The 57671-nt window shown below is 69.9% G+C and carries 43 protein-coding genes (2 of these 43 running past the window's edge); 16 read left to right on the top strand and 27 right to left on the bottom strand.

Translation table 11 applies throughout. The features are described from left to right. From ABD204_RS06060 to ABD204_RS05980, 17 genes are all read right to left on the bottom strand, one after another. A protein-coding gene (locus ABD204_RS06060; protein WP_194423753.1) for a DUF5979 domain-containing protein crosses the window boundary here: on the bottom strand, nucleotides 1-3382 show its 5' portion. It extends 1805 nt beyond the left edge of the window; the window shows 3382 of its 5187 coding nt (coding positions 1-3382); the start codon lies at nucleotides 3380-3382; its stop codon lies off the left edge, out of view. 346 nt (nucleotides 3383-3728) lie between these two features. Next, the gene (locus tag ABD204_RS06055; RefSeq protein ID WP_194423752.1) at nucleotides 3729-3944 is read right to left on the bottom strand and encodes an Rv0909 family putative TA system antitoxin; all 216 of its coding nucleotides are present in this window, start codon (nucleotides 3942-3944) and stop codon (nucleotides 3729-3731) included. Nucleotides 3945-4170: 226 nt separating this feature from the next. Continuing rightward, on the bottom strand, nucleotides 4171-5364 hold the full coding sequence (tuf, locus tag ABD204_RS06050) for an elongation factor Tu (RefSeq protein WP_194423751.1): 1194 nt from the start codon (nucleotides 5362-5364) through the stop codon (nucleotides 4171-4173). A 143-nt stretch (nucleotides 5365-5507) separates the two neighbouring features. Further along, nucleotides 5508-7622: an elongation factor G gene (gene fusA, locus ABD204_RS06045; RefSeq protein WP_194423750.1), complete on the bottom strand. Its 2115-nt coding sequence runs from the start codon at nucleotides 7620-7622 to the stop codon at nucleotides 5508-5510. A 128-nt stretch (nucleotides 7623-7750) separates the two neighbouring features. Then, complete coding sequence (rpsG, locus tag ABD204_RS06040; RefSeq protein ID WP_045275957.1) at nucleotides 7751-8221, bottom strand: 30S ribosomal protein S7; 471 nt, start codon at nucleotides 8219-8221, stop codon at nucleotides 7751-7753. Nucleotides 8222-8226: 5 nt separating this feature from the next. Further along, nucleotides 8227-8595, bottom strand: coding sequence for a 30S ribosomal protein S12 (rpsL, locus tag ABD204_RS06035; RefSeq protein ID WP_018171438.1), 369 nt, complete (start codon nucleotides 8593-8595; stop codon nucleotides 8227-8229). Between the two features lie 298 nt (nucleotides 8596-8893). Then, nucleotides 8894-9406 (bottom strand): hypothetical protein, encoded by a 513-nt coding sequence (locus ABD204_RS06030; RefSeq protein WP_194423749.1) that lies wholly within the window; start codon nucleotides 9404-9406, stop codon nucleotides 8894-8896. Further along, nucleotides 9403-9627, bottom strand: coding sequence for an FHA domain-containing protein (locus ABD204_RS06025; RefSeq protein WP_344098373.1), 225 nt, complete (start codon nucleotides 9625-9627; stop codon nucleotides 9403-9405). The genes ABD204_RS06030 and ABD204_RS06025 overlap by 4 nt, the downstream gene beginning before the upstream one ends. Further along, complete coding sequence (locus ABD204_RS06020; RefSeq protein WP_344098372.1) at nucleotides 9624-11177, bottom strand: DUF5684 domain-containing protein; 1554 nt, start codon at nucleotides 11175-11177, stop codon at nucleotides 9624-9626. The genes ABD204_RS06025 and ABD204_RS06020 overlap by 4 nt, the downstream gene beginning before the upstream one ends. Continuing rightward, the gene (locus tag ABD204_RS06015) at nucleotides 11174-13663 is read right to left on the bottom strand and encodes a transglutaminase-like domain-containing protein (protein WP_322597524.1); all 2490 of its coding nucleotides are present in this window, start codon (nucleotides 13661-13663) and stop codon (nucleotides 11174-11176) included. Before ABD204_RS06015 ends, ABD204_RS06020 begins: the two co-directional genes overlap by 4 nt. Next, nucleotides 13660-15042 (bottom strand): DUF58 domain-containing protein, encoded by a 1383-nt coding sequence (locus tag ABD204_RS06010; RefSeq protein ID WP_194423747.1) that lies wholly within the window; start codon nucleotides 15040-15042, stop codon nucleotides 13660-13662. The genes ABD204_RS06015 and ABD204_RS06010 overlap by 4 nt, the downstream gene beginning before the upstream one ends. Further along, nucleotides 15039-16004, bottom strand: a complete 966-nt coding sequence (locus ABD204_RS06005; RefSeq protein WP_194423746.1) for an AAA family ATPase — start codon at nucleotides 16002-16004, stop codon at nucleotides 15039-15041. The genes ABD204_RS06010 and ABD204_RS06005 overlap by 4 nt, the downstream gene beginning before the upstream one ends. Before the next feature lie 21 nt (nucleotides 16005-16025). Next, complete coding sequence (locus ABD204_RS06000) at nucleotides 16026-21974, bottom strand: Ig-like domain-containing protein (RefSeq protein WP_194423745.1); 5949 nt, start codon at nucleotides 21972-21974, stop codon at nucleotides 16026-16028. Between the two features lies 1 nt (nucleotide 21975). After that, nucleotides 21976-23106, bottom strand: a complete 1131-nt coding sequence (locus tag ABD204_RS05995; protein ID WP_194423744.1) for a serine/threonine-protein kinase — start codon at nucleotides 23104-23106, stop codon at nucleotides 21976-21978. A 188-nt stretch (nucleotides 23107-23294) separates the two neighbouring features. Then, nucleotides 23295-23948: a spermidine/putrescine ABC transporter substrate-binding protein gene (locus tag ABD204_RS05990; RefSeq protein ID WP_194423743.1), complete on the bottom strand. Its 654-nt coding sequence runs from the start codon at nucleotides 23946-23948 to the stop codon at nucleotides 23295-23297. Nucleotides 23949-23994: 46 nt separating this feature from the next. Further along, nucleotides 23995-24498, bottom strand: coding sequence for a hypothetical protein (locus ABD204_RS05985; protein WP_194423742.1), 504 nt, complete (start codon nucleotides 24496-24498; stop codon nucleotides 23995-23997). A gap of 10 nt (nucleotides 24499-24508) precedes the next feature. Next, complete coding sequence (locus ABD204_RS05980; protein ID WP_194423741.1) at nucleotides 24509-25477, bottom strand: ABC transporter; 969 nt, start codon at nucleotides 25475-25477, stop codon at nucleotides 24509-24511. Between the two features lie 152 nt (nucleotides 25478-25629). Between ABD204_RS05980 and ABD204_RS05975 the strand changes: the two genes are divergently transcribed. Continuing rightward, entirely contained in the window at nucleotides 25630-26241 is a 612-nt protein-coding gene (locus ABD204_RS05975; RefSeq protein ID WP_241747783.1) for a hypothetical protein, read from the top strand. A 1-nt stretch (nucleotide 26242) separates the two neighbouring features. Here ABD204_RS05975 and ABD204_RS05970 read toward each other — a convergent pair whose 3' ends face one another. The 5 genes from ABD204_RS05970 to pxpA all read right to left on the bottom strand — a co-directional run bounded on the left by ABD204_RS05970 (nucleotide 26243) and on the right by pxpA (nucleotide 37053). Beyond that, entirely contained in the window at nucleotides 26243-26863 is a 621-nt protein-coding gene (locus tag ABD204_RS05970) for a hypothetical protein (RefSeq protein ID WP_194423740.1), read from the bottom strand. A 92-nt stretch (nucleotides 26864-26955) separates the two neighbouring features. Then, a complete protein-coding gene (gene rpoC, locus ABD204_RS05965) occupies nucleotides 26956-30828 on the bottom strand; it encodes a DNA-directed RNA polymerase subunit beta' (protein WP_194423739.1) in 3873 nt (1290 codons plus the stop codon). A 38-nt stretch (nucleotides 30829-30866) separates the two neighbouring features. Further along, complete coding sequence (rpoB, locus tag ABD204_RS05960) at nucleotides 30867-34358, bottom strand: DNA-directed RNA polymerase subunit beta (RefSeq protein ID WP_194423738.1); 3492 nt, start codon at nucleotides 34356-34358, stop codon at nucleotides 30867-30869. Between the two features lie 332 nt (nucleotides 34359-34690). Further along, nucleotides 34691-36304: a 5-oxoprolinase subunit B/C family protein gene (locus ABD204_RS05955; RefSeq protein WP_322597523.1), complete on the bottom strand. Its 1614-nt coding sequence runs from the start codon at nucleotides 36302-36304 to the stop codon at nucleotides 34691-34693. Then, nucleotides 36298-37053, bottom strand: coding sequence for a 5-oxoprolinase subunit PxpA (gene pxpA / locus ABD204_RS05950; RefSeq protein ID WP_194423737.1), 756 nt, complete (start codon nucleotides 37051-37053; stop codon nucleotides 36298-36300). The genes ABD204_RS05955 and pxpA overlap by 7 nt, the downstream gene beginning before the upstream one ends. A 52-nt stretch (nucleotides 37054-37105) precedes the next feature. On the opposite strand from pxpA, the gene ABD204_RS05945 reads away from it, so the two are divergent. The 3 genes from ABD204_RS05945 to ABD204_RS05935 all read left to right on the top strand — a co-directional run bounded on the left by ABD204_RS05945 (nucleotide 37106) and on the right by ABD204_RS05935 (nucleotide 39242). Beyond that, nucleotides 37106-37969: a spermidine synthase gene (locus ABD204_RS05945; protein ID WP_194423736.1), complete on the top strand. Its 864-nt coding sequence runs from the start codon at nucleotides 37106-37108 to the stop codon at nucleotides 37967-37969. A gap of 219 nt (nucleotides 37970-38188) precedes the next feature. Continuing rightward, on the top strand, nucleotides 38189-38716 hold the full coding sequence (locus tag ABD204_RS05940; protein WP_194423735.1) for a hypothetical protein: 528 nt from the start codon (nucleotides 38189-38191) through the stop codon (nucleotides 38714-38716). 37 nt (nucleotides 38717-38753) lie between these two features. Further along, a complete protein-coding gene (locus ABD204_RS05935) occupies nucleotides 38754-39242 on the top strand; it encodes a SprT-like domain-containing protein (RefSeq protein WP_194423734.1) in 489 nt (162 codons plus the stop codon). Here ABD204_RS05935 and ABD204_RS05930 read toward each other — a convergent pair. Continuing rightward, nucleotides 39202-39780: a 2-phosphosulfolactate phosphatase gene (locus tag ABD204_RS05930; protein WP_322597522.1), complete on the bottom strand. Its 579-nt coding sequence runs from the start codon at nucleotides 39778-39780 to the stop codon at nucleotides 39202-39204. The two genes, ABD204_RS05935 and ABD204_RS05930, sit on opposite strands and share 41 nt — an antisense overlap. A gap of 216 nt (nucleotides 39781-39996) precedes the next feature. Between ABD204_RS05930 and ABD204_RS05925 the strand changes: the two genes are divergently transcribed. Together ABD204_RS05925 and ABD204_RS05920 are read left to right on the top strand one after the other, a co-directional pair. Further along, nucleotides 39997-40518: a hypothetical protein gene (locus ABD204_RS05925; protein WP_194423732.1), complete on the top strand. Its 522-nt coding sequence runs from the start codon at nucleotides 39997-39999 to the stop codon at nucleotides 40516-40518. After that, nucleotides 40511-41032 (top strand): GNAT family N-acetyltransferase, encoded by a 522-nt coding sequence (locus ABD204_RS05920; RefSeq protein WP_194423731.1) that lies wholly within the window; start codon nucleotides 40511-40513, stop codon nucleotides 41030-41032. The genes ABD204_RS05925 and ABD204_RS05920 overlap by 8 nt, the downstream gene beginning before the upstream one ends. Nucleotides 41033-41036: 4 nt before the next feature. Here the strand turns inward: ABD204_RS05920 and pheA are convergent, their stop codons facing one another. Beyond that, a complete protein-coding gene (gene pheA, locus ABD204_RS05915; RefSeq protein WP_194424253.1) occupies nucleotides 41037-41996 on the bottom strand; it encodes a prephenate dehydratase in 960 nt (319 codons plus the stop codon). Between the two features lie 125 nt (nucleotides 41997-42121). On the opposite strand from pheA, the gene pgm reads away from it, so the two are divergent. Continuing rightward, nucleotides 42122-43768 (top strand): phosphoglucomutase (alpha-D-glucose-1,6-bisphosphate-dependent), encoded by a 1647-nt coding sequence (pgm, locus tag ABD204_RS05910; protein WP_194423730.1) that lies wholly within the window; start codon nucleotides 42122-42124, stop codon nucleotides 43766-43768. Nucleotides 43769-43835: 67 nt separating this feature from the next. After that, entirely contained in the window at nucleotides 43836-45614 is a 1779-nt protein-coding gene (locus tag ABD204_RS05905; protein ID WP_194423729.1) for an ABC transporter ATP-binding protein, read from the top strand. Between the two features lie 23 nt (nucleotides 45615-45637). Here ABD204_RS05905 and ABD204_RS05900 read toward each other — a convergent pair whose 3' ends face one another. Next, nucleotides 45638-46651: a LacI family DNA-binding transcriptional regulator gene (locus ABD204_RS05900; protein ID WP_194423728.1), complete on the bottom strand. Its 1014-nt coding sequence runs from the start codon at nucleotides 46649-46651 to the stop codon at nucleotides 45638-45640. A 152-nt stretch (nucleotides 46652-46803) separates the two neighbouring features. On the opposite strand from ABD204_RS05900, the gene ABD204_RS05895 reads away from it, so the two are divergent. The 8 genes from ABD204_RS05895 (at nucleotide 46804) to ABD204_RS05860 (ending at nucleotide 56039) form a co-directional block, all read left to right on the top strand. Continuing rightward, nucleotides 46804-48327, top strand: a complete 1524-nt coding sequence (locus ABD204_RS05895) for a sugar ABC transporter ATP-binding protein (protein ID WP_194423727.1) — start codon at nucleotides 46804-46806, stop codon at nucleotides 48325-48327. Further along, complete coding sequence (locus ABD204_RS05890) at nucleotides 48324-49358, top strand: ABC transporter permease (RefSeq protein ID WP_194423726.1); 1035 nt, start codon at nucleotides 48324-48326, stop codon at nucleotides 49356-49358. Before ABD204_RS05895 ends, ABD204_RS05890 begins: the two co-directional genes overlap by 4 nt. Beyond that, nucleotides 49355-50413: an ABC transporter permease gene (locus ABD204_RS05885; protein WP_194423725.1), complete on the top strand. Its 1059-nt coding sequence runs from the start codon at nucleotides 49355-49357 to the stop codon at nucleotides 50411-50413. The genes ABD204_RS05890 and ABD204_RS05885 overlap by 4 nt, the downstream gene beginning before the upstream one ends. 48 nt (nucleotides 50414-50461) lie before the next feature. After that, on the top strand, nucleotides 50462-51499 hold the full coding sequence (rhaS, locus tag ABD204_RS05880) for a rhamnose ABC transporter substrate-binding protein (RefSeq protein WP_194423724.1): 1038 nt from the start codon (nucleotides 50462-50464) through the stop codon (nucleotides 51497-51499). Between the two features lie 190 nt (nucleotides 51500-51689). Further along, nucleotides 51690-52886 (top strand): Gfo/Idh/MocA family protein, encoded by a 1197-nt coding sequence (locus ABD204_RS05875; RefSeq protein WP_194423723.1) that lies wholly within the window; start codon nucleotides 51690-51692, stop codon nucleotides 52884-52886. Between the two features lie 5 nt (nucleotides 52887-52891). Continuing rightward, nucleotides 52892-54109 carry a dihydrodipicolinate synthase family protein gene (locus ABD204_RS05870; RefSeq protein WP_194423722.1) on the top strand — a complete coding sequence of 406 codons (1218 nt, stop codon included), beginning with the start codon at nucleotides 52892-52894 and terminating at the stop codon, nucleotides 54107-54109. Further along, complete coding sequence (locus ABD204_RS05865; RefSeq protein WP_194423721.1) at nucleotides 54106-54972, top strand: sugar phosphate isomerase/epimerase family protein; 867 nt, start codon at nucleotides 54106-54108, stop codon at nucleotides 54970-54972. The genes ABD204_RS05870 and ABD204_RS05865 overlap by 4 nt, the downstream gene beginning before the upstream one ends. 32 nt (nucleotides 54973-55004) lie before the next feature. Beyond that, nucleotides 55005-56039: a LacI family DNA-binding transcriptional regulator gene (locus ABD204_RS05860; RefSeq protein ID WP_194423720.1), complete on the top strand. Its 1035-nt coding sequence runs from the start codon at nucleotides 55005-55007 to the stop codon at nucleotides 56037-56039. Between the two features lie 128 nt (nucleotides 56040-56167). On the opposite strand, the gene ABD204_RS05855 is transcribed toward ABD204_RS05860, so the two are convergent. Beyond that, on the bottom strand, nucleotides 56168-57310 hold the full coding sequence (locus ABD204_RS05855) for a glycerate kinase (RefSeq protein ID WP_206697143.1): 1143 nt from the start codon (nucleotides 57308-57310) through the stop codon (nucleotides 56168-56170). A 250-nt stretch (nucleotides 57311-57560) separates the two neighbouring features. Beyond that, nucleotides 57561-57671, bottom strand: partial view of a LacI family DNA-binding transcriptional regulator gene (locus ABD204_RS05850; protein WP_194424251.1) — the end only. The gene runs 963 nt beyond the window's last position; only the last 111 of its 1074 coding nucleotides appear in the window; the start codon falls outside the window, past its right edge; it ends in the stop codon at nucleotides 57561-57563.

Below are 57671 nucleotides of genomic sequence, written 5' to 3'. Positions count from 1 at the left end.
CCGGCTCACCGCACGCGAACACGGTGGTGTCATCGCCACCGGTGACCATCGTGGCGCTGTTGAGGAACCCTCCGGCGCCCGGCTCCTGGCCGTCCTGGCACTGCCAGGTGTCGCCGTCCTGCGTTCCGTCCGCGATCGTGGCCACCACGGTCACCGTGTAGGTGTGCGTGCGGTCCGCCGGCTCTGCCGCCGGGGCGATCGAGGCGTCCGTCGCGAGGGTGGCCGTGCCGGCGGGCAGGACGAACTCGCCGCTGCTGCCGCCCGGACCGGTCCAACCGGCCGCGGTCGGGGTGATGCCCTCGCCGAACCGGAGTTCGTCGGTGAGGTCGTAGAAGAACGTCGAGGTCGTGGACTCGTTGGTCACCGACACCTCGTAGACGATCGTCCACGTGCCGTCGGCGTTCTGCACCGGGGATCCGGCCACCAGCGCCTTTCCGACGGTTCCCTCGGCGGGGACGGCGGTGTTGGTGATCTCGCACGTCACGTCGTCACCGACGGCCAGCGTGATTTCGCCGTCCACGACCTCCACCCCGCTGTCGCACGACCATGTACCGGCGGTGTAGCCGGAGGGGCCGTTCTCCTCGAGCAGGTAGGTCGCGCCGCCGCGAAGCGGCTGTGTCGCCGTCGTGGCCACCAGCGGGTCGGACGCCGACTGCGTCTGCGGGTTCCAGTCCTCCGACCCGTCGCCGGACGCGGTGAGGCTCCACTCGTCCGCGACGCGTGACCCGGTTCCATCCCGGTTGTCGACCTTCTTCACCAGGGTCAGCGTCGGCGCGACGTCGGTGTTGGTGAGCACGCACGCCACATCGGATCCCTTGGCGACCTCGACGGTGTCCTCGGCGATCGCGACGGGTTCACCATCGGCGGTGCACGTGATGTCGGTCAGTCGGTAGCCGGGGATCTGGTCGATCTCGTCGATCGTGTAGTCGCCGTGCGGGACGGCGATGGTCTGGTCGTGGTCGAACAGGATCGGGGCGTCCTCGCCGCGCTGCGCCTGCAGCTTCTGGTCCCACGCGGCCGGATCGGTGACCGTTCCGCCGTGGTCGTTCCGGATCAGCTTGGACAGGGTCAGCGTCGAGCGCTGCGCCGTGTTCGTGACGGTGAACTCCACCGCCTCACCGGCGTTGTCGACGTCCGCCTTCTCCGGACTGACGCGCACCGGCGCCCAGCTGTACGAGGCATCCGCGAACATCGCGTCACTCGGGGCGGTCTCGGTCACCGCGCACTCGGAGGTGAGCGGGATGGTGTCGAAGGGACCGGTGAGGGTCGCGGCTCCGCTGGTGTCCACCGACCAGGTTCCGGTCAGCGGCGCATCCTGCCCGTAGACACACGACCAGGTTCCGGAGAAGTCACCCGTGAAACCGTCCGGGGTGCCGACCAGCTCCTTCGTGACGGCGATCTCGCCGTACACCCGCTGTGTGGTGTTCACCACGGTCGCCTTCACCGACTCGCCCGAGACGATCGCGCCCGGTTGGGTCACCTCGCCGACGGTGTCCCACGCGTAGGACTCGTCGACGAGATAGGCCGAGGGGTCGTCGGTGAGGTCGGTGGTGTCTTCCGCGACGACGCAGGTGGCACCGACGGGCAGGTCGCCGATGACCGTCGAACCTTCACCCTCGATGCTCCATTGGCCGGAGGGCCCGGTCGGACTGCAGTCGTAGGTGCCGGTGAAGGTCACGTCGGGCCGGATCCCGGCCGAGCCGTCGTAGTCCTTGACGATCGTGAGCGAACCGGGCGCGATGAGCTTGTTCGTGAACGCGCAGTCGACGCTCGAGCCCGGTCCGACGTCCTGGAGGGTCACTCCGGCCGCGCCCTCGATCGTCGTCTCGGTCGGGTTTCCCCCGAGCGGGGTGACCGTGCACGAGCCGCTGACGAACTCCCAGCCGTCCTGCTGGGTCTCGCTCACCGTGATGTCGGTGGTCGTCCCCGTGGTGCTGTAGATGATGTCCCACGTGGCCGAGCCGTCGGACGCGGTCTGCTGTGTCTCCTGCTCGGGCGTCGATTCGACGGTGCCACCGGCCGTGCCACTCAGGGCCGCGCCGACGCTCCACCCCTCGCCCGGCTGCGGGTTCTCCCCCGCGGCGTCGAGCTCGGTCTTGTCGACGGTGACCGAGGTCACCAGCGGGGCGTTCGTGAAGGTGCACAGCACGCTGGCGCCCGAGACGTTCGGAATGGCCACCGTTCCCGAGGTCCCCGCCGTCACGGTGGTGCCGTCGTCACAGGTCCACGAGCTGGCGTAATCCGCACCGTCACCGGCGGCCATGCTCTCGCTGATCTGGTACTCGTCGCCGGCGATCACCGGGATCGGCCCGATCTGCTCGGCCTGAACCCCCGTCGCGGTCCCCGTCGTGGTCGCCGTGGCGATCTCCTCGCCGTCGCGGGAGACGCGCAGCGTGAACTGGTCACCGGCATCGACACGGCCTGCGACGTCCTTGACGACCGTGAGGTTGGCGGGCGAATTGCAGCCGGCCAGATCGGTCGAGCTGGTGTTGGTCGTCGCCGTCGACAGCTCGGACCAGTCCGACGGGTCGTAGCGCTTCACGGTCGATCCGTTGCCGAGGTAGACCGAGCCGTCGCCGTCGAAGGCGATCCCGTTGACGTTGCTCAGCCCGTCGAGATCCATGGCGTTGGTCGCCGAGAAAGCCAGCGCGCTCCCGTTCGCGGCGGCGAGCGTCTCGGCGGTGATGGTGAAGACGTTGATGGTGTCGCCGCTGCGGACGATGTAGAGGTTCCCGGAGCTGTCGAAGGCCATGTCGCCGTTCGCAGTCGCGTCTCCGGGCAACCCGGTGTCGAAGAAGCCGAGTGTGGAAATCTGGTCCGTCGCCGGATCGAACTCGTACAGACGGAACAACAGATCGCCGTCACCTCCGCCTCCGCCACCGCCGACCCGGTCGTACCCTCCGAACAGGTACCGGCCGTTGTCGAGGTTGACGGCACCGGTCACCAGCGAACGGTTGTTGCCGGTGTTCAGCGCGGTGTTGGGGATCTGCTCGACCACGCCGCTGCTCGGGGTGTAGCGGATGATCGACGCGACGTTCTGATTGATGTCCCCCGAACGCTCGTAGGCGTAGACCACCGTTCCGCCGGCCCCGATGGCGAGCCCGTTCGCTTCGGTGTAGTCCCCCAGGTCGACGACCTCCGACGGTGCGGGGTCGTTCGGGTTGACGATGTGGCGGATGACGCCGCGCGAGGAGATCGAATAGACGTTGTCCGGCTCGCAGACCAGGGGCGATCCGGCGGTCTGCGTCTGCGGTGTCTGCACCCGCGACGAACTCGACACGGTCGAGGTCTCTGCCGCAGTCGCAGGCGTGATCCCCGCCACCATCAACGCGGCCGAGACGAGCGCGGTCACGCCGCCCGCGCCCCAACGGCGGCGTGTCATCCGCGTCTGCGCGCGAGTGTCTTCCTTTCGATGTGCACGCCGCGTCCCCACGCGGTGTGCTCCGGCGAATTCCCAGTTCGATGCCATTGCAAGCCTTCGTCATCCGTGACGGAGCAGCAGCGAGCGGCGCGCCCCCAGAGCGCGCCGCTTGGCGTGCCCCCACGGCACGCCGATACTGCTGTTTCCCAGTTAAGACCCCCCAGCGAGGTCCTCCCCGGACGCTAACAACCCGCTTCCGCCCTCCCCGGCAACTTGCGCCAAATCGCGGGAAAAACGAAGGCGCGGGGCGGAATTCTCAGCGAATCCCGCCCCGCTCTTGCGTCATGAAATGCGCAACACGACGCCCCTATCGGTCACCTATGTGCTTGTCGATAGCCTCGCGCACGTTGTCGACATGCTCATCGACGCCGTCCGGCGCGACCTTCTTCACGAACTCCGATGCCGCGTCCAGGGCGCCGTCGCTGACGCCCTCCGCCTGTTCCGATTTCAGGACGTCGTCGATCTTGTCTTTGTTCTGGTCCAGGAAGTCCTTGCCCTGATTCACCAGATCATCGATACCCATCCGATCCTCCTCCCGCCCGGGTTCCGGGCCTCGCGGCCCATTGTGGCCGCTCCTGCGGGCACACGAAAGGCCCCCGGGAATCCCGGGGGCCTTTCGTGTCGACCGGAGCATCTGCGGCGTACCGCAGGGCGATCTGAGTCGAGATCTCGATACGCCGCCGTCGGCGGCTACCCGATCTGAGTCGCAGGCGTGTCAACGCTGCTCCGCAGCATTGACACGCCTCGACTCACTTGATGATCTTGGTGACGGTGCCGGCACCGACGGTGCGGCCACCCTCGCGGATGGCGAAGCCGAGGCCCTCCTCCATGGCGATCGGCTGGATGAGCTCGACCGTCATGTCGGTGGTGTCGCCGGGCATGACCATCTCGGTGCCCTCGGGCAGCGAGATGACGCCGGTGACGTCGGTGGTGCGGAAGTAGAACTGCGGGCGGTAGTTCGTGAAGAACGGGTTGTGACGCCCACCCTCGTCCTTGGACAGGATGTAGGCGGTGCCCTCGAAGTCCGTGTGCGGGGTGACCGAACCGGGCTTCACGACGACCTGGCCGCGCTCGACGTCGTCACGCTTGGTGCCGCGCAGGAGCAGACCACAGTTCTCGCCGGCCCACGCCTCGTCGAGCTGCTTGTGGAACATCTCGATACCGGTGACGATCGTCTTCTGCGTCGGGCGCAGACCCACGATCTCGACCTCGGAGTTGATGGCCAGGGTTCCACGCTCGGCGCGGCCGGTGACGACCGTTCCACGACCGGTGATCGTGAAGACGTCCTCGACCGGCATCAGGAACGGCTTGTCCTTGTCGCGCACCGGGTCCGGGACGTTCTCGTCGACGGCGTCCATGAGGTCGAGGATGGACTGGGTCCACTTCTCGTCGCCCTCGAGGGCCTTCAGGCCCGAGACCTGGACGACCGGCGCGTTGTCGCCGTCGAAGTCCTGGCTCGAGAGGAGCTCGCGAACCTCGAGCTCGACGAGCTCCAGGATCTCCTCGTCGTCGACCATGTCGGCCTTGTTCAGCGCGACGACCAGGTAGGGGACGCCGACCTGCTTGGCGAGCAGCACGTGCTCACGCGTCTGCGCCATCGGACCGTCGGTGGCGGCGACCACGAGGATCGCGCCGTCCATCTGGGCGGCACCGGTGATCATGTTCTTGATGTAGTCGGCGTGACCCGGGGCATCGACGTGGGCGTAGTGACGCTTCGGGGTCTCGTACTCGACGTGCGAGATGTTGATCGTGATGCCGCGCTGGCGCTCTTCCGGCGCCGAGTCGATCGACGAGAAGTCGCGGAGCACGTTGGTGTCCGACGGGTACTTCTCGGCGAGCACCTTGGAGATCGCCGCGGTGAGCGTGGTCTTGCCGTGGTCGACGTGACCGATCGTTCCGATGTTGACGTGCGGCTTGGTCCGCTCGAACTTGGCCTTAGCCACTGGGTCCTCCTCAGGACGTCGTGTAGATCTCCCGGGCACTGGATTGCGACCGGTCGTCTACGGGGATGGTTGTCAGTCTAATAGACGGGTCTGTATTCAGTTTGAGGGTCGCCGGGGCCGCCGTGACGGCCCCGGCGCCAGGGCTATTCGCCCTTGTTCTTCTGGATGATCTCGTCGGCCACGGCCTTGGGGACCTCGGCGTAGCTCTCGAAAGTCATCGAATAGACAGCACGGCCCGAGGTCTTCGAGCGCAGGTCGCCGATGTAGCCGAACATCTCCGACAGCGGAACGCTCGCGCGCACCACCTTGACGCCGGCGGCGTCCTCCATCGACTGGATCTGTCCACGACGCGAGTTCAGGTCGCCGATGACATCACCCATGTACTCCTCGGGGGTGCGCACCTCGACGGCCATGACCGGCTCGAGAATCACGGGGCTGGCCTTGCGGGCGGCCTCCTTGAAGCCCATCGAGCCGGCGATCTTGAACGCCATCTCCGACGAGTCGACATCGTGCGACGCGCCGTCCAGGAGCGTCGCCTTGACGCCGACCATCGGGTATCCGGCGAGGATACCGACGTTCATCGCGTCCTGGAAGCCCGCGTCGACCGAGGGGATGTACTCGCGCGGCACGCGGCCACCGGTGACCTTGTTCTCGAATTCGTAGACCTTGTCGCCCTCGACCTCCATGGGAGCGAGCGCGAACTGGATCTTCGCGAACTGGCCCGATCCACCCGTCTGCTTCTTGTGGGTGAAGTCGTGCTTGTCCACCGTCTTGCGGAGCGTCTCGCGGTAGGCCACCTGGGGCTTTCCGACGTTCGCCTCGACCTTGAACTCGCGCTTCATGCGGTCCACGAGGATGTCGAGGTGCAGCTCGCCCATACCCTTGATGACCGTCTGTCCGGTCTCGGCGTTGAGCTCGACGCGGAACGTCGGGTCCTCTTCGGCGAGCTTCTGGATGGCCAGCGAGAGCTTCTCCTGGTCAGCCTTGGTCTTGGGCTCGATGGCGACCTCGATGACCGGCTCGGGGAAGGTCATCGACTCGAGCACGACCTGGCTGTCCGAGTCGGACAGGGTGTCACCGGTGGTGGTGTCCTTCAGGCCGATGACCGCGTAGATGTGGCCGGCGGTGACCGAATCGACCGGGTTCTCCTTGTTGGCGTGCATCTGGAAGATCTTCCCGACACGCTCCTTCTTGCTCTTGGTCGAGTTCACGACCGCCGAGCCGGAGTCGAGCTGACCCGAGTACACGCGGATGTAGGTGAGGCGACCGAAGAAGGGGTGCGAGACGACCTTGAACGCGAGCGCCGAGAAGGGCTCTTCGCGGTCGGCGTGGCGCTCGATGATCTTCTCTTCGTCCTTGGGGTCGTGCGCCTCGATGGCGGGCACGTCCAGGGGCGAGGGGAGGTAGTCCACGACCGCGTCGAGCATCGGCTGCACACCGCGGTTCTTGAACGCCGAACCGCAGAGCACCGGGTACGCCTCGCCGGCGATGGTGAGCTTGCGGATGGCGCCCTTGATCTCCTCGGGGGTGAGCTCCTCGCCACCGAAGTACTTCTCCAGCAACGCGTCGTCGGACTCGGCGACGGCCTCGAGCAGCTGCTCGCGGTACTCGTCGACCTTGTCGACCATGTCGGCCGGGATCTCCTGGATTTCGTACTTGGCACCCATGGTGACATCACCCTTGGCGTCGCCGGGCCACACCAGGGCGCGCTTGTAGATGAGGTCGATGACGCCGACGAAGTCGTTCTCGGCACCGATCGGAAGCTGCAGCACCAGCGGCTTGGCCTTCAGACGCGAGATGATCGTGTCGACCGTGAAGTAGAAGTCCGCGCCGAGCTTGTCCATCTTGTTGACGAAGCAGATGCGGGGGACGTTGTACTTGTCGGCCTGACGCCACACGGTCTCCGACTGGGGCTCGACGCCCTCCTTGCCGTCGAAGACGGCCACGGCACCGTCGAGCACGCGGAGCGAGCGCTCCACCTCGACGGTGAAGTCGACGTGCCCGGGGGTGTCGATGATGTTGATCTGGTTGTTCTCCCAGAAGCAGGTCACCGCGGCCGAGGTGATCGTGATGCCGCGCTCCTGCTCCTGCTCCATCCAGTCGGTGGTGGCGGCACCGTCGTGCGTCTCACCGATCTTGTGGTTGACGCCCGTGTAGAACAGGATGCGCTCGGTCGTCGTCGTCTTGCCGGCATCGATGTGCGCCATGATGCCGATGTTGCGGACCTTCTTGAGGTCGGTGAGCACGTCTTGTGCCACGGGTTTTCCTTACGTCGTTGGAGTCGAGCTTCTGTGTGGTTGCGTTCCGGCGCCGTGCCGCGACACGCGGCTCGGGGCGTTCACCCGGGGGCCGTCGCCGGCCCCCGGCTACCGCGGGTGAGCTTCACTCACCAACGGTAGTGCGCGAACGCCCGGTTCGACTCGGCCATCTTGTGGGTGTCCTCGCGGCGCTTGACCGCGGCACCCAGGCCGTTCGAGGCATCCAGGATCTCGTTCTGGAGGCGCTCGGTCATCGTCTTCTCACGACGGCCCTTGGCGTAGCTGACCAGCCAGCGCAGCGCGAGGGTGTTCGCGCGGTGCGGCTTGACCTCGACCGGCACCTGGTAGGTCGAACCACCGACGCGGCGGCTCTTGACCTCGAGGGTCGGACGCACGTTGTCGAGGGCCTTCTTGAGGGTGGCGACGGCATCCTGACCGTTCTTGGCCTCGACGCCGCGGAGGGCGGTGTACACGATCGACTCGGCGATGGACTTCTTGCCGTCCACGAGGATCTTGTTGACCAGCTGGGTCACGATCGGTGCGCCGTAGACCGGGTCGTTGACGACGGGGCGCTTCGGGGCGGGTCCCTTACGAGGCATCTAACTCAACCCTTCTTCGCGCCGTAGCGACTACGGGCCTGCTTGCGGTTCTTGACGGCCTGGGTGTCCAGGGCGCCGCGAACGATCTTGTACCGCACACCGGGGAGGTCCTTCACACGACCGCCGCGCACGAGCACCAGCGAGTGCTCCTGGAGGTTGTGGCCCTCACCGGGGATGTACGCGGTGACCTCGGTGCCGTTGCGGAGCTTGACACGGGCGACCTTGCGCATCGCCGAGTTCGGCTTCTTCGGGGTGGTGGTGTACACACGGGTGCACACCCCCGCCTGCTGCGGGTTCGCCTTCAGCGCCGGAGCCTTGGTCTTGGAGACCTTGGGGCTGCGGCCCTTGCGAACCAACTGCTGAATGGTTGGCACGTTCTCTCTACTTTCGTTGTGCTGCACGGTGACAGCGTCGTGGTCTCCCCCGAGACGATCTCCTCGTCTCGGGCACACGTGGGATCCACCGGCGCGGGAGAAGGTCTTCCGCGCTGTCGTCTGATGGATATGCCGTGGGGGTGGCCTGTTCGCAGACCGTTCCCTGAGATGTGACGTCCTCGCGGATCCGACCGGCGCGTCGAGACACGGCAGACGGCGCGCGCGGACGCACACCCGATCCATGATAGGCGCTCGGACCGAGGGGGGCAAACGAGCGCGGGCCCGCCCCGGGGTCCTCTCAGCCGATCAGCAGCAGCGCGAGGGCCACGCCCGCCACGAGAGCGCCGGCGCACACACCGCCGACCAGCAGCACGACCCGTCGACGATGCCGGCGGCGGCGTGCGGCCGAAACGGCGTCGCCATCGACCGGTCCGCCGGCACGCCGGGGGTCCGGCGCCCCTCTGCGGGCGATGCCGACGTCGGGCTCTCGCGGCGCGGACGACGCGAAGACGCCGTCCGGTATCGACGCGGTGCGCACCAGAGGGCGCTCGGCGGTGATGGCGGGGTCAGCCGTCCGCGCCGGCCGCACCCGCACGGTGGTGCCCTCCGGGCGGGGCGACGCCGTGCCGGACGCATCCGCGTGGGCCCGCCGCCCGGGCGCGGTCGTCGCGTCCGGATCGCGTCGACGCGCCGGGGCGGTCACGTCCGCGGACTCGTCCGCACGGCGGGTCTCGCGACGCGACACCCGGGTGGACTCGTCGTCACCGAGGGCGTCGTGCGGGCGGGCGTCGTCCCCGGGCCTGGGCGTCACGAGGTGGCGGCCTCCTCGAGCCGCAGCTCGGCGTCTCCGAGCAGGAAGCGGGGGGTCAGGCGCGTCACCGCCCCGGGGTGCACGTCGGTCTCGTCGTCGTTGTCGGCGATCAGCACCACACCGTTGGTCGAATCCAGGTCGACGACGGTCCATACGTCCCCCCGGAGCTCGAGTCGGGCGTGGGTCTTCGACACGGTGCGCGTCGGGTCACCGACGGTCACCAGCTGAGCGTGGGGGAAAGCGGCATCGACGCGGGGCCGGCGGCCGACGACCGCGACGTCCTCGGTGAGGGCGATGCGCTCCCCGTCCGGTCCGACCAGGACCCACCCGGTCCGGCGACGACGCGTGACGATCGTCTGGTCGACCAGGTCGTCGTCGCGGCTGACATCGGCGAAACGCGCCGAGACCGAGGAGCGCGCCGAGCGCGGCGAACCCGCCACCGGGGCGCCGACGATCGCCGAGACGCCGGCGTCGTCGGGGAACACCACCNGCGCGCCGAGCGCGGCGAACCCGCCACCGGGGCGCCGACGATCGCCGAGACGCCGGCGTCGTTGGGGGAGGCCCCGGCGTCCCCGTCGGGGCCTTCCCCGAGGCCACGCGGCGCGGCCGGGGCGCGGGTGACCGGCGGTGCCGCGTCGATCTGCGCCGCGACCTCCCCGACGCTCTCCGGTGACCGCGCGGGCGTGACGGACGCATCCGGTGCCCCAGCGACGTCGCGCGACGGCGAGGCGGGCTCCTCGGACGCGTCAGGGACCGCCGGCGTCACCTCACGGGGGTCGTGCGGCGCGTCGTGCTGCGACGGCCGGGCGTCATCGACCGGGACGGCCGAGATCGGTGCCGGGGCACCGGGCACGGCGTCGGTGACCTCCCCGGTGAATTCCCCGGGCGCACTGAGGTCGAATCCGTTCCACGCCGGGCGCGCGGTGGACCGACGCAGGGGTGGCGGCACGCGGTCTTCATCCGCGTCGGCCGTCGCCGGGGTCGACGGCGGGAGGTCTGCCGGATCGGGACGGTGCGGGGGCGACGGCGGTGTCACGACACCGGCGGGGACCGGCGTCTCATCGAACAGTGCCCCCTGCACCGGATCATCGACCGCCGAGTCGGTGTCGGGATCCTCGTCGAGCACATCGGGCCACCAGTCCGCGAAGGGGGAGACCGGTGCGGGGGCGGGCGTCGACGGCGCCTCGTCCGCCACGTCCGCCACGTCCGCCGGCGTCTCGGCCGGCTCGACCGGGACCTCGGCACGCGTCGGAGCCCATCCCTCGAGGCCGCTCGAAGCGCGGCCGCGCTCGCCCGGCGCTTCGGCACCGAAGGATGCGGGGGTGCCGTCGAAGCCGCGGGAGTAGACCGGCTCGGCCGCGTCCGCGTGGGTGCGCCGGCGTGGCGCCCCCACGGCCTCGGCCCCGATCCAGCGTGCCGAACCGAAGCCGAGGACGGTCGCCCAGACCGGGGGCAGCACAACGGCCAGGACCGTCATGCCCCCGCCGAACCCGAAGGAGCGGCCGACCCGGTGGGCCGCCAGGACGAACACGACGAACACGATCACCGGACCTGCCACAGGAAGCAGGAACAGCAGCACACTCCACCACGGATACCCCGCGAGCTGGAAGAGCACGCCGACGTTGTACACGGGGACCCACCCCTTCCAGCCGGACTCGCCCGACTTGCGGAACACCGCCGACAGGGCGATCGCGATCCACACGTACAACAGCGCGCTCACCAGGAGCGAGGTCGCCACAACGGCGACCGTGGCGGCGGAGTCGGTGTTCATGGCATGGTGCGCGCTCGCCTGGACGAGCCGCGCTCCCCCCTTTCGGCGAGACGACGGCGGCGGCCGCCCGGTGGGGCGGCGTGATGGATGAATGATCTCAAAGAAACGGAGGCCACGAGCGCGCGCCACACACCCCTGCCGCCGCGCAGCTCGCGGCGGCGACGGTCCACATCGTCCCAGAACGCCTGCGCCTGATCGGCGGTGGCGCCGCGGCCGGAGAACACCGCCGCATCGGCCGCTGCGGCGATCCGTCGCCCGTCCGGGAGGTCCCACAGCGCCGCGGTCTCCGCGCGGGTGCGCGATCCGGGAGCTTCCCACCCCGCGTCGACGGCGGCATCGACGATCTCGTCCCAGCCGCCGGCGATCCGCGTCGCCGGTGTCGCCGCCCGCCTGCGCCCCCTCCTCCTGGCCGCCTTCGCGGCGAGGACCGCGATGAAGGGTCCGAGCAACAGCAGGGCCAGGAGGGACCAGATCGCGATCACCCGCAGGATCGGCCACAGCCACGCCAGATCGACGCCGGTCTCGTCGGAGTCGTCGCGCGCGAGCGCCTCGTCCTCCTGCGTCGGGTCGGGCGGGACCACCTCCTCCACCGCGTCGGGCCGCACGTCGGTGACGTTCTCGGGGTCGCGTTGCTCGGTCGTCTCCAGGCTCGGCGAGGTCTCGTGCTGCGGGGTGACATCCAGTGCGACCCATTCCCCCGTCGAGGCGCGCACCTCGACCCACGCGGCGAGATCCGCCGGACGGCATACGCCTTCGTCGCACACCGGAAGGGTGGGATCGTCGGAGGACAGTCGCGTGCCCACCACGACCCGCGCGGGGAAACCCAGCTCTTCGGCGATGAGGGCCGCCGCGACCGCGAACTGCTCGTCGTCGCCGACGGCGGCGACGAGGTTGTCGGCGGCCACCGCCTGCGGGTCCGCCTCGCGCTGCAGCAGTCGCGAGAACATCTGGTCGATACGGGCGAGCGAGTGGCCTGCCGCGGCGGGCTGGAAGCGGTAGTCGCCGAGGTCGGTGCTCCAGCGGGCGGGCGGATCGGATGCGTTCAGCGCATGACTGAGGTAGCCGCGCTCGCGCAGGAGGTCGATCAGGGCCACGAGCGCCGCGCCGTCCGAGCCGGTCCGATGCTCCTCCACCCAGGTGCGCAGGCTCTCGGGCGCGGTCACCGACGAGGCCGACCCGGGTGCGGTGATCGTGGCCGGATCGGGGTCGGCGGCGAGGGAGGCCTCGAGCACATAGCCGTCCCCTTCCCGCAGGCCGCCACCGGCGGTCTCCACCCCCGCGGCGTCCGTCGCGCTGTAGTAGAAGCCGTCGGCGAGGGCCGTCGCCCGGTCACCGGTGAAGTCGACCTCGACCAGGTCACCGACGGTGGGCATCCAGACACCGTCGAGATCGACGATCTCGACCTCGACCCGCGCCGGGGCCCCCTCCTGCGCCGTGCGGGTGGCGGGGACCCGCACGAATCGTGTGTCGGACTCGGTGCGGAACACCTCGCCGTCGTATCCGTCGAGCACCGCGATCCTGACCCGCTCGGGATCCCCGTCGACCGCGTCGACGGTGAACAAGACGTCGTCCGCGCGCGCATCGTCGAAGGCGGCGCGGTAGACCGCGAGCGGACTGATCTCGGCGGACAGATCGACATCGGGCGCCGTCACACTGCGCAGGACGTCGCGGTCCAGTCCCTGCGCGGCCCACGGCACCACCGCCACCGCCACCGCCACCGCCAGGCCCAGCAACCCCACCGCCGTCCACCCCCTCGCGACGGACGCCCCGGACGCACGGCGCCCCACCCGGGCCCCCCGCGCACGTCCGAGCGCGCCGGTGCGCTGCGCACGCCCGCGCCACACCAGCCACAGCAGGAGCACCAGGAGGGTCGCGACGCCCAGGGCCGTCTCGACCGGGGCGACGAACACGAACGGACCGACCACGATCGACGCGCTGACCGAGGTGCGGCCGAACAGCAGGCCGAACATGACCATGCCCATCGCCACCGGAACGGCCAGGTACGCCAGCCGATCCCGTCGCCACGACGTCAGCAGCAACGTGCACGTGCCCACCAGGAAGACGACGAGGGCCGGCACGAGGAGGTTGCGATACGCGCCCACGGGAAGGTCGACGGTGAGCAGATCCTTCCCGCCGAAGACCACGCCGGCGAGCACATCACCGACAGCAGCCGGCACCTGCGCGAGGCCGGTCAGGCGGGACGGCACCGCGGCAGCCACGCCTGCGACCAGCAGTGCCGCGACAAGGAGCGCGGCGACGGTCCATCCGCCCCAGCGCCGTCGCTGCGCGAGCATCGCGATCACGGCACCCGGCACGACGCCGGCGGCGACGACCACGAGGTAGGCCGTGTCGGCGTACACGGGCCACGCGGCCGCTGTCGCCAGGGCGCCCACGGCGAGCGCGAGCATCGTCCCGGCCACGAAGCGGGCGTCCCCCTCGACCGGACGCTCCCGCGCGGCCCGCGGCGCGGCCCCCGTGGCGCTCACGTGGTCGCTCCCCGCACCAGCAGTCCCGACAGGTCCTCGATCGTGCCGATGGTGAGCACGGTCATCCCGTTCACCGACTGCATCCGCGGATGCGCGCGTTCGTCACAGCGCACCCCCACGACGGTCGTCTCGGCGGGAAAGCGCAGCACCGCCTGCCGCAACCGGGTCAGCGGCACACGCGACCCGGTGACGATGAACGCGATCGACAGGCGGTCGCTCGACTCCGCGGCCAGGGCGCACACCTCGCCGACGGACATCGTCGTCTCGAGCAGATCGATGGCGCTGAACCCGTCGAGCATGCGGCGCGGCGAGACGGCGGGCACACGCTGGAGGGCCCGCAAGCGGCCGCGCACGGCACGGGGCACATCGGCCCCGGCGACGATGTCGACGTCGCGCGCATCACGCACCGCGCGCAGACCCAGGGAGGCCGCGCACGAGACGGCGAGTTCGAACTCGTCCGCGTCGACGTACTCGTCCTCGGCGATCGCCAGGACGACGGCCATCCGCGAACGGCGGGTCTCTTCGTACTGACGCACCATGAGGCGGCCCGTCTTGGCCGTGGACTTCCAGTGCACCTGACGACGACTGTCACCGGGGGCGTACTCGCGGATGGCGTGGAAGGACATGTCCGCGTCGACCAGGCGCCGCGTCGGTGCGCCCTCGAGGTCGCGGATGAGGCCGGCACTGGTCGAGGGGAGTGCGACGGTGCGCGGATGGACGTACAGTTCGTGCACGTCGTGGAACGCGTGCTCGCGACGCAGGAGACCCAGCGGGTCGGCACGGACCGTGGTGGCGGGACCGACCGACACGATGCCGCGCCGCAGATCGGGAAGCTCGAGGGGGTCGGCGACCTGGTGTCCGGGCCGCAGCAGCGGCACGTCGATCTCGACCAGCCCGTCGCCGACGGGGACGTCCAACCGGCCGGGGAGCGTCGTGCGTGCGCCGACGTTGCGCACCCCGATCGCCCCGGTCACGGCCGAGCCGGCCACGACCCGGTCCCTCCCGAGCGACAGGTCCACGGCGTACGAGCGCGCACCGAAGAGGAACGGCACCGCCGTCAGCAGCAGCACCAGCGCGATGACCGCCGCGACCAACCACTCGACCCATCCGAACAACACCCCCCCGCACAGGCCCACGGTGGCCGCGGCGACGACCAGCACACCGGCCGGGCGCACGGTCCGCGCGCTCCACCGGGCCGCTCCCGCGACCCCCACCCCCGCGGCCCGGAACCACCGTGTGAGGGCGACGACCACCCGCACGAGCACGCGGTCGCGGCGCGAACCCGACACCTGCGTGCCGGTCGCGGCGAGGGTCGTCGTGCCGCCGGCACTGTCGCCGCCGGTGGCGGTGCGGGTGAATCGGGCGGCGGTGCGGGTCATACCGCCTCGCGTCGCGTGGGCGGCTCGACATCCAGCAGAACCTGCCCGATGACCGCTTCGGGGGTCACGCCGTCGAACTCGGCCTCGGCGTGCAGAATGAGCCGATGCGCGAGGACCGGCACGGCGAGGGCCTTGACGTCGTCGGGGGTGACGAAGGTGCGCCCCTGCGTGGCGGCGCGGGCACGGCTGGACCGCGTGAGGGCCAGCGCACCGCGGATGCTGACCCCGAGTCGCACCTCGTCGGCCGAGCGCGTCGCATCCACCAGGCGGGCGATGTAGTCCAGCACGAGGGCGTCGGCATAGACGGTGGCGGCGAGATCGGCCATGCCGACCAGGGCCTGTGGCGTGATGATCGGGCTCAGCGCCTCGGTCGCGACGGCCGCCCCGTCGAGGATCCGCACCGTCGCGGCGTGGTCGGGGTAGCCGAGCGAGGCGCGCATCAGGAAGCGGTCCAGCTGCGCCTCCGGAAGCCGGTAGGTCCCGGCCTGTTCGACCGGGTTCTGCGTGGCCAGCACGAGGAACGGGACGCCGACGGGACGGCTGACCCCGTCGATGGTGACGTGCCCTTCCTCCATGACCTCGAGCAGAGCCGACTGGGTCTTGGGGCTCGCCCGGTTGATCTCATCGGCGAGGACGATGTTGGCGAAGACCGGTCCGGCGTGGAACTCGAACACGCCCTGCTTCTGGTCGTACACGCTGATGCCCGTGATGTCGCCGGGCAGGAGGTCGGGCGTGAACTGGATGCGGGTGTTGGTGCCCTGCACCGACTGGGCGATCGCACGGGCGAGCGAGGTCTTGCCGGTGCCGGGGACGTCTTCGAGGAGCACGTGTCCGTCGCTGAGCATCGCGGTGAGCACGAGCTCGACGACGTGACGCTTGCCCAACAGCGCGCGCTCGACGTTGTCGGCGATCTGCGCGAAGGTCTGGGAGAACCAGGTGGCCTGTTCCTGCGTGATGGTCATCGTTCCTCGTTCGTTCTGGCCTCAGCCGGCCGGGGTCTCCGGCGCGGTGTCACCGGGCTGACAGGTGGCGGCGAAGGTGGTCTGCGCGTTCTGGAGCCCCCAGCCCTGCGCGCTCCAGTCCACCGTCACCGAGATGCTCTCGACGTATGCCGCGCCGACGGGGACCTCCCACGTGCCCGCGGTGTGCGGCAGTCGGGTCCCGTCGGCGTCGAAGTAGCGCAGCGATCCGTTGCCGAAGGTGATCGCCGCGGCGCCCCCGTTCGGCGCCGTCGAGGACGAACCGGTCGTCTGCAGCGTGCCGCCACCGACGCACGAGCTCGCCGACCACGTCGCCTGCACCTGGTACGGGGCACTGCCGGCGCGGGCGGTGACGTCGGCCCACCCGGTCGTGGCGCCGTGCCAGTCGTGCACGTACCGCACATCGATGTCCGGATCGCGCCCGAACACACTCGTCGGATATCCGTTGAACTCTGGATCGTTGAACCGCGGCGGATCCTCATCGGAGGCGGGCGCCTGCCGGATGCGCCACTCGGCGCGCGTCGAGGTCACGTCCGGGCGAGCGTCGACGACGAAGGTGTAGCCCCGAGGTGCCGCGTCGTCCTGGACGGCGTACACCGTGCGGGTGACGACGACCCCCCCGTAGTCCCGCCCGCCGTAGCGGGACTCCACGCACATCTCGTACGTGTATTCCTCGCCGTCGCGCACCTCGAACTCCGCCCGGGCACCGTCGTCGTCCGGGCGGCAGAAACGGCCGGCCTCGACGATGTCGTATCGCAGCGTGGATCCCTGCCCGTTCACGGTCGCCCCACCGGTCGCGACGATCGTCGCCGTGCCGTCGCCGTTGTTGGTCGCCACGAGGGTGAGCTGGGCGTTCTTCGGGGCCCCGATCCCGTTCGCGGCGACCGTGACCGCCGACCCCGAGGCGCTGCCGCCGAGTCCGGGCGGCACATCGAAACGGGACAGCGGGGTCACCGTGAGCGTGGAGGCGGTGTTCGTACCGATGCGGTACTCCCGCACGCTCACCCGCGTCTGATTGCGCGATACGGGCACGGTCACCTCGTCGCCTGAGGGGCTGGTCAGACGCAAGCTCCCCGTCTCGGCGGGCGAGATCCCGGTGATCTCCACGGCGATCACACCGCCTTCTCCGGACGACGTCGCGACCGGCGTCGCCGTGACCGCATCGGGAGCCGGCGGCGGATCGTACGCCCACGCCGTCGTGCCCACCCCCGTGCGAGACTCGCCCACCGCGTTCACGGCGCGCACCTCGTAGACGCGCTGCTCGCCGTTGGGGGCCGAGATCGCCGGGCAGGTGCCGTCCACGCCGCATCGCGCGACCTCCTGCCCTCCCGAACGGACCACGAAGCCGGTGAGCGCCGGATAGGCCTGCCGGGCCGACCCCGGATCCACTCGGAGGGTCAAGCTGCCGTCGGCGAAGGCGGTCTGGGTCACGGATGCGGGGGCGCGCGGGTAGCCCTGCAGGTCCAGCAGCAGGTTTCCGTCGCGTTCCCCCGCCGACACGCGCCCCTGCGCGTCCCGGACGGAGAAGGAGGCCGTGCAGGTCGCTCCGGGGGCGTCTGTGGACCAGGAGGCCACGACGCGGGAGGCGTCCGCCACGGCGAAGGTCACCCCGGTGCACGCGCCGGTCGCGCTCACATCGACCACCTCAAGGGGCGTGCCCGGAAGCGGGTTGACCTCACCCCCCGCGCCGACCACCTCGATGGTGCACTGGCCACCGGAGGCCTGCGAGCACTGCTGGGTGACCGACCCCCCGCGGGGCAGGGTCGAGGGCGCAGCCCCCACCCGCAGCAGCAGTCGCGCCGACGCGACACCGGGATGGCTGGTGACGGAGACGACGACGGCCTCTTGCCGCCCGGGCACCGCGTCGTCGGCGCCGGTGACCGTCACCACCGACCCCGTCAGCGACACGTCGAAGGATGTTCCGTCTGCCGAGACGGAGTAGGAGATGCCGTCCCAGTCCTCACGGAGCTGCCACGAGGTCATCTCCCGCAGATCGAATGTGTCGGTCTCGCCCGGTCCGACCGTCACAGACGCCGGCGCCAGCTCAGGCTGCGGGTCCAGGGCGATCACGGTGACGGGCACGGACAGATACGTCCACTCCGTCTGTCCGACCAGCCGGACCGGCACCTGACACGCATCGGAGAACGGGGCGCCGGCTCCGGCATCGTAGGTCACCTGCGTCCCCGACGCCGCACGGCATTCCGCCTCGGGCCGGGCACCCGCCGCACGCACCTGCTCCCCGACCTCGAGTGCGGCGCCCCTCGGGACGGCGACGTGATCGGCGAGGTCGAAGGTGACCGATTCGAGCTCGGTCACCTCGGGGGCGGCCACACCGGCGCGCAGTGCGAGTTCGAGGTCGTCGTCGCCGGGCACGCGCAGGAACGCGTAGGTGACGACCTCGCCCGTCGCCGTCTGCCCGGTCACCTCGAACGGGATGATGCGGGTCCGTTCCGGCAGCGCGCCGCGCAGGCGCAAGCCACCCACCTCGACGTCGTCGGGGTCTCCCCACAGCGCCAGCTCGAGCGCGCCGACGTCGCCGCCGGACCAGGCCGTCTTCCCGGTCAACACGTCGACGCCGTCCACGAAGTCATCACGGGTCTCGACGGTGAGCACGGTGTCTTCGACGATCGGATAGTCCGGGACCGCCTCACGGACCACGGTGACCACGACCAGACCCCGGCCGGTGTTGCCCGAGGTCGACACGACGTCGTACAGGAACGCCATCGTGCCCACCTGCTCCCCCGCCCGGATGACCAAGGTGCGGTCGCCGTCGGTGTCGACCAGCGCGTCCAACCGGGCGTACTCGGGATTGGCCGACCCGTCGGTCAGCACCGTGGGTTGGTCGGGTCGCACCGCGCGGATGGACAGGTCGCCGCCGGTGGGGTCGAGGTCGTTCGCGACCGCGTCCACGCGCACCACGTTCTCGGCGCCGACCTGCACCTGCACGTAGTCGGTGAACGTGACCGGGCTCGGATCGGCCACCGAATCGAGCACGCCCACGCGGACGGTGCCCTCCCCGGTCTGCCCGGAATCATCGACCACGCGATAGCGGAAGGCGTCCTGGCCGCTGTCGCCGGCCACGCTCGAGTACAACAGCGCCGTGCCGTCGGCGGAGATCGTCGCCGACCCGGACTCGGGTTGGGAGATCACCGCGTCGAGCCGCACGACGTCGCCGTCCGGATCCATCCCGAACCCGTCGAAGGGGATGCGCGTGGTCTCTCCGCTGAGGACACGGGCTTCGAGTGTGTCGGGCGAGGGGGCGCGATTGACGTCGGCGTCGAGTACCTCGATGCGCACCGTCGCGGTGTCCTCCAATCCCGGTGCACCGGTCAGCGAGGCGGAGTATTCCACGGTGTGACGACCGGGCTCGTCGGGTGCGAGGTAGCGCAGCGTGTCGCCGGAGGCGAACGCGAGCGCCTCGTCGGTCGAGGACACCACCGACGCCGGGTTCAGGACGGGCCTGCCCCCCGAGGGGGCGACGTCGTTCTCGAGCACGGGGATGTCCACCTGCGCCCCGGTGCGCACGACCACCGTGTCATCGACCGCGATGGGCGCCAGCTCGGGGGCCGGCGGCAGCAGATAGACCGTCGCCTCGCCGCGCACACGCGCTCCGCCGTCCTGCGTGCCGTCACTGACGGTGTACCCCACCGTCCCGAGCGTGCCGGGTTCACCGGTGGCGGTGCTGCCCGAGACGCGCAGATAGTTCTGCCCGACCGCGTCGACACTCAGGGTCGCCCCCTCCTCGGGCACGGCCTCGACGTCGCTGAGCAGCAGCACCCGGCCGGTGGGATTGGACACCGCCGCGAACACGTCGAGCGTCGCGTCCTCCTGCGGGTGGACGAACGCGACGACCGGCGCGGTGGTCAGATCCGCCGGCGCATCGGGGGCGAGCAGGGTGATGCGGGCCGTCGCGGTCGCCGAGGACTCGCCGTCGGTGACGGTGTAGTCGACGCGATACGTGCCCGGTTCCTCCGCGGCGACGTCGAAGGTCGTCGAGCCACCGACGACGGTCGCCGTCGCCGCGGCGTCGTCGAGCACGCGCACGGACTCCAAAGACAGTGCACCGGCGGTTCCGGTGACGTGACCGAGCACGTCTACGCCGACCCCTGATCCGACCGCGTCGACCACCGCGAACGACTGCGCCGTCAACTGCGGCTGCGGCGAGACCCGCACCAGCAGCGACTTCGTCGCGGTCTGACCCAAGGTGTCGGCGACGGTCACGCGCAGCTCGACGAGCTCCTCGGCACCCCCGCCGTCGTCGTCGTGCTGGTAGACGACCTCCCCCGCCGGGGTGGCCGCGACGTTGCCCACGCCGGACGGGTTCTCCACCGACAGCAACAGCATCGGGTCGCCCTCCGGGTCGACCCATCCGGGCATGACCGGCACGGTCACCGTTCCCCCGCGCGCGACCTCCGGGGTCGGCCAGGTCACCAGACACCCCTCGACCCCGCACCACCGGGGGGCCGTCTCGACCTCGGGGCCGGCGACGGTCACCGTCACCGTGGTGCTGTCGGAGGTGAGCCCGCCGTCCACGGTGCCGTCGGTGACGGCATAGGAGAAACTCGCCGCGCCGGTCGCTCCGGGCTCGATCTGCACCGTGAGGCGCTGGCCGTCGTCGGTGATTCCGACCGTGCCGAAATCCGGATCCAGCCCCGTGACCGACGCCGGATCGATCGCGAGCACGTCCTCGTTCGGATCGTGGTCGTTCAACAACACCGGCAGCGCGGTCAGGGCCCCGGCGCGCACCCCGAACGCATCCGGCTCCGCGATCGGCGGTTTCGGATCGATCTGGACGGCGAGCTGCTCCTCGCTGGGTTCGGATTCGGGGTCGACGGTGTCGTCGAGCGCCCAGTTCTGGCTCGACGGGACCAAGCGCCCGTCGGGGACCGTCCATACCCAGCCGCTGCGGGTCTCGTTGAGGATGACCGCGCCCTGCCCGACCACGAACTGCGGCCGCCGCTGCTCGCCGAGGGTCTCGCCGGCGTAGTCCAGGACGGTCTCACCGTCGACCGAGCTCCACAGCAGCCCGGCCGCGTCCCCCTGCGGGAGCCACGCCGCGTAGACCTCATCGTCCACGGTGACCGGGGCCGCGGGGACTCCCAGAACGGTCGTGCCACCACGTTCGGTGACCGCGGTGGAGCCGTCGACCGGCACCCGCACGAGGGATGTCTCGTCGGCGATGTAGACCGATGAGCCCGCCACGGCGGCACGACCGACCACGACCGCCCCCGTGACATCGATGTTCAGCGGGTCGGTGACACCGGCGAGCCAGACGGTGCCGTCCGCGCCGTCCACGACCGCCCAGGTGTCACCGGCGGCGGTCACGCGGGGCTGGGCGAGCTCGGCGACCTCGAGCCGATCACGTGCCACCATCCGATCGGCGGCGATGTCCCACCGCAGCACCGACCCGTCGGCGGCGGAATAGGCGAACAGCGTACCGTCCTCGGCCACGGCGATCGCCTCGGCGGTGTACGCAGGTGCGTCGTCGTCGCCCTCGGCGAACGGATCGAGTTGTGCCGCATCCCCGGCCAACTCGCCGGCGAAGACCGTTCCGGCGTCGGTGAGATAGGCCACGAACTCCCCCGCCGCGGCGACGGTCGTGGTGCCGGCCGGCGTGGACGGCGAGGCGCGCACCGTGTCGTCGTCGAGGTCGGTCGGCAGCGCGGCGTCGATGCGGGTGATCTTCGACCAGCTGTCGGAGAAGAGGAACGCCCCCTCAGCGCTCTGGGCGACCTCGCTCGGATTCGACACGGTCCGGACGGTGTCCAACTCGCCGATAGCGGTGTTCACGCGCGCGTAGCGGGAGCCGTCCCCGGTCTGCAGCGCCCACACGGTGGGGTCGACCGGGGGCGTCTCCTGCGCGTCGAGCCCGGGCCACACGATGCCTGCGGTGAGCACGACACCCGCGGCGGCGACGCCGGCGACGATCCCGGCCAGGGTGCGACGTCTCATCTCAGATCACCCCCGCGACCACGAGCGAGGCGACCACGCCGACGGCGCCCGCGACCGCGGCGAGGGCCACCGCCCACGGCACCATGCGACGCCGCGCCTGCTCGGGTGAGGTGAACTCGGTGTCCTCGTCGCGCGCGAGAGCGGCCACCCCCGTCCGGGGCTTCGTCTTGCGACGCACCTCGCGGGCGACCTGGGTGCGCGCGGGGCCGCGCAACCCGCTGTCGGCGAAGTCGATGGGAACGGATCCGGGCGCCCACTCCGCCGCCGGTATCTCCAACGCCGTGGGTGAGGTCCCCAGGCTGCGCTGCACGTCCTGCAACGCCTCGGCGAACTCTCGAGCCGAAGCATATCGCTGTGCGGGAATACGACTCATCGACCGCGCCAACACGTCCTGCAACGCATCCGGGACGTCGTTGCGGGGAATCGGGGTGTACGTCGCCCGGGCGATGCGGCGACGCAGGAGGTCTTTGGAGTTCTGCCCGCGCTCCCGGCGCTCGAACGGCGAGCGACCGGCCAACAACGAATAGACCGTCGCCCCGAGACTCCACACCTCGCTGGAGATCGTCCCGGCCGTCTCCTCGGCCACGACCTCCGGCGCCGACCACGGGATCGACATCGCCAGCACCTCGTCAGCCTGCGTCCCGATCAACGACGACGAGATGCCGAAGTCGGCCAGGACCGGCGTGCCGAAGGTGGTCACGAGGATGTTGCTGGGCTTGACGTCGCGGTGTACCAGACCGGCCCGGTGGGCGGACTCGAGCGCCGATGCCATCCGCACCCCGATCGTGAGCACCTCGGCCACGGGCATGCGTTCCACGCGGTACCGCTGCGACAGCGAGCCCGGGCAGAACTCCATGACGATGAACGGACGCCCGTCCGCCGAGATCCCCGCCTGATAGACCGTGACGATCGACGGGTGCGCCGAGAGGCGGGCGAGCACATCCGCCTCCGCATTGAACATCCGCCGCAGATCGGCCTCGCGCACATCGCTCGGGAGCACCTTGACGGCCACGTCGCGCCGCGGCATGTCCTGTTCGTAGAGGAACACGTCGGCGAAGCCGCCCGATCCCAGCGGTCTGATGTAGGCGAGACCCGGCAGGATCGGCGGCGAAGAAGGCAGGCGAGCGGCCACCGTTCCTCCCCCGACTCTCAGGCGCGAGCGCCCGCCCATGCTAACAAGCAGACCCGGGCGCATCCCGCCGCCCCGCCGCCCCATCGCCCCACCGCGAATCCGCCCCTTCCCGCCGAGACCGCCCCTTCCGGGGGTCGCTTCGGGGTGGGATCGGCGCGGGAGGGCTGTTCGGCGGGATGAGGTGCGGGTCAGGCCAGCGGGGGCTGGTCGCCGAAGGGTGAGTCCAAGGATCGGGTGAGCTCTTCGAGCATCGCCTCGATCTGCGGTTCGACGAGCTCGGCCACCGCGGCCTGGATGCGCAGGCGCGAGTGCAACAGGATCGAACACACCTCGCGGCCGACCATGTTGGCGTAGTCGTCGGCGAGCGCGACCTCCTGACGCAACGCGGCCTTGGCCTCGTCGCTCAACGGCGGCAGGGCGGGGATGTCGGCGTCGACCTCTTCGGCCAGGCCCGCGATCGTGAACAGGAACGGCGCACCCGGAACGGGGTCGGGATCCAACGGCAACCCCTCGAACTCCGGATCGAGATCTTCCGCCGGCCGGTAGCTGCGCGCCCGGTTGCGGGCGGCCTGCTGATCCAGCTCGGCCTGCAACATGGGGAGGTTGCGCGCGGTGTAGTCGGCGACGGCGTGATCGACGATCGTCTTGATCCGCGTCGACAACCCGTGTTGCACACCATGGGGGACGTCGGCTCCCAGGCCGGCGGCGGAGAGCACCGGCGATCCGAAGCAGCGGCGACACGGCGCCACCCTGCCGCGGTGGGTGGCCGGTTCCCAGCGCGGCAACCATCGCAACCAGGCGTCCACCGCCTGGCTGACCTGGGTCTCGAGCGACCGCTCCACCCTTCCACGGTAGCCCTCCCCGCCCGATCCGACGGGGTCTGGCCGCTCACGCATCGTCCTCCTCCTCCCACGACCAGCGCGGTCGTGCGGAGCGCGTGCGCACGAGGGCGATCCCCGCCCACCCCGAGACGAGGGCGGCGCCGACCACGACGGCACCGAACCCCGTCGTCGCGACGCGGGCGGACACCGCCGTCGCGGTCCCGAGGCCCGCTCCGACGAGGAGGACGGTCACCCACAGGGCGGCGAGGTAGGCCAGCGCGGTGGCCAGACCGACCCACAGCGCCGACACGAACGACGGGTCGCGTCGGCGCACGACGGTGAACAGACTCAGCGCGAACGCGCCGACCGAGGCGGTCACCGCGACCGCGCCGGGGGACTGCCCGAGACCGGGCGTCGCGATCACCGACTCGTCGGTGATCAGGCTCGTCATGCCCAATCCGAAAATCAACAGCGCGACGTCGCCGACGGTGGCGAAGACGACCGCGACGCCCGGACGCACCGCGCCCCCGCCGGATCCGGACGGGTCTGGTGCGCCGGGCGTCGCGCTCACGGTCTTCGTCTCAGGGACGGACCAGCTGCGGTCCGGCCTCGAGGGTGCGCTCGTACTCGCGCTGCGCCTCCGTGTTCAATTCGGTCACGCGCTTGCCGCGGGAGGCGACCCAGGCGCCGTACCAGATCGTCAGCTCACGCCCGAGCACGAAGGCGACGATCGCGAGCGGTGCCAGCAGCTGTCCCTCGACAAGCTCCGCGCCCTCCCGGGCGGTGAGCAGCCAGAAGGGCGCCTGGAAGAGCTGTCCGAGGATGTGGCCCCCGTAGGCGGCGAGGCCCACCAGGAGCCCGAAGATCACCCAGGCACCCCAACGACCACGGTTGATGACGGCGCCGAGCAACCAGAACGACAGGAAGAACACCACGACCGGAACCCACAGCGCGGCGGTGCCCAGAGCCTCCAGGGCGACGGTCCCGACGTTCTCGACGGTGACCGTCCCCTCGATCGCACCGAACCCGAGCCACGCGGCCAGGTACAGCACGGCGAAGGTGACGGCGGCGAGGACCCCGATCGCGCCCGCGGCGGCGCGGTTGCCTCGGGGGCGGGGCGCTTCGGGCGCCTGGACGAAGATGGGCTGCGGGCTCGGCGCGGGGGCGGCGTATGCGGGCTCCGCCTCGACCGAAGAGGTCTCGGTCTCCTCGGCCCACGAGGGCACGTCATACGAACGCTCGGTGTAGGGCGTTTCTCCGGACACGGGCGCGGCGGCGTCGGTCACGGGGGCAGGCTCGGGCTCGGCGGCGGAGACCACGGGCTCCTCCACCGGGGCGGCGTAGGCCGTGGTGGCGGCGTCCTCCGAGACGGACTCCTCCGCGGCGGGCGCGGCCTCCTCCGGCGCGGGGTCGCTCGCGGCATCCGCGTCGGCCTCTTCGCGACGGGCGGCCTCGGCGTCGGCGAGGCCGGCGTTGGCCTGCCCGACCACGTCATCCACCGGGCCCGGCTCTTCAACCGGCTCACCGTACGACGACTTCGGGTCACTCATCGTGATCGCACTCCTCACGCGGGGACGATCCCCACCGAAGCGAAGATATCGCGGGGGAGGCCGACTGGACCGCAGGCGTGCCGGGCGTTGCGTCAGGCGGTCCCACGCGGATCTTCACCCCGGCACGGGGGACGCGGGCTTAGGGTGTCAGCATGATGCGACCGCGCACCCGCCGTACCGCCCTCGCGGTCGTCTCCGTGCTGACCGTCGCCGGTCTGGTCGCGTGCGCGCCCGACCCGGCGGAGACGCCTGTCCCCACGGTCAGCGAGAAGGACGTCACCGGGCTGCCTTCACCCGTCGAGTCGATGACGCCCGACGCCACCCCCAGCCCCACCGCCGAAGCGGCAGCGGAGATCCCGACCGACTGCCTCGCCCTCGTCGACGCGGACGTACAGGCCCAGCTGTACGGGATCCCGCTCAACGACCCGGCGTTCGGACCGAGCGGGGTGCAGGCCGACGGTTCGCTGACCTGTATCTGGGCCGATCCCGGGTCGGACACGACGAGCCTGGTGACCACGATCGAACGGATCTCGAGAGGGCCCGCCCTCGACCAGCTCAACACGCTCGTCGAGGACGAGGGCTTCACGTGCTACACCCCCGACGGGGGAACCCGCTGTGAGAAGACCTGGCAGAATCCGGACTACCCGGTCACGGACGGAAGGACCCTCTTCTGGCGCGCCGATCTGATGATCGACACGAGGTATTCCAACCTCGCGCCCGACGGCTACACCGCGTCGGTGATCGCCGCCATCTGGGACGACTGAGTCACCCCCACACCTGCGCGGCGACCCGCGCGGCGTAGTCTTCGGGATGCCACGAGGTCTCGACGCTCACCAGCCACACACCGTCACGGATCGTGTGCGTCTCGACCTGGTCGCCGGAGGTCCGCACACAGGTGAGGGACGACTCATCGGTCTCGCACGCGAACCCCTGACCCCGCAGCGCCGCATCCGCCACCGTCACCGCGTCCTCACCGACCCCCGACAGGCTGGTCGTCAGCGTGCCGCCCTCCGAGCGCCAGGCGCACGTGACGGCCACATCGGGCGACAGCACGTCGGTGAGGCCCTCCACGGCGGTCGCCGGCGCATCCGCGCTCTGCGACAGCAGAGCGTCCGGGCTCCACAGGACCTCCCCCCACAGATCGTTCGGGTAGAGGGCGCGGCAATCGATGTCGACGTCCTCCTCGGCCGTCACCGACTGCGCGGGGGGAGTCGTCGGTTCCGGGTCGACGTTCTGCTCACTGCCGAACCGCAACGCATCCCCCACGAAACCCACCACGCCGGGTACGAGCGGCGCCGCGAACCAGCCGAGCCCGATCACCACGGCGAGACAGAGGGCCCCGATGGGCACCGCGAACCACAGGCTCCGTCCGCCTGTCCGCGCCATCCCTGTCCCCTTCCGTCGCCGCCTTCCACCGTACGTCGACACGACGACGGGCCCCGGCATTGCCGGGGCCCGTCGTTCGCGCCGGAGGCGACTCAGTTGTAGTTGCCGCTGAAGTCGTCCGTCGAGAAGCTGTCGAAGTCGACGTAGCTCAGGTCGCTGTCGCTGTACGCACCGTCGGACGCGAAGATGCGGTTGGGGTACCGCTCGCTCTTCGCCTCCTCCGTGGCCTCGACCGTCACATTGCGGTACTTCGCCAGTCCCGTACCGGCCGGGATCAGCTTTCCGATGATGACGTTCTCCTTCAGGCCCACCAGCGGGTCGCTCTTGCCCTCCATCGCCGCCTGCGTCAGCACGCGCGTGGTCTCCTGGAACGACGCGGCCGACAGCCACGACTCGGTCGCCAGCGACGCCTTGGTGATCCCCATGAGCTCCGGGCGACCCGATGCGGCACGCTGCCCCTGGGTCACGGCCTCGCGGTTGATCTGCTGGTAGCGCTTGAAGTCGACCATCTCACCGGGCAGCAGCGGGGTGTCACCGTGGTCGACCACGGTGACCTTCCGCAGCATCTGGCGGACGATGACCTCGATGTGCTTGTCGTGGATCGGCACACCCTGCGAGCGGTACACACCCTGCACGCCGCCGACGAGGTACTTCTGCACCTCGCGGGCGCCCTGCACACGCATGATCTCCTTCGGGTCGAGCGTACCGACCTGGAGGGGCTGGCCCACCGTGACGTGCTGGCCGTCCTCGACCAGCAGCGTCGCGCGCTTGAGCACCGGGTAGACGTGCGGCTCGTCGCCGTTGTCGGGCGTGAGGATGACCTTCTTGCTCTTCTCGGTCTCGTCGATCGTGATGCGTCCATCGGACTCCGCGATCGGCGAGGCACCCTTCGGGGTGCGGGCCTCGAACAGCTCCTGCACGCGGGGCAGACCCTGCGTGATGTCATCCGCCGACGCCGAACCACCCGTGTGGAAGGTACGCATCGTCAGCTGGGTACCGGGCTCACCGATCGACTGGGCCGCGATGATGCCGACCGCCTCGCCGATGTCCACCAGCGAACCGGTGGCCAGCGAGCGACCGTAGCACTGCGCGCACACGCCGACGGCGGAGTCGCAGGTCAGCACCGAGCGCACCTTGATGCTCTCGACACCGGCCTCGATCAGCTGGTTGATCTCGGGGTCGCCGACATCCGAACCGGCCTCGAGGACGACCTCGCCCTTCGCGTCGACGGCGTCGACGGCGAGGGTGCGGGCGAACACCGAGTTCTCGACGTTCGGGTCGCGCACGAGCGCACCGTCCGAGCCGGGCGCGGCGATGACGAACTCCAGACCCTTCGACGTGCCGCAGTCGTCCTCACGGATGATGACATCCTGCGAGACGTCCACCAGGCGACGCGTGAGGTATCCCGAGTCGGCGGTACGGAGCGCCGTGTCGGCCAGACCCTTACGGGCACCGTGGGTGGCGATGAAGTACTCCGCCACCGACAGACCCTCGCGGTACGAGGAGATGATCGGACGCGGGATGATCTCGCCCTTGGGGTTGTTCACCAGGCCTCGCATACCCGCGATGTTGCGGATCTGCAGCCAGTTACCACGGGCGCCCGAGGACACCATGCGGTTGATGGTGTTCGACTCCGGGAAGTGCGCGCGCATCGCCTTCTGCACCTCGTCGGTCGCCTCGGTCCAGATCTGGATGAGCTCCTGACGACGCTCCGCGTCGGTGATGAGGCCCTTCTCGAACTGCGACTGCGCCTTGGCGGCCTGCTTCTCGTGCTTCGCGACGATCTCGCCCTTCTCGGGCGGGGTGAGGATGTCGCTCAGCGCCACGGTCACACCCGAGCGGGTCGCCCAGTAGAAGCCGGCGTCCTTGATGCGGTCGAGGGTCTTGGCGACCTCCACCTTCGGGTACTCCTCGGCGAGCTTGTTCACGATCTGCGACAGCTTGCCCTTGTCGGCCTGCTCGCGCACGAACGGGTAGCCCTTGGGCATGGCGTCGTTGAAGATCGCCTGGCCGAGGGAGGCGTCCAGCAGACCGTGCTGGTCGTAGCCCTCGGGCGCTTCACCCTCGAGGAAGGTGAGCCCCGGAACGCGGATGCGGACCTTGGCCTGCAGGTCGAGGGTGCCCTCGTCCTTGGCCATGATCGCCTCCGAGACCGAACCGAACACACGGCCCTCGCCGGTGGCGCCCTCGATGACCGTGGTCAGGTGGTGCAGACCGATGATCATGTCCTGCGACGGCAGGGTCACCGGGCGGCCGTCCGACGGCTTGAGGATGTTGTTCGACGCGAGCATGAGCACGCGGGCCTCAGCCTGTGCCTCGACCGACAGCGGCAGGTGGACAGCCATCTGGTCCCCGTCGAAGTCGGCGTTGAACGCGGCACACACGAGGGGGTGGAGCTGGATGGCCTTACCCTCGACCAGCTGCGGCTCGAACGCCTGGATACCCAGACGGTGCAACGTGGGTGCACGGTTCAGCAGCACCGGACGCTCGCGGATGATCTCCTCGAGCACGTCCCACACCTCGGGACGGTAGCGCTCTACGGCCCGCTTGGCGGCCTTGATGTTCTGCGAGTGACCCAGGTCGATCAAACGCTTGATGACGAACGGCTTGAACAGCTCGAGGGCCATCTGCTTGGGCAGACCACACTGGTGCAGCTGCAGACGGGGCCCCACGACGATGACCGAACGGCCCGAGTAGTCGACGCGCTTTCCGAGCAGGTTCTGGCGGAACCGACCCTGCTTACCCTTCAGCATGTCGCTGAGGGACTTCAGGGCGCGGTTTCCGGTTCCCGTCACGGGGCGACCGCGGCGACCGTTGTCGAACAGGGCGTCGACGGCCTCCTGCAGCATCCGCTTCTCGTTGTTGACGATGATCTCGGGGGCACCGAGGTCGATCAGCCGACGCAGACGGTTGTTGCGGTTGATCACGCGGCGGTAGAGGTCGTTGAGGTCGGAGGTCGCGAAGCGGCCACCGTCCAGCTGCACCATCGGACGAAGCTCCGGCGGGATGACCGGGACGACGTCGAGCACCATCGCGGACGGGTTCATCCCCGTCTGCAGGAACGAGTTGACGACCTTGAGTCGCTTGATCGCGCGGATCTTGCGCTGGCCCTTACCCTCGGCGATCTGCAGGTGGAGGCTGTCGGCCTCGGCCTGCAGGTCGAACGCCGACAGGCGGCGCTGGATCGACTCGGCGCCCATGTAGGCCTCGAAGTACTGTCCGAACCGGTCCTGCAGCTCGTGGAAGATCTCGTCCTCGCCCTTCAGCGAGCCGACCTCCAGCGTACGGAACTCCTCCCACACGCGCTCGAGCTTGGCGATGGAGTCGTCCGCGTTCTTGCGGATCGAGGTCATCTCCTTCTCGGCGGCGTCCTTGGCCTTCTTCTTCTGGTCGGCCTTGGCGCCCTCCTCCTCGAGCGTCGCGAGCTCCTCCTCCAGCTTCTGGAGGCGGGTGGCGATGCGCGAGTCGCGACGGTCGGCGAGGTTCTTCATCTCGAGCCGGAGGTTGTTCTCGTGCGTCGGGAGGTCGCGGTGACGCGCCTCCTCGTCGACCGAGATGACCATGTAGGCGGCGAAGTAGATGACCTTCTCAAGGTCCTTCGGTGCCATGTCCAGCAGGTAGCCCAGGCGCGAGGGCACGCCCTTGAAGTACCAGATGTGCGTGACCGGGGCGGCCAGTTCGATGTGACCCATCCGCTCACGGCGCACGGAGGACTTGGTGACCTCCACGCCGCAGCGCTCGCAGACGATGCCCTTGAAGCGGACGCGCTTGTACTTGCCGCACGAGCACTCCCAGTCCCGGCTCGGTCCGAAGATCTGCTCACCGAACAGACCGTCCTTCTCGGGCTTCAGGGTGCGGTAGTTGATGGTCTCGGGCTTCTTGACCTCACCGTACGACCAACGACGGATGTCGTCGGCGGTGGCCAGGCCGATGCGAAGCTCGTCAAAAGTTGTTGCGTCGAGCACTAGTTCTCCTGTGTCTCAGAAAAGTTGCCTGGCCGGGTTCAGATCTCGTCGATCGACGAGGACTCGAACCGGGTGGAGATGTTGATGCCGAGTTCCTCCGCCGCGCGGAAGGCGTCGTCATCGGTGTCGCGGAGGTTGACCGCCGTGCCGTCGGCCGAGAGGACCTCGACGTTCAGGCAGAGCGACTGCATCTCCTTCATGAGCACCTTGAAGGACTCGGGGATGCCGGGCTCCTGGATGTTCTCGCCCTTGACGATCGACTCGTACACCTTGACGCGGCCGAGGATGTCGTCGGACTTGATCGTGAGGAGCTCCTGCAGCGCGTACGCGGCGCCGTAGGCCTCGAGGGCCCACACCTCCATCTCACCGAAACGCTGACCGCCGAACTGCGCCTTACCACCGAGCGGCTGCTGGGTGATCATCGAGTACGGGCCGGTCGAGCGCGCGTGGATCTTGTCGTCGACGAGGTGGTGCAGCTTCAGGATGTACATGTAGCCGACGGAGATCGGTGCCGGGAACGGCTCCCCCGAACGCCCGTCGAACAGCTGCGTCTTGCCGCTGGAGTCGATCATCCGGTCGCCGTCGCGGTTCGGGAGCGTCGAGTCGAGCAGACCGACCAGTTCCGACTCGAACGCGCCGTCGAACACCGGGGTGGCGACCTTCGTGCCGGGGGCGGCCTCGCGGGCCTGCTCCGGCAGCTTGGCGGCCCACTCGGGGGTTCCCTCGACCTTCCAGCCCTGCTTGGCGATCCAGCCGAGGTGCAGTTCGAGCACCTGACCGAAGTTCATTCGACCGGGGATACCGAGCGGGTTCAGGACGATGTCCACCGGCGTGCCGTCCGGGAGGAAGGGCATGTCCTCGACGGGGAGGATCTTCGCGATGACGCCCTTGTTGCCGTGACGGCCGGCGAGCTTGTCGCCCTCGGTGATCTTGCGCTTCTGGGCGATGTAGACCACGACGCGGCGGTTGACGCCCGAGCCGAGCTCGTCGTCGCCCTCCTCGGCGTCGAACTCCTTGACGGCGATGATCGTGCCCTGCTCACCGTGGGGCACCTTCAGCGACGTGTCGCGCACCTCGCGGCTCTTCTCGTTGAAGATCGCGCGCAGCAGACGCTCCTCGGCGCTCAGCTCGGTCTCACCCTTGGGCGTGACCTTGCCGACGAGGATGTCGCCGGGGCGGACCTCGGCGCCGATGCGGATGATGCCGCGCTCGTCGAGGTCCTTCAGCAGGTCCGGGCTGACGTTGGGGAGGTCTCGGGTGATCTCCTCCTTGCCGAGCTTGGTGTCGCGGGCGTCGACCTCGTACTCCTCGATGTGGATCGACGAGAGGGTGTCCTCCTTCACCAGGTCCTGGCTGAGGATGATGGCGTCCTCGAAGTTGTGGCCCTCCCACGTCATGAACGCGACGAGGAGGTTCTTCCCGAGCGCCAGTTCACCGTTTTCGGTTGCGGGACCGTCGGCGATGACCTCACCGGCCTCGATGCGCTCCCCCGCCGAGACGACGACGCGCTGGTTGTAGCTGGTGCCCTGGTTCGAGCGGTCGAACTTGCGCAGGTAGTAGTCCTGCGTGCCGCCCTCGTCCAGCTGCACGGTCACGACATCGGCCGAGACCTCCATGACCACACCCGGCTTCTGCGCGGTGATGACGTCTCCGGCGTCGACGGCGGCGTAGCCCTCCATACCGGTACCCACGAGAGGCGAGTCGCTGCGCAGCAGCGGCACGGCCTGACGCTGCATGTTCGCACCCATGAGGGCGCGGTTGGCGTCGTCGTGCTCGAGGAACGGGATGAGCGAGGTCGCGACCGAGACCATCTGGCGCGGCGAGACGTCCATGTAGCCGATGTCCTCGGCGGGGACCAGCTCGACCTCTCCGCCCTTCGAGCGGGCCAGGACGCGGGTCTCCTCGAAGTGGCCGTCGGCCTTCAGCGGCGCGTTGGCCTGGGCGACGATGAAGTCGTCCTCCTCCGCGGCGGTGAGGTACTGGATCTCGTCGGTGACACGACCGTTCTCGACCTTGCGGTACGGCGTCTCGATGAAGCCGAACGCGTTGATGCGCGCGAACGACGCGAGCGAACCGATCAGACCGATGTTCGGGCCTTCCGGCGTCTCGATCGGGCACATGCGGCCGTAGTGCGAGGGGTGGACGTCACGGACCTCGACGCCGGCGCGCTCACGCGACAGACCACCGGGGCCCAGCGCCGACAGGCGGCGCTTGTGGGTCAGACCCGCGAGCGGGTTGTTCTGGTCCATGAACTGCGACAGCTGCGAGGTGCCGAAGAACTCCTTGATCGCGGCCACGACGGGGCGCACGTTGATCAGGGTCTGGGGCGTGATCGCCTCGATGTCCTGCGTGGTCATGCGCTCGCGGACGACGCGCTCCATGCGGGACAGGCCCGTGCGGACCTGGTTCTGGATCAGCTCGCCGACGGCGCGGATACGACGGTTGCCGAAGTTGTCGATGTCGTCGATGTCCATGCGGATCTCGGCCTCCTGGCCGGCACGCATGCCGGTGAAGGTCGTGTCACCGCGGTGCAGCCGGACGAGGTACTTGATCGTCGCGACGATGTCGTCGACGGTCAGCACCGAGTCGCTCAGCTCACCCTCGAGACCCAGCTTGCGGTTGATCTTGTACCGACCCACCTTGGCGAGGTCGTACCGCTTGGGGTTGAAGTAGAAGTTGTCCAGAAGCGCACGGGCGGCCTCGGCGGCGACCTGCTCACCCGGACGGAGCTTGCGGTAGATGTCGCGGAGCGCATCCTCCTTGGTGAGGATGGTGTCCTTCTCCAGCGTCTCCTCGATCGAGGGGAACCCGGCGAACTCGTTGAGGATGTCCTCGCTGGTCAGACCGAGCGCCTTGAGGAACACCGTGACCGACTGCTTGCGCTTGCGGTCGATGCGCACGCCGACCTGGTCGCGCTTGTCGACCTCGAACTCGAGCCATGCACCGCGGCTGGGGATGATGCGCGCGGAGACGATGTCCTTGTCGCTGGTCTTGTCGGGCGTCTTGTCGAAGTAGACACCGGGCGAACGCACCAGCTGGGAGACCACGACACGCTCGGTGCCGTTGATGATGAACGTGCCCTTGTCGGTCTGGAGCGGGAAGTCGCCCATGAAGACCGTCTGGGTCTTGATCTCACCGGTCTGGTGGTTCATGAACTCGGCCTCGACGTAGAGCGGGGCCGCGTAGGTCTTACCGCGCTCCTTGCACTCTTCGATCGAGTACTTCTCCGGCTCGAGGTACGGGTTGGTGAACGACAGCTGCATCGTCTCCGAGAGGTCCTCGATGGGGGAGATCTCCTCGAAGATCTCCTCGAGCCCGCTCTGAAGGGCGACGTCGGTGCGGCCGGCTGCCTGCGCGTCGGCGAGGCGCTGACGCCACGCCTCGTTACCGACGAGCCAGTCGAAGGACTCGGTCTGCAACGCCAGCAGGTCGGGGACCGTCAGCGTGTCGGAGATTTTGGCGAACGAAAGACGGGAAGCTCCGCGTCCGTTCTTGGGGGTGGTGGTGGATGCGTTGCTCGCAGCAGCCAAGGGGATTACCTCCGTGGGCCCGGGCAGGGCCTGTTTCCTTGTCGTCAGGTGGAGTGCTCAGTCGTCCCCGAAGCCCATGAGCCACACACCGCTTCGAGTCGCACGATGAAGCGGGGGCACATGAACCTCCCCACGCCCCCCTCCACTCGCCGTTGTCGCGACGACCGAAGCCTCGGGGCGCATGGGCCCGCCGACCACCATATGAGGGCAGGGGGAATCCAAGAGCGCAACTACCGACTGTACCCCTCGCGACGCGCCATGTCCAGCCGATCCTTGACCCGACCGACGTGGTGGGGTATAAATCGCGCGATTCCGGCGGGGAGACGGCGAGCTCACACCGGTCGCGCATGCCGGAATCGCACGCGCGTGCCCGGCCGGGCCTGCCCGAGCGCATCCCACGAGGCATCCGCCACCACCGCGATCACCGGATACCCGCCGGTGACGGGCCCATCGGCGCCGAGCACCGTGGGACGCCCGCTGGGCGGCACCTGGATCGCGCCGACGACCATCCCCTCGCTGGGAAGCTCACCGTCGTCGCGACGCGGCAACCCGGGACCGTCCAGCCGCATCCCCACTCGATCGGACTCCTCGCCGACGGTCCACTCCGCCTCGAACAATGCCGCGAGGGTGGCGTCGGTGAACCGGTCGGCGCGCGGCCCCGGGGCGAGGAGGATCTCGAGGTCGTCCGCGGGCACACCCCACGCCGCGGGAGGTGCCACCGGGATGGGCGCCGCCGGGTCCTCCCCAACCGGCACCCACGCACCGGCGACCAGCCGGTCGGGGCCGAGACCGGCCAGCACATCGGTGCTGCGCGAGCCGAGTACCTCGTCGACGTCGACCCCGCCCCGCACCGTGAGCATCATCCGCACCCCGTGCGTGGCCCAGTCGATGTGCAGCTCGCTGCCGGCGGGCCACTCGTGCGCGGTGTAGGGGTCGACGGCGCGCCCGTCCAGCCGCACCGGCCCCCACCCTCCGGTCACCGCGAACCACAACGGCGTGTGTGCCCGTGCGCGGAATCCGCCCATCGTGATCTCGACCCCCGCCCGACCCTCGGGATTGCCCACGAGTCGGTTGCCGGCCCGCAGTGCCGTGCGGTCCATCGCACCCGAGCGCGCCACCCCGAGGGCGGCCCGGCCCGGACGCCCGAGATCCTGCACCGTGGCGAGCAAACCGGCCTCGATGACCTCGAACCCAAGGCCTCCACCGACCCGAGCGTGCCCCGAGTCAGGCTGGACGACGGCCGAGGGCCGCCGGGCACGGCCTGCCGCCACCGGCGCCGACTCCTGGCCTGAATACGTGCCCGACGGCGACGGCGACGGCGACCGGAATCGGACGCGGGTCCCCGGCGCGAGCAGCGCCGGCACCGCCGAACCGGGGTCGAACAGCGGCGCCTCGGTCGTGCCGACCAGGCGCCACCCTCCAGGCGTCTCCCGCGGATAGGCGCCGGTGAATCCCGCGGCCAGGCCGACCGATCCGGCGGGCACGCGCGTGCGCGGAGTGGCCAGCCGCGGCACGTCGAAGGGCCAGTCGTCGCTCACGAGATATCCGAATCCGGGGGCGAATCCGGTGAACGCGACGGTCCACACGGCACCGCAGTGGCGACGCACGAGTTCGTCGACGTCGACATCCAGCAACGCCGCCGTCTCGGCGAGATCGGCCCCGTCGTACCGGATGTCCAGCTCGACCGTGGACGCCGGCGACGCGTCGACCGCGCGCCCCGTGAGCCCGGCGATCCAGTCCCGGGCCGCCGCCGGCGGGAGTACCTCCGGGTCGACCTGCACGAGGACGGTCCGTGCGGCGGGGACGAGGTCGATGACGCCGGGAGGGGGCGAAGCGGCGAGCGCCGCGTGCAGCGATACGACATCGGCGAGGGTAGGCACCTCGACCAGCACCGCGCGCTCCCCCATCGGACGCACGCGTCGAAAGGCGGCCGTCGGTGTCACCACGGCGCCCGGACCTCGATGCCGGCCGCATCGAGCGCGGCCCTGACCGCACGTGCCATCGCCACCGCGGCGGGGCTGTCCCCGTGCACGCACAGCGACGCGGCGTCGGCGACGATCACGGTGCCGTCGACCGTCTCCACGCGACCGTCTGTGGCGAGGCGGACGGCGCGGCGGGCGACCCGATCCGGATCATCCAGCAGTGCCCCGGGTTCGCGCCGGGGCACGAGGGAACCGTCGGGCAGGTACCCCCGGTCGAGGAAGGCCTCCCGCACGAACGGCAGGCCCACATCCCGGGCACACCGCTCACCGACACCACCGAGACCCAGGAGCGGAAGGTCCCCGCCGATGTCGTCCGACAGCGCCCGCACCGCCGAGGCGACCACCCGGGCGGTCGCCTCGTCTGCGGTCACGGCGTGGTAGAGCGCCCCGTGGGGCTTGACGTAGCGGATCGCACCGCCGGCCTCGGCGAGCGCCGCGAGCTGCGCGTCGAGCGTCGCCCGCAGTTCCCGGCCGCTCATGGTCGATGACGTCCGTCCGAACCCGACCGCGTCGGGGTAGGACGGGTGGGCTCCCACCGCCACCCCGTGCCGCGCCGCCCGTACGACCGACGCCCGCATCGACGCCTCGTCGCCGGCGTGCCCGCCGCACGCGACGCTGGCACTGGAGACGACGGCGAACATGGCGTCGTCGTCGGCGGTCGGAACCCCGTCGACGGTCTCGCCGAGGTCGGCGTTGAGGTCGATGGCAGCCATGCCCTCACGGTACCGGCGGCGGCTGCGGGCCGGTATCGGGCAAGCTGGGAACATGTCCCGTAGGCGCGATGAGCAGACCGACCCCCCGGTGCGCCTCGGCGACGGATCCCTCGCATCCATCGAACCGTCGCCGTACACCTCGGGCTACGAACTCGTCGTCGACGGCACCCCCCAGTCACACGTCGACCTCGACGACCCGACCCATCTGCACTTCGAGTACATCGCGCGCATGGCCGCGGTGATCGACCGGCTGAAGCTCCCGGGGCAGCCCCTGACCGCCGTGCACCTCGGCGCGGGGGCGCTGACACTGCCCCGGTACGTCGAGGCGACCCGACCCGGATCCCGCCAGCAGGTGGTCGAACTGGAGCCTGCGCTGATCACCCTCGTGCGCGAACGGCTGCCGCTGCCGCGCGGGGCGTCCATCCGGGTGCGGATCGGGGATGCACGCGCCGCGCTCGAACGCTTCCCACCGGGACTGGTCGGCCAGGTCGACGTGCTGGTGGTGGATGTGTACGCCGGGGCGCAGATCCCGGCCCACCTGACCTCCGTGGAGTTCTACACGGAGGCCGCCCGCCTCCTCGCCCCGGACGGCGTCCTGCTGATCAACGTCGCCGACGGGGCCGGTCTCGCGTTCGCCCGACGGCAGGTCGCGACGGTCCGCGAGGTGTTGGCGAACGTCATCGTGCTGGCGGAGGTCCAGACCCTCAAGGGGCGTCGTTTCGGCAACCTCGTGGTCGCCGCCTCGGCCGCGCCGCTGCCGACCGCCTGGCTGCCGCGGCTGATGGCCGCCGGGCCGCACCCGGCGAAGGTCGCCGAGGGCGCGGAGATCGACGCGTTCGTGCGTGGCTCGCTGCCGGCCACCGACGCCGACGCGGTGGCGTCACCGAAACCCTCGTCGAGCCTCTTTGACCGGTGATCCCCCCGCTCCGTCGCCCCGCCCCCACCGCTCCGCAGTCATGACACGCCGACGTCGGCGGCGCCGCGCCCACAAATCGTGACTGCGGAGCGCGTGGGGCGCACGGGTGGGCGTCGCGAGTCGGGGTGAGGGATGCGACACATCGGCGTGGCCGCCGGGAACCGGCACGACCGGAAGGCACACTGGTGGGGTGAACCGCAAGCGCGAAGGGAGTCGACGGTGAGCTTCATCCACGGATACGACCCCGACACGATGCGGGAGATCGTCGATCCGGCCCAGTGCAAGGAGCGGCTGGCCGAGATCGGTGAACAGCGCAGCCTCGTGTCGATGCTCGAGCGCGTGTGGCTGCTGAAGGTGCTCGGCGAAACCGAAGAGGCGCTGACACTGTCGGAGCAGTCCGTGCGCTTCGCCCGCATGGCCGGCACCCGAAAGGACCTGCTGCGGGCGCGCATCCTCCACGCCACGGTCGTGCAGGCGCGCGGCGCGTACGCCGCGGCCCACCAAGAATTGACCACGTGCGCGGAGGAGGCCGAGGGGCAGGGCTGGTCGGCACTCGCGGCGTTCGCGCTGCAGCACCGCGGCCGGGTCAGCTTCGACGCCGCGGAGTACGAGGATGCGCGGAGCGACTTCAAGCGGACGCTGTTCCTCCGCCAGGAATCCGGAGCCCCGGAGTCGCAACTGCAGAACGTCCTGCTCGCGATCGATCTGTGCGACCGTCGTCGCGCGCAGACCGCGGTGGCCAGCTGATCCGCGACGTGTCGTCGGTTCGTCCTATCCTTCCGGCATGTCAGACCTGCATCGTGTGCGCCACTGGGCGGAGGCTCTGATCGCCACACACCTGGATCCGACGTGGACCTTCGGCTTCGACAACGCCAAACGCCGCGCCGGCCAGTGTGACTTCACCCGTCACCGCATCACGGTCTCGCGCTACCTGTCCGCGCGGTACGACGACGACACGAACCATCAGACGCTGCTCCACGAAGTCGCGCACGCCCTCGCCGGAGCGGCGGCCGGGCACGGCCCCCGCTGGAAGGCCATCGCGCGCGACCTCGGCTACGTCGGCGGCACGACGCATCGCGGCGAGACCGCCGACGACCTCGCTCCGTGGGTGGGCGTATGTCCCGCGGGTCACGTGGCATACCGTCACCGGCGCACGTCGCGCCCGACCTCCTGCGCGACCTGCGCGCCGCGGTTCGACGAACGCCACCTGCTGACATGGACCCGACGCGAGATCACTCCGGCGACGCGGCTCGCGGCGATGACGCCACGCTGAGCGCCGGGGCGTAGACGCGCGGATCGTCGCCCGCGTCGAGGTCGGCCGCGCGCATCACGTCTTCGCGTCTCCCCTCGGCGATCAGTCTCTGCCCGGTTCCCCCGGCGGTGAGCAGATGACGGACCGCGCGGCCGAGTCCGCGATAGGCCTCCCCGGCGGCGGCGGCCTCGGGCGAGGTGTGGTCGATCCCCCGCCGGACGAGGGCGTCGACGACTGCGCCGGCGCCGAACTGGTCCTCGACGGCGAAACGGACCCCGGCGGAGGTCTCCTCACCCGCGGCGATGACCGAAACGCTGGTGCGGGCGCCGCGGAGCGCCTGTTCGTCGGCGATCGCCGAGGCCACCGCCGACGCGTTGCGCAGCCCGCCCAGCAGGACGAGCGAGCCCGCCGCGTGGGCCGCATCGGCGATCGGCACCGCCTCGTGCTCACCGAGCACCGAGACGACCACGACGACGTCGGCCGGCGCGAGACGCGCGAGGCCGGCCGCCCCCCACTCGTGGCGGACCTGATAGCGATGCTGGTCGAACGGTGTACTCACGCGCAGAAGCCTACGTCCGCCACGCGGAGCGCGCGGGCGCATCCGTCACACCGCGAAACGATCGGTGTCGGATGCCGTTCCGCGCCCGCCCCCTCACCGCTCGATGTCGGATCCGGGCCTCATATCGACATCCACCGCCCACCGAAGCACGGATGCCTGCGGGACGGATGGATGGGGGGCTTGCGCCGGAGGCGTCACGCGGTGACACGATGGAGCATGCGCGTTCTGCTGAAACTCGTGATCGACTGCGACCCCGACGCCGCCTGGCGCGCACTGCACTCCCCCCGTGCGGTGGCCGAGTTGTACGGCCCCATGGTCTCGATGGCCCCGGTGGTCCCCTCGGATCTTCCGACGCGGTGGGAGGTCGGCGATGACGTTCCGGTCACCCTCGAGACCGGCCCCCTGCCGCTGGGCAGCCAGCTCATCCACGTCAGCCACCGCGAAGTGGCGGAGCCCGGCGGAACGGTGCGCATCTTCCGCGACAGCGGCATCCCTCTCACCGGCCCTCTGGCCTCGCTGGATGTCTGGGACCACCAGATGGCCGTCTCCCCGGCGCCCGGCGACCCGACCCGCACGCTGTGGCGTGACCGTCTCGTCTTCGACGGACCGACCGCGGCGCTGCTGTGGCCCATGATGTGGGCGGTCTGGCAGTGGCGTGGTGCACGGATCCGCTCGCTCGCCCCGACGTGGGCGCACGACCTCGACGAGACGGCCGGCCCCGGAGCGGGCGGTGACTGAGCAGTACACGGTGCGGCGCGCACGTTCGGCGGATGCCACGGCGATCGCGGCCGTGCACGTCACGTCGTGGCGTGAGGCCTACGCCGGACGCATCCCCGACGAGGTGCTCGACGGCATGGATGTGGCCGAGCGCGCGGCGATCTGGCGGCGACTGCTCGCCGGCGAGGTCCCGGGAGAAGCCGGGGCGGTGTGGGTGGCCGAACTCGCCGGAGACGTGATCGGCTTCGCCTCCGCGGGCCGCTGCCGCGACGACGACGCGATTCCGGGCCGGCGCGAGCTGTACGCCATCTACGTCCTCGAGGCCGACTACGGCACCGGCGCGGGAGACCTGCTCCTGGATGCCGCGCTGGGCGACGAGGCCGCCTCACTGTGGGTGCTGGAGGACAACCCCCGTGCCCGCGCCTTCTACCGCCGGCACGGGTTCGACGCCGACGGCGCTGTGAAGACCCAGACGGTCGACGGTGTCCCGATCCGTGAGGTGCGCCTGGTGCGCACCCCACCACACGGGACGTGACCGGTCAGACGCCCGGTTCGCCCGACAGCAGGCCCCGCAGCCAGTCGCGGGCCTCGACGAAGACATCGTCGGCATAGCGCTCGGAATAGCGCACGATCGAGCGGTCCGCCCGCGGGTACGAACCGAGGAAGATCACCTTGGGGCTGAACCGGCGCAGCCCCATCAGGGCGTCCGCCATCCGTTCGTCCTGGATATGTCCGTCCGCGTCGATGACGAACCGGTAGCGGCCGAGCGAATCACCGATGGGCCGGGATGCCAGCAGCGACAGGTTGATGCCGCGCGTGGCGAACTGCTCGAGCATCTCCAGCAGCGCGCCGGGGTGGTCATCGGGGAGTTCGACGATCAGCGACGTCTTGTCGGCACCGGTCGCCGGCGGCGGCGCGACGGTGCGTCCCACCAGCACGAATCGGGTGACGGCATTGTCGTTGTCGCCGATCTTCTCGGCCAACAGGTCCAGTTCATGGTGGTCGAGGATCCCCGGCGGGGAGATCGCCGCATCCGCGTCGCTGGTGCCCTCGAGGATGCCGAGTGCACTGGCCACGTTGCTGGCCGCGGGGATGTGTGCGTGCTCGGGGAGGGACCGACTGAGCCACTGCAGGCACTGGGCGTACGCGACCGGGTGGGCGGAGACCAGCTTCACGTCCTCGAGACGGACGCCGGGGCGCGCGACGAGGACGAAGTCGACCGGGACGAGGTACTCGCCGATGATGCGCAGACCCGGGATGGTGGCCAGGGCGTCCTGCGCGGTCGAGACGCCGCCGTCTACGGAGTTCTCGATCGCGATCATCGCCGCATGCGAGCTGCCCTCGACGACGTCGGCGAGCGCCTCACCGACGTTGTGCACCGACTTCCACCGCTGCCCGCGCGCCTCGGGGACCTGCGCGAGCGCGGCCTCGGTGAAGGTTCCGGCCGGCCCGAGGTAGCTGTACTGGCGGAGGGCGGGCGCGGATTCGGGCTCGGGCATCACGGCGGCAAGCCTAGTCCCGCCCGGTGTGCTCGCACTCCGCGTTCTCCACAGTCGGGGCACGAGGCGTGCGGGAGCGCGCGGCAGGGGTGCCGAGACGCGCCTCACGGGGCACAATGGGGTCCATGAGCACCCGTGCAGGAACACCCGCCGAGGCATCCGACCTGATCGACATCGACGAGCTGCTGGCCGCGTACTACGACCGCAAGCCGGACGCATCGGTGCCCGCCCAGCGCGTCGCGTTCGGCACCAGCGGCCACCGCGGGTCCTCGCTGTCGACGAGCTTCAACGAGGATCACATCCTCGCCACCACGCAGGCCATCGTCGACTACCGCACCGCGCAGGGGATCTCCGGCCCGCTGTTCCTGGGCCGCGACACGCACGGGCTGTCGCTTCCCGCGGAGCGCACCGCGGTCGAGGTCCTCGTCGCCAACGGCGTGGATGTGCGTCGCGACTCGCGCGATTCGTGGGTGCCCACGCCCGCCCTCAGTCACGCGATCCTCGTGCACAACGCCGCCCGCGCCACCGACGACCCGGGCCGCGCGGACGGCATCGTCGTCACCCCGAGTCACAACCCGCCGCGCGACGGCGGGTTCAAGTACAACCCGCCCCACGGCGGCCCCGCCGACACCGACGCGACCGGGTGGATCGCCGACCGCGCGAACGCGCTGATCGCCGCCGGGATGGACGGCGTCAAGCGCACTCCGTTCAAGGACCTCGACGAGTCGACCCTCGGCGAGTACGACTTCCGCGAGGCGTACGTGCGCGACCTGGCCGACATCATCGACGTCGACGCCATCCGTTCCGCCGGCGTGCGTATCGGCGCCGACCCGCTCGGCGGCGCGTCCGTGGACTACTGGGCACGCATCGCCGAGGTCTACGGGCTCGACCTGACCGTCGTGAACCCCGACGTCGACCCGACGTGGCGATTCATGACCCTGGACTGGGACGAGAAGATCCGCATGGACCCGTCCTCCCCCTCGGCGATGGCCTCGCTGGTCGCCCGCCGCGACGAGTACGACATCCTCACCGGCAACGACGCCGACGCCGACCGCCACGGCATCGTCACCCCCGATGCGGGCCTCATGAACCCCAACCATTACCTCGCGGTCGCGATCGACTATCTGTATGCACACCGCCCGGAGTGGCCCGCGGACGCCGCGATCGGCAAGACCCTGGTCTCTTCGATGATCATCGACAAGGTCGCCGACGCCCTCGGCCGCACCCTCCTGGAGGTACCGGTCGGATTCAAGTGGTTCGTGCCGGGCCTGCTCGACGGATCGGTCGCCTTCGGGGGCGAGGAGTCTGCCGGCGCGTCGTTCCTCCGCAAGAACGGCTCGGTGTGGACCACCGACAAGGACGGCATCCTGCTGTGCCTGCTGGCCGCCGAGATCCTCGCCGTCACCGGGAAGACCCCCTCGCAGCGCTACGCCGAACTCGAAGCCGAGTACGGCGCGTCCGTGTACCAGCGTGTGGACGCCCCGGCCACGCCCGAACAGAAGGCCGCACTCGGCAAGCTCGCCCCGGAGTCGGTGACGGCCACGGAACTGGCCGGCGAGCCGATCACGGCGAAGCTGTCGCACGCCCCCGGCAACGGCGCGGCAATCGGCGGACTGAAGGTACAGACCGCCGGCGCGTGGTTCGCGGCGCGCCCGTCCGGCACCGAAGACGTCTACAAGCTGTACGCGGAGACCCTTCGGGGCGAGGAACACCTGCGACAGGTGCAGGAGGAGGCCCGCGCGGTGATCACCGCCGCGCTCGGCGACGCCTGACGGGGTGGCTCGCGCAGCGGGAAGCTGCGCGGGGCGCAGCGGAAGGGATTGCGCATAGGATGTGCGGATGGGTGAGAAAGCGCTTACCGGAACATTGCGCGTGATCGATGGGCCCCGTCCGGTCCGATCCGTCCTCCGACTCCTGCGCCGCCGACCCGGTCGCCTCGCCGTGGCGATCAGCGCGTTCGTCATGAAGGACATCCCGCTGTGGTTCCTGCCGGTCGTGACCGCGCGCATCATCGATCTCGTCTCCGACGACGGATCGACCACAGAAGTCCTCGTCTGGTTCGGCATCGCCGCGGTCCTCGTCGTGCAGAACTATCCGATGAACGTCGTCTACACCCGCAACTTCATGACGGTCGTGCGCGACACCGGCGCCGATCTGCGCAACGCCCTCACCGACCGCCTACAGAGCCTGACCATCGGTTACCACACCCGCGTGAGCGCCTCGATCGTGCAGACCAAGGTGGTCCGCGACGTGGAGAACATCGAGATCATGCTGCAGCAGGTCACGCAGCCTCTGCTGTCGTCGGTCATCGTCCTCATCGGCGCGACGTCGATGACCGCCATCGCCGTGCCCTGGTTCCTCCCCGTGTACGCGTTGGTGGTCCCGATCGCGCTGCTCCTGCGCTGGGCCCTCGCAAAGCGGTCACGCACGCGCAACGAGACCTTCCGACGGGAGGTGGAGTCCTTCGCCGCACGCGTCGGGGAGATGGCTTCGCTGATCCCGGTGACCCGTGCGCACGGACTGGAGCGCACCGCCGCCACCCGGGTGGCCCACCAAGCCGACGGGGTCCGGCGCGCCGGGTTGAGTCTGGACGTCTTGAACGGCCACGTCTCCGCACTCAGCTGGGTCACCATGCAGATGCTCGGCCTGAGCTGCCTCGTCTTGGCGGCGCTGTTCGCCCTGTCGGGAATCCTGCCGATCACGCCCGGCGAGGTCGTGCTGCTGTCGACCTATTTCACGTTGCTGACCCAGGGACTCACCCAGCTGTTGGTACTCATCCCCGTCGCCGCCCGCGGACTGGAATCGATGCGCTCGATCTCCGAGGTCCTTCAGGAGCCCGACCTCGAGCAGAACGAAGGGAAGCGCCATGTCGACAGCATCACCGGCCACCTCCTGCTCGATCACGTCTCGCACCGCTACGCCGACGCGGAACGCGACGCGATCCACGACGTCACGCTCGATATCCCCGCCGGCCGCACCGTGGCGTTCGTCGGATCCTCCGGGTCGGGCAAGTCCACCATGCTCAACCTCGTGCTGGGGTTCGTCCGGCCGATCTCCGGACGCATCCTGATCGACGGCCACGACATGCAGGATCTCGACCTTCGGACCGTGCGTCAGTGGATCTCGGTGGTGCCGCAGGAATCGGTGCTGTTCGAGGGGAGCATCCGCGAGAACATCGCCTATGGGCTCGACGACGTCGACGACGACCGCCTTCGCGCCGCACTCCACGATGCGAACGCGACGGAGTTCGTCGATCGCCTGCCGGAAGGGTGGCACACGCTCGTCGGGGAACGCGGGGCGCGCCTGTCAGGCGGTCAGCGTCAACGACTCGCCATCGCCCGGGCCCTCGTTCGCGACCCGCGCATCCTTCTCCTCGATGAAGCGACCAGCGCCCTCGACCCCGAATCCGAGGAACTCGTCAAGAAAGCGCTGGACCGATTGATGGAAGGGCGGACGACGCTGGTCGTCGCCCACCGGCTGTCGACGATCCGACGCGCGGATGACATCGTCGTCCTCGAACAGGGCGAGATCGTCGAACAAGGTTCGCACCGCGACCTGCTCGCCCGTTCAGGGCGCTACGCGTACCTGCATTCGACCCAGGCCGGCACGACCGACTGACGGACTGACGTGCCGACGTCGACTCAACGGGCCGGCTGGGTGGATTGCCGCACGACCAGCTCGGGCTGGAACACGGTCTGGCGTGGGATCGTGTCGGTGTCGCCGGCCTCCTCGAGAAGGATGCGGAGGGCGGTCTTGCCGATCGTGGTGCTCGGCTGACGCATGGACGACAGCGGCACAGCCGCGGCAGAGGCGAACGAGATGTCGTCGAAACCGATGATGGCGATCTCGTCGGGCACGAGCATCCGCCCGTCGACGACGAGTTGTTGAAGCAGTCCCAACGCGATGAGGTCGTTGCCGGCGAACAGCGCGTCCGGTCTCTCTCGGGCGGGGCGCGCCATCAGCCGGGCGCCCGCGGCGATCCCCTCCTCCACACTCATGGCAGAGGTCGCGACGACCTCGAGACCGATCCCTGCGGATTCCTCGACGGCGACGCGTGCCCCGGCCAGACGGTCGGTCATCTGCCGCATCTCGAACGGGCCGCCGACGAACGCGATACGCGTCCGCCCGGTGTCGATGAGGTGCTGGACAGCCATCCGTCCCCCGGTGATGTTGTCGACCGAGACCGAGCTGAAGCGGTTCTCCCCGCTGTAGCGGTCCACAAGCACCGCGGGGATGCCGCGGTGCTTCAGGCGGGAGAGACGGTTGTTGACATCGCCGAACGGGGCGATCAGAAGGCCTCGGACCTGATGTTCCTCGAACAGGTCGACGTACATGTTCTCGCGGGTCCGGTCCTCGTCGGTGTTCCCGTACAGGATCGCGATCCCGCGTGCGGTCGCTTCGTCTTCGGCCCCGCGGACGACGTCGTTGAAAAACGGATTCTGACCGTTCAGCACGACGAAGCCGACGGTCGCGCTGACACCGGCACGGAGCTTGCGCGCGGCCTCGTTGCGGACGTAGCCGAGATCGTCGATCGCCTGCTGCACCCGCGTCACCGAGTCCGCCGACACCTCATCGGGGCGGTTCAGGACATTCGAGACAGTCCCCACGGACACCCCTGCCCGCCGCGCGACGTCGCGGATGCTCACATTCGGCATGTCGGCGCTGTCTCCTCTTCGATCGGGCACCAGTCGCGCACCGGACTTGACCTGCACAGGTGCGCTCCATAGAGTATGCCTGAAGTTCTCCTGAATCGATTCATGGAGTTCAGGAACACAGCAAACAGGTTCACCCTCAAGGAGGAGGCACCGTGACGAACACGTCGCCGCACCAAGCCGCCCCCGCGCTCGAACTCTCGCGGGTGGTGAAGTCCTTCGGTGCCGTCGTGGCCCTGCGCTCCGGCAGCATCCGCCTCGAGAAGGGCTCGATCCACGCCCTCATCGGCGAGAACGGCGCGGGCAAGTCGACGATGGTCAAGATCATCGCCGGCCTCTACCGTCGGGACGCCGGTGAGTTCCGCCTCGACGGAGAACCGGTCGACTTCACCAGCACGGCACAGTCCAAGGCCGCCGGCATCGCGGTGATCTACCAGGAGCCCACCCTTTTCCCGGATCTGTCGGTCACCGAGAACATCTTCATGGGCCGCCAGCCGACCAACCGCGTCGGGCGCATCGACCGCAAGGCGATGCGCACGGAGGCCACCGAGATCTTCGAGCGCCTCGGCGTGCGGATCGACCCCGACCGCCTGACCGAGGGCCTCTCGATCGCCGATCAGCAGATCATCGAGATCGCCAAGGCCATCTCGCTGGATGCCCGCGTGCTCATCATGGACGAGCCGACCGCCGCCCTCTCCGGCGTCGAAGTCGAGCGTCTGTTCGCGGTGGCGAGGAGCCTGCGCGACGAAGGCCGCGCGCTGGTGTTCATCTCGCATCGCTTCGATGAGGTGTTCGACCTGTGCGACACGGTCACCGTCATGCGCGACGGCGCCTACGTGGACACCATGTCGATCGACGAAACCACCGTGGACGAGCTCGTCCGCCAGATGGTCGGACGCGACGTCACCGAACTGTTCCCGAAGATGCCGACCGAGATCGGTGAAGACGTCCTCGTCGTCGAGGGCCTCACGCAGAAGGGCGTCTTCCACGACATCAGTTTCACCGTACGTTCGGGGGAGATCGTCGGCCTCGCCGGACTCGTCGGCGCCGGCCGGAGTGAGGTCGCACGGGCCGTGTTCGGAGTCGACCCGTACGAGTCGGGCTCGGTCACCATCGAGGGCGCACCGCTGGCGAAGAACAACCCCCGCAGGGCGATGGCGCAGGGCATCGCCCTCGTCCCCGAGGACCGACGCAAGCAGGGCCTCGTGCTCGACCAGTCCGTCACACGGAACATCACCCTCGCGATCCGCTCACGACTGGCCAAATGGGGCCTCATCTGGGGTGGCCTCGAGAACGCCGCCGCCCAGACCTGGGCGAGCCGACTCGAAGTGAAGACCGCCGCTCTGGACGCCGAGACCGGCACCCTCTCCGGCGGCAATCAGCAGAAGGTCGTGCTGGGCAAGTGGCTGGCCACCCACCCCAAGGTGCTCATCGTCGACGAACCGACGCGCGGCATCGACGTCGGTACCAAGTCCGAGGTCCACCGGCTCATCTCGCAGCTGGCCGGCGACGGCATGGCGATCCTCATGATCTCCTCCGAGCTGCCCGAAGTACTCGGCATGGCCGACCGCGTGCTCGTCATGCGCGAAGGCCACCTCACCGGAGAGTTCGAGCGCTCCGAAGCCACCCCCGAGAACGTGATGTACGCCGCCACGGCGGAAGAGGAGGCCGTGCGATGACGCTCACGACCGAAGCCGCGCCGAAGCAGCACCCGCTGGTCTCGGCGACCGGGCATGTCCTGAAAGCGCGAGAGACGGGCATCGCGATCGCTCTCGTGCTCGTCGTGGTCGCCGCGACCGCCGTGAATCCCGCGTTCCTGTTCTCCGGCGACGGATTCCGCGACCTGCTCCTCACGCCCTCGCTCCTGATGGTCGTCGCCGTCGGCCAGGCGATCGTGATCATCACCCGCAACGTCGACCTCTCGGTCGGGTCGACCGTGGGCCTCACCGCCTACCTCACCGGTCGCCTGTTCATCGACTTCCCCGGGATCCCCCCGGTGCTCGTGTTCGTCGCCGGCATCGGCCTGGGCGCCGTCCTCGGGCTCATCAACGGCGCCCTGGTCGCCTTCGCGAAGGTCCCGGCGCTGGTGATCACCCTCGGCACGCTCTATATCTACCGCGGCATCAACGTCGCATGGGCCGGAAGCGACCGCATCAACGCCTCCGACATGCCCGCCGACTTCCGAGGCCTCGGCACCGGAGACGTCCTGGGGATCCCGCTGTTGACCATCCTCGCCGTCGTCGTGCTCGTCGTCGCCGCGTGGTACCTGCGAAACCTCCGCAGCGGCCGCGAGCTGTACGCCATCGGCTCCGACCCCGCGGCCGCCCACCTGTACGGTCTGCGGGTCACCAGCCGCGTGCTCGGTGCGTTCATCGTCTGCGGGGCGCTCGCCGGACTCGCCGGCGTGCTGTACGCGGCCCGCTACGGCACCGTCAGCTCCAACGCCGGATACGGCTGGGAGCTGCAGGCCATCGGCGCCGCCGTGATCGGCGGAGTCGCCATCTCCGGCGGCGTGGGCACCGTCTGGGGTGCGGCCATCGGCGCGTACCTGCTCCTGACCATCAACCGCGCCCTCCCGATCATCGGCATCGAGGACTTCTGGCAGCGCGCGGTGGTCGGCATTCTCATCATCGGCGCCATCGTGCTGGACCGGGTGCTCGCCGTGAGACAACATCGACGACTCATCGCCGCGAGGGAGGAGCAATCATGACCTCGGCCATCCTCACCGCTCGCACCGAGCGCCGGTACCGCAACCACCACCACGCGCTGTGGCGCCGGGTGCTGATCAACCGCGAAGCCGCCATCATCGGGCTCCTCGCCCTGGTGATCGTCGTCGCGACCGTGGTCGTGCCGAACTTCGACAGTCCGCTGACGATCACCTACCTCATCCGCGAACTCGCCCCGATCCTGCTGATCGCCCTGCCGATGACGTTGATCATCATCACCGAGGAGATCGACCTGTCGGTGGCCAGCATCGTCGGGCTGTCCTCGGTCGTCACCGGACTCGGCGTCCAGGCCGGATGGGGGCTGCCCGCCGCCGGACTGGCGGCGATCGTCGTCGGCGTCGTCGCCGGTGCGATCAACGGTGCCCTCGTGACCTTCGTCGGGCTCCCGTCGCTGGCCGTCACGATCGGCACGCTCGCGCTGTTCCGCGGGATCGCGGTCGGGCTGCTCGGCACAACGGCGATCAGCGACTTCCCGGACTTCTGGACCGACCTGGCCCGCGCCAACGTGCCGGGAACGCCGGTGCCGATGATCATCATCCCGTTCATCGTGCTGGCCGTCGTCTTCGCCGTTCTGCTGCACTTCACCCCCTTCGGACGCTCGCTCTACGCGATCGGCCTGAACAAGGAGGCCGCGAGCTTCTCAGGGATCGACGTCGGCCTGACCAAGTTCTGGCTGTTCGTCATGAGCGGTGCCGTCTCGGGCTTCGCCGGCATCTACTTCACGCTGCTGTACAACAACGCGCGCGGCGACAACGCCACCGGCATGGAACTGCAGATCATCGCCGCCGTCCTGCTGGGCGGGGTGTCGATCTTCGGAGGCCGTGGCGCGCTGCACGGCGTCATCGCCGGTGTGCTGCTGATCGGGACGCTTTCCAGCGCCCTCCGATTGGCCGGCGTCACCAGCGACATCATCAACGTCATCACCGGGATCCTGCTGGTCCTCTCGGTGGTGTCCGCCAGCTTCCTCGCATGGGTGCGCACCAAGCGTGTGTCCGCCGTCGGGAAGAAGAAGGGCCGCTCGGGCGCCTCCGACGCCTGATCTGCCCGCCTGCATTCACAGACCACACACCAAGGGAAGGAAACAACGATGTTCAACACCAGGAACCGTCGCTTCGGCGTCGGCATCGCCGCCGTCGCCGCCACCGCGGCACTCGTCCTCACCGGATGCTCCGGCTCGAGCGACTCGGGCGGGGACGCGGGCGGCGACGGCGAGGCCGTCACCATCACGATGCTGCCCAAGAACCTCGGCAACCCGTACTTCGACACCTCCAGCGCCGGCGCCGAAGAGGCCGTCGACGAATTCGGCGGAGTGTTCGAAGAAGTCGGACCGAGCGAGGCGACCCCGACCTCCCAGGTCACCTACATCCAGACCGCCGCACAGCAGGGCGCAGACGCGCTCGTCGTGTCGGCGAACGACCCCGAAGCCATCTGCGACGCGCTCGACGAGGCCAGCAGCGCCGGCGTGAAGATCGTCACCTTCGATTCCGACACCAACCCCGAGTGCCGCGACCTGTTCATCAACCAGGCCACCGCAGAAGGCATCGCCCAGGTGCAGGTCGATCTGATCACCGAACAGATCGGCGACGAGGGCCAGATCGCCGTCCTGTCTGCCTCGGCCAACGCCACGAACCAGAACGCCTGGATCGAGATGATGGAGGAGGAGCTGGCAGCGAACCACCCGGACGTCGAGCTCGTCGAGGTCGCGTACGGTGACGACGACGACCAGACCTCGTTCGACAAGACCGCTGCCCTCCTGCAGACCTACCCTGACCTCAAGGGGATCGTCTCGCCGACCACGGTCGGCATCGCCGCCGCGGCGCGCTACCTGTCGACGTCGGAGTACAAGGGTGAGGTCGCGCTGACGGGCCTCGGTACGCCGAACCAGATGCGCGAGTACGTCGAAGACGGCACCGTCGAGGCTTTCGCCCTGTGGAACCCGGCCGACCTCGGCTACCTCGCCGCCTTCGCCGCCGACGCGCTGGCCACGGGTGCGATCGAGGGCGCCGAGGGTGACTCGTTCGAGGCCGGCAAGCTCGGCACTTACGAGGTCGGCGCCGACGGCGTCGTCCTCCTCGGAGACCCGTACGTCTTCGACGCCGAGAACATCGGCGACTTCGACTTCTAAGAAGTCCTGGTCCAGGGGCGTCCGGCGATCCGCCGGGCGCCCCTTCGTCGTGCCCAGCGAGGACGCGGACGGGAAAGCGCTTGCGCGGCGGCGCGGTGCCATGGCACACTGTGGAAAGCGTTTACCCCATCCGGGGTCCCCGACTTCCCCGCGACCGCGTCGTCGACGGGATCCACGAGAGAAGGACCGAATGACCGACACCACGATCGCCCCGGCCGACGCCACGGCCCGCCCCGCCGTCCGCGAGATCGGCATCATCATGAACGGCGTCTCCGGACGCATGGGTTACCGCCAGCACCTCGTGCGCTCGATCCTCGCGATCCGCGACCAGGGCGGCATCGTCCTACCCGACGGCACGAAGGTCACCGTCAAGCCTCTGCTGGTCGGCCGCAGCGAGGCGAAGCTCGCCGACCTCGCCGCCAAGCACGACATCGAGGACTACACCACCGACCTCGACGCCGCGCTCGCCGACCCGCGGTGGGAGATCTACGCCGACTTCCTCGTCACCAAGGCCCGCTCGGCAGCCCTTCGCAAGGCGATCGCGGCCGGCAAGACGATCTACACCGAGAAGCCGACCGCAGAGACGGCCGCAGAAGCCCTCGAGCTCGCCAAACTCGCCCGCGAGGCCGGTGTGAAGACCGGCGTCGTGCACGACAAGCTATACCTCCCGGGTCTGCAGAAACTCAAGCGCCTCATCGACTCCGGCTTCTTCGGCCGCATCCTGTCGGTGCGCGGCGAGTTCGGATACTGGGTCTTCGAAGGCGATTGGCAGCCCGCGCAGCGCCCCAGCTGGAACTACCGCGCCGAAGACGGCGGCGGCATCATCGTCGACATGTTCCCGCACTGGAACTACGTCATGGAGAACCTGTTCGGCGAGGTCAAGAGCGTCTACGCCCAGGCGGCGGTGCACATCGCCGACCGCTGGGACGAGAACGGCGAGCACTACACGGCGACCGCCGAGGATGCCGCCTACGGGATCTTCGAGCTCGACGGCGACATCGTCGCCCAGATCAACTCCTCCTGGACGGTGCGGGTCAACCGGGACGAGCTCGTCGAGTTCCACGTCGACGGCACCCACGGTTCGGCCGTCGTCGGGCTGTTCGGTGCGAAGATCCAGCACCGCAACGCGACTCCGAAGCCAGTCTGGAACCCCGACCTGGCCGACGACCACGACTACGACGCCGACTGGGCGGAGGTCCCGACCAACGACGTCTTCCAGAACGGCTTCCGCCAGCAGTGGGAGGAGTTCCTCACCTCCTACGTCGAGGGCACCGACTACGAATTCGATCTGCTCTCCGGCGCCCGCGGCGTACTTCTGGCCGAGGCGGGTCTGGAATCCAGCCGCGAAGGCCGCAAGGTCGAGCTGCCCACCCTGAGCCTGGACTGACCCGCATGCCCCACCTCACCCTGCTCGACCCCGCCGGGGAGACCTCCCAGGTCGCCCTGCGCGAGGCATCCGGATTCACCAAGCCCACCGCACCTCTGCGCAGCCGCGTCGCCTATGCCGCCGCACACGTGGTCCCGAAGGTCGCCGCGGACAACACCCCCGGCCGACCGGCCGAGATCGACTGGGATGCGACCCTCGCCTTCCGCCGCGCGGTCTACTCCTGGGGGCTCGGCGTCGCCGACGCCATGGACACCGCGCAGCGGAACATGGGACTGGACGCCGCCGCGGTGCGCGAACTGATCTCCCGCACCGCCCAGACGGCACGCGAAGAAGGCGGCTCGGTCGTCGTCGGCGTCAACACCGACCACCTCGAGGACGAGCACATCTCCCTCGACCAGGTCATCGACGCCTATCGATCGCAACTGGCCTTCACCGAGGAGCAGTGCGCGGGGCCGGTCCTGATGGCCTCGCGCCACCTGGCACGAGCCGCGTCCTCGGCCGAGGACTACCGGCGTGTCTACCGCGAGGTGCTCGGCTCCGCGCAGGGCCCCGTCGTCCTGCACTGGCTGGGCACGGCGTTCGACCCGACCCTCGCGGGATACTTCGGTTCGCGGGACTGGCGCGAGGCGTCCGAGGTGCTGCTGCAGATCATCGGTGAGAACGCCGACAAGGTCGCCGGCGTGAAGATGAGCCTCCTCGACGCCGCCTCCGAGGTCTCGGTGCGCGAGCGCCTGCCGGAGGGCGTCAGGATGTTCACGGGCGACGACTTCAACTACGTCGGCCTCATCGGAGGTGCCGACGTGCCGGACGCACGCCAGCCCGAGCGCGACCCCTCCTCGCCCCGACAGCACTCCGACGCCCTGCTCGGCGCCTTCGCCGCGATCACCCCGGTCGCCTCGGCCGCGATCCAGGCGCTCGACGCGGGAGACAGCAGCCGATACCTCGAGATCCTCGAGCCCACCGAAGAGCTCAGCCGACAGGTGTTCGCCGCCCCCACCTTCTACTACAAGACCGGCGTCGCCTTCCTGTCCTGGTTGAACGGCCATCAGCCGGCCTTCCAGATGGTCGGTGGCTTGCACTCGGCGCGCAGCCTGCCCCACCTGTCGCGCATCGTCGAGCTGGCCAACGCCTCCGGTGCCCTCGAGCGGCCCGAGCTGGCCGCGATCCGCTGGCACGGGATGCTGCGCCTGAACGGCCTCGATGTCCCCGGGGTGATCTCGTGAGCGTCGACCGTCGCCTGTCGATCAACCAGGGGACGATCAAGCACGCCGACCTCGCGACCGCGCTGGCGGCCACCTCTGCCGCGGGGGTCCCCGCGATCGGTCTGTGGCGCGAGCCCGTGCAGGAGGTCGGTCTCGCGACCGCCGCGACGATGCTCGCCGACTCCGGCCTGCGGTTCACCACCCACTGCCGCTCGGGCTTCTTCACGATGCCGGAGGGCCCGGCGCGACGGGCGTCCATCGACGACAACAAGGTCGCCATCGACGAGGCGGCGACCCTCGCCGCCGCCGGAGCCGACGGATCCACCGCGATCCTCGTCCTCGTCGCCGGCGGCCTCCCCGACGGCTCGCGCGACGTCATCGGCGCCCGCGAACGCGTCCGCGACGCCATCGGCGAACTGGCCCCGTACGCCGCCGGGGCCGGGGTCACCCTCGCGATCGAACCCCTGCATCCGATGTACGCATCCGACCGATGCGTCGTCTCGACCCTCGGACAGGCGCTCGAGATCGCGCACGACTTCGACCCGTCCGTCGTCGGTGTCACGGTCGACACCTTCCACATCTGGTGGGACCCGGAGGTCCTGCCACAGATCGAACGCGCCGGGCGCGAGGGGCGCATCGCCACCTACCAGGTGTGCGACTGGAAGACACCACTGCCTGCCGACGTGCTCCTCAGTAGGCACTACCCGGGAGAGGGAGTCATCGACTTCGGGCCGATGACCCGCGCCATCGTCGACGCCGGATACACCGGCGACATCGAGGTGGAGATCTTCAACGCCGACGTGTGGGCCACCGACCCGCACGAAGCGGTCCGGCGCACATCCGCGGCGTTCACCGCCGCCATCTCCCCGCACCTGCCCGCCTGACCCGCACCGGGTGAAGCCCTAGAATCACGGACGTGACCCGAACACCCTCGTCCTCCCGCAGCGCGGCCACTCTCCACGATGTGGCACGGGAGGCGGGGGTGTCGCTCGCGACCGCGTCCCGTGTGCTGAACGGATCGACCCGCAAGGTCGCCGACAGCTATCGCGTCAAGGTCGAAGCCGCCGCCGCCCAGCTCGGGTACACGGCCAACCTCTCCGCCCAGGCGACCGCCCGCGGCACCTCCGCCGTCGTCGCGCTCCTGGTCGCCGACATCGCCGACCCGTACTTCGGCCAGCTCGCCTCCGGCGTCGCACGCGGCGCCGACGAAGCGGGCCTCGTGGTGACCATCGCCATCACCGAGCGTGACCCGCAACGCGAGGTGTCGCTCGTCCGGGCCCTCCGCGGCCAGCGCCCGCGCGGCCTCATCCTCGCCGCATCCCGGACCACGGGCCCCGACGCGGTCGGCCTCGACCCCGAGTTGGAGGCCTTCCAGAGCATGGGCGGTCAGGTCGTCATGCTCGGCCCGGCGCCCGCAGGCATCCGCTCGATCGCCGTCGACAACGCCGGTGGCGCAAGGGCCCTCGCCACACGCCTGCGCGACCTCGGGTACGACGAGGCGATCATCATCGGGGCACGCGAGGGGATCCAGACCTCCGATGACCGCATCGACGGCTTCACGCGGGGCTTCACCGCCGACGGCGGGCGCATCCGCGACGTCGTGCGGTGCGGCTTCACCCGCGACGCAGGCTATGACGCCGCCGAGACACTCCTGGCAGGCGAGGTCCCGACCGGAACGGTGATCTTCGGTATCAGCGACGTCGTCGCGATCGGCGTGATGTCGGCCGTCCGCGACGCGGGGCGCGAGGTCGGCACCGACATCGCCGTCGCCGGATTCGACGACATCGCCACCGGGCGCGACATCCGCCCCGGTCTGACGACCGCGCACGTCCCGCTCGACGAGCTGGGCTACCGGGCACTGCACGCCACGATCGACGACGACTGGGACCCTGCGCAGCCCGCCCTCCCCGTGGAGCCCGTCGTCCGCGGCAGCACCCCACCCCGGGGCTGACCGCGCACCGGGCAGCGCCGCCGAGCCGCCGAGCCGCCGCTTTCGCGCCCATCCCACCCCGTCTCATCCCCCGCAACGGGAGGGCTTGACGATATAGGGACGATTCGGGGGTCGGCGGATCGCGGCGGTCAGCGGGAAGCGGCGAGGGCGGCGCCGGCGCGGATGAGCCACGTCGCGGGTTCGGCCATCGCCGCCTCGGGCGATCCGGCCAGGTCGGTCAACGACACCGACGCGGCGAAAGCGGTCGTGTCGGCATCGGGTGCGATGCGCCCGGCGACGAGCATCGTCGGCACCCCCGCGGCGGTGGCGAGGTGCCGCACGAGCGAGGGCACCTTGCCGTGGGCCGACTGCCCGTCGAAGGACCCCTCCCCCGTCACGACCACCTCGGCCCGTGCGATGGCGTCGGCGAGACCGATGAGCTCGGCGACCTCGCCGGCGCCCGCCACGAGATCGCCGCCCCACACCCGGAGCGCGTAGCCGGTGCCACCGGCCGCACCCGAACCCGGCGCCTCGGGGTCGCAACCCAGGAGTTCCGCCACGCGCGCCAGTGCCGCATCGACAGGCGGGATGTCGATCGCCGTCAGACCTTTCTGCGGTCCGAACACCGCCGCGGCCCCCCGCGGACCGGTCAGCGGGTTGGTGACGTCGCTGAGCACGCGTACCCCGCCCGGCGGAAGCGGGACCAGGTCGCTCAGATCGATCTCCGCGACCTCGGCGAGGCCTCGGGCCCCGGGTGCGACCGGGGCGCCGCCGGCGTCGAGCACCCTCGCACCGAGCGCGGTGAGCATCCCGATCCCCGCGTCGGTCGATGCGCTCGAGCCGATCCCCAGCACCAGGCGCGACACGCCGTGGACGAGTGCCGCCGAGATCGCCTGCCCGAACCCGCGGGTGTCGGCGTCGAAGGGGCGCAAGCGCGGGGGCGCCCCCAACAGTTCGATGCCGGAGGTACCGGCGAGCTCGACGACGCCCGTCCCCTCCGGAGTCTCGGGCGTGGGGGGAAGATGCAGCCAATGCGCCGAGACGGGCTCCCCATCCGGCCCGTCGACGGTCACGGGCACGAGACGAGCACCGGGGACCGCCGCCGCGAACGCCGCGATCGTCCCCTCCCCACCGTCGGCCATGGGTCGGCGCACGATCACGTCGCCGGGACGTGCCGCCGACCACCCCGCAGCAACCGCGTCGGCCGCCGCGTCGGCCGCGATGGACCCCTTGAAGGAATCGACGGCGAGCACGACGGTGCCCACGTCGCCGCAGTCGTCTGGTTTGCTCATCGCCCGCTCCTTGATCTTCGGCGGAGCCTGTTGAGGCTCGCGTTCCCCCCCCTGGTGGGAAAGCGTATTCCATCCGGGTGCCGGATGCGAGGCTCCGCCCTCGTCAGCAGAGGCCGAGCACCCCGGGGCCCGGGTTCGACCCTATGATGAGCAACTCCCACGCGTGGCACGTCACACCCGCCCCGCTGCACGCCCTCCGCGAGAACCCGCCAGGAACCGGCCATCCCACCGACCCCCTCCGGAAGGGCGATCACCGCGGGGAGGCAGTACTCTTCCGCTCGATCAGCCGGGTCGGGATGACGGCGGCCACGCCGTCGGCGCCGTCGGCGAGGGCCGCGACGGCCGCTTCGCCGAGCGCGTC

The organism is Microbacterium aquimaris, from assembly GCF_039531285.1.
Taxonomy (GTDB): Bacteria; Actinomycetota; Actinomycetes; order Actinomycetales; family Microbacteriaceae; genus Microbacterium; species Microbacterium aquimaris.
The sequence above is the reverse complement of the archived record's forward strand: the minus strand, read 5'-3'. Positions and strand labels throughout refer to the sequence as shown.

What these genes read in the sequence shown, in the direction of transcription:
- ABD204_RS06000 (WP_194423745.1), bottom strand. Translation starts at nt 21,974, where the DNA reads ATGAGACGTCGCACCCTGGCCGGGATCGTCGCCGGCGTCGCCGCCGCG.
- ABD204_RS06055 (WP_194423752.1), bottom strand. Translation starts at nt 3,944, where the DNA reads ATGGGTATCGATGATCTGGTGAATCAGGGCAAGGACTTCCTGGACCAG.
- ABD204_RS05925 (WP_194423732.1), top strand. Translation starts at nt 39,997, where the DNA reads ATGCGCGTTCTGCTGAAACTCGTGATCGACTGCGACCCCGACGCCGCC.
- ABD204_RS05970 (WP_194423740.1), bottom strand. Translation starts at nt 26,863, where the DNA reads ATGGCGCGGACAGGCGGACGGAGCCTGTGGTTCGCGGTGCCCATCGGG.
- ABD204_RS05935 (WP_194423734.1), top strand. Translation starts at nt 38,754, where the DNA reads ATGTCAGACCTGCATCGTGTGCGCCACTGGGCGGAGGCTCTGATCGCC.
- pxpA (WP_194423737.1), bottom strand. Translation starts at nt 37,053, where the DNA reads ATGGCTGCCATCGACCTCAACGCCGACCTCGGCGAGACCGTCGACGGG.
- ABD204_RS06005 (WP_194423746.1), bottom strand. Translation starts at nt 16,004, where the DNA reads ATGACCATCACGCAGGAACAGGCCACCTGGTTCTCCCAGACCTTCGCG.
- rhaS (WP_194423724.1), top strand. Translation starts at nt 50,462, where the DNA reads ATGTTCAACACCAGGAACCGTCGCTTCGGCGTCGGCATCGCCGCCGTC.
- ABD204_RS05975 (WP_241747783.1), top strand. Translation starts at nt 25,630, where the DNA reads ATGATGCGACCGCGCACCCGCCGTACCGCCCTCGCGGTCGTCTCCGTG.
- ABD204_RS05905 (WP_194423729.1), top strand. Translation starts at nt 43,836, where the DNA reads ATGGGTGAGAAAGCGCTTACCGGAACATTGCGCGTGATCGATGGGCCC.
- ABD204_RS05900 (WP_194423728.1), bottom strand. Translation starts at nt 46,651, where the DNA reads ATGCCGAATGTGAGCATCCGCGACGTCGCGCGGCGGGCAGGGGTGTCC.
- ABD204_RS05855 (WP_206697143.1), bottom strand. Translation starts at nt 57,310, where the DNA reads ATGAGCAAACCAGACGACTGCGGCGACGTGGGCACCGTCGTGCTCGCC.
- pgm (WP_194423730.1), top strand. Translation starts at nt 42,122, where the DNA reads ATGAGCACCCGTGCAGGAACACCCGCCGAGGCATCCGACCTGATCGAC.
- ABD204_RS06010 (WP_194423747.1), bottom strand. Translation starts at nt 15,042, where the DNA reads ATGACCCGCACCGCCGCCCGATTCACCCGCACCGCCACCGGCGGCGAC.
- ABD204_RS05945 (WP_194423736.1), top strand. Translation starts at nt 37,106, where the DNA reads ATGTCCCGTAGGCGCGATGAGCAGACCGACCCCCCGGTGCGCCTCGGC.
- ABD204_RS05980 (WP_194423741.1), bottom strand. Translation starts at nt 25,477, where the DNA reads ATGAGTGACCCGAAGTCGTCGTACGGTGAGCCGGTTGAAGAGCCGGGC.
- ABD204_RS05875 (WP_194423723.1), top strand. Translation starts at nt 51,690, where the DNA reads ATGACCGACACCACGATCGCCCCGGCCGACGCCACGGCCCGCCCCGCC.
- pheA (WP_194424253.1), bottom strand. Translation starts at nt 41,996, where the DNA reads ATGCCCGAGCCCGAATCCGCGCCCGCCCTCCGCCAGTACAGCTACCTC.
- ABD204_RS05885 (WP_194423725.1), top strand. Translation starts at nt 49,355, where the DNA reads ATGACCTCGGCCATCCTCACCGCTCGCACCGAGCGCCGGTACCGCAAC.
- ABD204_RS05870 (WP_194423722.1), top strand. Translation starts at nt 52,892, where the DNA reads ATGCCCCACCTCACCCTGCTCGACCCCGCCGGGGAGACCTCCCAGGTC.
- rpsG (WP_045275957.1), bottom strand. Translation starts at nt 8,221, where the DNA reads ATGCCTCGTAAGGGACCCGCCCCGAAGCGCCCCGTCGTCAACGACCCG.
- ABD204_RS05890 (WP_194423726.1), top strand. Translation starts at nt 48,324, where the DNA reads ATGACGCTCACGACCGAAGCCGCGCCGAAGCAGCACCCGCTGGTCTCG.